A 56,948-nucleotide genomic window follows, 5' to 3' on the forward strand; every position below is an offset into this window, starting at 1 on the left:
CACGTTGAACTGCATGGTCTCGCTGCCGGTGGCGCCGATCTGGAACGTCATGGCTTGCGACAGGGTGCCCTTGCCGGCGCTGCCGTTGCCCAGCAATAAAGTGCCGCCGTAGCGGGTGTTCGTCATCACGTTGTACAGCTCGGCGCCCAGCGCATCGTATTCGCCTTGCATGGCCTCGCGGTCCTTCTGGTTCGACGAGGCGTCCGCCGCCTGGGTGGCCAGGTCCTTCATGCGCACCAGCATGCTGGTGACTTCGCCAAACGCGCCTTCGGCCGTCTGCAGCAGGGAAGTACTGTTTTGCGTGTTGCGCATGGCCACGGCCATGCCGCTGGTCTGGGCGCTCAGCCTGGTGGCGATCTGCAAGCCTGCCGCATCGTCCATGGCCGAGTTGATGCGAAAACCGGTGGAGAGGCGCGTCATCGACGTCGACAGCATTTGCTGGGCCCAGCCCATGGCCCGCTGGGCTGACAGTGCGGCAGTATTGGTATGAATGCTCAGCACGCGGCGGCTCCAGTGGAAGATTGTTTGGTGTTCTACCTTGTATAGGCGACTATGCCGGCAACATCGTTAAACGTGATGGCAATTTAGTTCAAGATGCGGGAAATGCGAGACACGGCAGGCGAAAAAAAAGCCAGACCGGAGTCTGGCTTCGAGAGACTGGCCGCGAGCGGCCAAGTCACTATTATTGCAGCAGGGACATGACCATCGAGGACATGCTGTTGCTTTGTTTCAGCATCGCGGTGCCAGCTTGCAGCAGCATTTGCGACGACGTCATGTTCGAGCTTTCGGTAGCGAAGTCGGTGTCCATGATGCGGCCGGTAGCGGCTTTGGTGTTGGTGGCGATGTTCGACAAGTTGGTGTTGACGTGGTCCAGACGGTTAGCCGTCGCGCCCAGTGCCGAACGCACGGTGCTGACGCTGTCGATGGCGGTAGCCAGCAGGCCGATGGTGGCATTGGCGGAAGCGGTCAGTTCCGTGGAAGTCGTCGTGCCTGCCGACGAGAAGTTCGTGCTCAAGCCGCTCAGGGCGGTATTCAGCGCGCTCAGATTGGCGGAGACGTCAAAGCTCATTTTTTCGGTCGAGCTGGCGCCGATCTGGAACGTCATCGAAGCCGACAGCGTGCCATTGCCGGCTGCGCCGTTGCCCAGCAGCTTGGTGCCGCCGAACGTGGTGTTGGTCATGACGTTGTACAGTTCCTGGCCCAATGCATTGTATTCAGCTTGCATGGCGGTCTTGTCGTTGGCGGTCGACGAGGCATCGGCTGCCTGGGTGGCCAAGTCTTTCATGCGTACCAGCATGTTGGTCACTTCGGCGAACGCGCCTTCAGCCGTTTGCAGCAGCGAGGTGCTGTTTTGCGTGTTGTTCATTGCAACGGTCATGCCGCTGGTTTGTGCTTTCAGGCGGGTTGCGATCTGCAGGCCGGCAGCATCGTCCATGGCCGAGTTGATGCGGAAGCCGGTGCTCAGGCGCGTCATCGAAGTCGACAGTTTGGATTGGGTATTCGTGATCGAATTTTGTGCCGACAGGGAGGCAGCGTTGGTGTGAAGGCTCAGCATGGTGTCATTCCTAATTGGGTGGTTGCGGTGAGGAGCGACTTTTAGCTGCTCCTATCAGTACAAGACGACCGTGCCGCCACCTTAATTAAATGCTTTAAGGAAATTTTTTGAAATAAATGCCATTTCTTGCTCCGCCGCCCTGTTTCGCCCGTGTTGCGGCATGCTTGCGCCAGCTGCGCACGAAAAAAAAGCCAGACCGGAGTCTGGCTTCGAGAGTCTGGCCGCGAGCGGCCAAGTCCATATTATTGCAGCAGGGACATGACCATCGAGGACATGCTGTTGCTTTGTTTCAGCATCGCGGTGCCAGCTTGCAGCAGCATTTGCGACGACGTCATGTTCGAGCTTTCGGTAGCGAAGTCGGTGTCCATGATGCGGCCGGTAGCGGCTTTGGTGTTGGTGGCGATGTTCGACAAGTTGGTGTTGACGTGGTCCAGACGGTTAGCCGTCGCGCCCAGTGCCGAACGCACGGTGCTGACGCTGTCGATGGCGGCGGCCAGCTTGCCGATGGTGGCGTTGGCGGTGGCGGTCAGTTCCGTGGCGCCGGTCGATGCGGCAGCGGCGAAGTTGGTGCTCAGGCCCGTCAGAGCTGCGTTCAGCGAGGTCAGGTTGCCGGAAACGTCGAAGCTCATTTTTTCGGTCGAGCTGGCGCCGATCTGGAACGTCATCGATGCCGACAGCGTGCCAGCCGTAGCAGCCGAACCGTCGCCCAGCAGCTTGGTGCCGCCGAACGTGGTGTTGGTCATGACGTTGTACAGTTCCTGGCCCAATGCATTGTATTCAGCTTGCATGGCGGTCTTGTCGTTGGCGGTCGACGAGGCATCGGCTGCCTGGGTTGCCAAGTCTTTCATGCGTACCAGCATGTTGGTCACTTCGGCGAACGCGCCTTCAGCCGTTTGCAGCAGCGAGGTGCTGTTTTGCGTGTTGTTCATCGCAACGGTCATGCCGCTGGTTTGTGCTTTCAGGCGGGTTGCGATCTGCAGGCCGGCAGCATCGTCCATGGCCGAGTTGATGCGGAAGCCGGTGCTCAGGCGCGTCATCGAAGTCGACAGTTTGGATTGGGTGTTCGTGATCGAATTTTGTGCCGACAGGGAGGCAGCGTTGGTGTGAAGGCTCAGCATGGTGTCATTCCTAATTGGGTGGTTGCGGTGAGGAGCGACTTTTAGCTGCTCCTATCAGTACAAGACGACCGGGCCGCGGCACTTATTAAATGCAATGAGGAAATATTTTTATTTTTTCCCCGCATATCGACTGACTGCTCAAACCGCTGGTGCCGGCGCCGTGGGGCCGCGCGTGCAGAGCAGGAAAATACTCGAGCATAAATCCGGATATTGCTGGCCTAATTGATAACAGCCATCCAGGTACGCGGGAGAAATGATGTCTGTCTGCAGCAAGCGATCCCATTGGAAGTTGGCCAGGGCCTTGAAGAAGATGCCGGAGCGGTGCACCACGTTCAGGCCAGCGGCGCGCGCATCGCGTTCCAGGGTATCGAGCGTGTAGGTGCAGCGGTGGCCATGTTCGGCCTCGGCCGGCGTGACGGCCGTATTGTGGCTGATCAAGCCCATTTTGACGGCGATCTGGCGCGACGGCGCATTCGCGTTGGGGCAGACGAGGAAAAAACTGCCGCCGTCGGCCAGCCATTCGTCATTGATGCGCTTGAGCACCGCAACGGGATCATCGATATGTTCCAGCACGTGCGTGAGCACGATATTGTCATATTTGCGCGGCAGGACGGCCTGTTCGAAGCGCGAGACGATGATTTGCGCCGCCGTGCCCAGTTTCGCGCGTGCCTCCGCGGCGGCCACTTCGGACGCCTCGACGCAGGTGATGTCGTCGAAGTGGCTGGCCAGGCGCCGCGTCAGGTCGCCCTTGAAGCTGCCCAGTTCGAGCAGGCTGCCAGGGCGGAAAAAAGGCTGGAACGACGTCAGCATATAGGGATGCATGACATCGAAATCGAAGCCGTAGGCATATTTCCTGGCCTGGCTGTCGATCATTTCTTGATTGTAATCACGTGTATTGGTCATGGCGGTCTCGCTATGGGTGAATTAGTTGTAGCTGCATGCGCAGCATCGTGCCTTCCGCCGGGCCGGCCGGCAGGAACCCCGCTGCGCCATACAGGGCAAGTGCGGCATGGTTGTCGCCGGCCACTTCCAGGGAAGCGTGCCGCATGCCATCACGGCGCGCCTGTTCCAGGCACAGTTCCAGCAGGCGGCCCGCGATGCCCAGGCGCCAAAAGTCGCCGAGTACGCTGACATTGCTGATGTGGACGGTTGCCGACGCGTCGTGTTGGTAGGCGGCCAGCAAGCCCGCCAGGCGCGGACCCGACCACGCCTCGTAGCGCAGTGCCCGGGCATGCAGCTTGCTGACGTAGGCGCCCAACTCCGTGCGTGCGCGCAAGGCGGCCAAAAAACCGGCATCGCAGGCCAGGAAGTGCGCCAGCAGCGCGTCTTCACCCGCCTGCCCGTGCCGGTAGTCGAGCACTGGCATCATTGTTCCAGCACGGCCAGGCCGAAGCCGTGGCGGCCGAACTGGTTGCCGTTGTAGAGCAGGTAGACTGCGCCGTCGCATTCGAACACGTGCGGATAGCATTGCATGTCGCTATCCCATGCGCCATCAGTGCCGTGCAGCGCCGGTTGCTCGTCGTCGCGCGTCCAGTTGACCAGGTCGTCGGACCAGGCATGGCCGATGCGGTAGCCGCGCCCGCTGTTGACGCGGAAATCCGACGATTGGCGATAGCAGAAGAACATGTGGTGGCGCCCGTCGATCGTCACCACTGTGGGCAGGGCCTGGCTTTCGTCGGCGCCGAGCCGGTCGCTGATGATCTGGCGTGCCTCTTCCTTGGTCCAGTTGATGCCGTCGCTGGAGACGGCATGGCCGATCTTGTAGGTGCGGTCGGGCGCGCTGTCGGCGCTGTAGCGGCGCCAGCCCGTGCCGAAGATGTACCACATGTGGAACACGTCGCCGATGCGCTTGACGAAGCCATCGCCGACCAGGCAGGGTTCGTGCAGGGACGGGCCCAGTACGGGGCCGGGGCCGATGCGTTCGAACGTGAGGCCATCGTCATGGCTGATGGCCAGTCCGATGGCGGTATCCACGGACACGGAAACGCGCCGGTTCCAGCCGCAGGTGTAGCCATACACGGCGTCGCCATGGCGCATGACGCTCATGGGAAAAATGCCGTGTTCATCGAAGCAGCCCAGGGCGCCCAGGGCGATGACGGGCTGCTGCGCCACCCCAATGACGGTGCGCAAGTCTTTTTGCATGTCGACGAAGGCGATATGGCTCAGGTACTTGCCGTTCACGGGGTCTACCGCGCGGGTCGAGAAATAGATGCGCACGAAGTCGTCGAAGACCAGCGCCTGCGGCGACTGGGCGAAGTGCTGGCAGCCATTTGGCAGGACGTGTTCGGCGGGATCGAAGATATGGCCCAGCTTTTTCCACTGCAGGGTCTTGCTCATGCGAGGTTTCCTTCCAATACGGCCAGGCCGAAACCGTGGCGGCCCACCTGGTCGCCCAGGTAAGCCATGTAGATGCTGCCGTCGAGCTCGAAGACATGTGGATAGCTGATCATTTCAGCATCCCAGCCTTCCTCTGCCACGTCGATGCCCGCCTTGCTGTCGTCGCGCACCCAGTCGAGCAGGTTGCTGCTGGAAGCGTAGCCGATGCGGTAGCCAAATGCCTTGCCGCGGTAATTGCCGCTGTAGCGATAGCAAAAGAACATGTGGTACTTGCCATTCGCATAAAACACGTCGGGGCTGGCTTGCGCCTCGTCGGCCTCGACGCGGCTGTCGATCAGGTCGCGGTTGACCTTGTTCCAGTGCAGCCCATCGTCGGAAGTGGCCATGCGGATCTTGTAGACAGGCTCGGCGCGGCCATCGACCATCTTCCAGTTGCTGCCCGCGATATACCAGAGGTACCAGAGGTCGCCGAAACGGCGGATCTTCGGTCCGCTGAGGACGAATGGCTCGTCGGGCGTGTAGGGCAGTACGGGACCTTTGCCCAGCTTGCTGAAGGTGACGCCGTCGTCGTCGCTGACGGCGCCGCCGATAGCCACGTTGAAGGGCACGGATTCGCAGCGCGTCCAGCCCGCGTAATAGGCGCGCACCTGGCTGCCGTCGCGGATCACGGAGACAGGATAGGTGCCGAATTCATCGAACTCGCCCAGGCCGCCCAGGGCGAGAATCGGCTGCTCGCTGACCCGGCGTATCTTGAACAGGTCGCTGCGTTCGAGATCGACAAAGGCTGAATAGCTGACGTACTGGCCCTGCGCGTCGGGACCAGGACGGCATGAGAAGTACACGCGCACGTAGTCGTCGAACACGAGCGTGGCAGGCGCCTGGGCAAATTCCTTCAGCCAGGGCCGTCCTTCGACGGCCTGGGGCGTGAATACCTTGCCGAGTTTTTTCCAGCGGAAGGGCGCTTCGCGTGGGGAGGATTGAATCATTGTTATTCCTTGCTTGCGCCGGGCGCGTCCACGGCTGGCGTGGCGTGGATGCCTGCACGGGCATGGTTAGAGGTCGTCATGGGCTGATGCTTGCGCGCTGCCGCTGTCAGGCAGGCGGATGAATGACATCATACTGATTCTGGATGGCAAGTTGCAATGTTTGCGGGGCATTGAACATCATGGCATCGACGATCGACAGCCACGGCACGAATTCGCCGCCGAACTGCGCATAGCTCGCCGGGCGCGGCTGGATGAATTCCAGGACGATGCCGCGGGCCTGGAAGGCCTCCGCCTGGTACAGCTCCTGGCCGCCGGATGCATTGATGTAGCGCTGCGCACCCACCGCCTGGCACAGGGCCAGCACCTTGTCCTGGCTCTTGAGTCCATGATCGATGGCAATGCCGGACGAGCGCACCAGGGGCGTGTCGATGCCCAGCTGGCGGCAGGTCGCTTCCAGGCTGTGCAGCAGGAAGTCGAACAGGTTGGCGGCAGGGTGGCGCACCACCGCTTCGAGCAGCGGAAAGATGTCCTGGAAGTGCGGCGCGCGCGCATACGCCGCCTTCAGCTGGTTCAGCAGCTTTTCCCCGTCAAACTGGGCCGAGACCTCGCGCTCGCCGATGTGCAGCTGGTCCGAGCCGTTTTTCAGCGGCACGCTGAAGGTCGCGTCTTGCCCGTTGAGCAGCATGCGGTTGCGGTTGATCCAGCCTTTCTTCGTGTACTTGATGTTGTCGTAGACGATGAACAGGTCGGCCGCCGCGATCAGCTGGTAATAGCCAATGTACGGCAGGAAATACGGCTGCATGATGGCCACTCTCATGCTGTTTTCAGCAGCGCCGCTGGCACCCCGTGCATGGCGATGAGGTCGCTGATGGCGTCGATCTGCGCCGTTTCCAGGGTCGGGTACAGGGGCAGGCAAATCACCTGTTCCGCCGCTCTGCGGGCCACGGGCAGGTTGGCGGGCGCCGCCGATGGCATGCCGCGGTACATGGGGAAGTCACTGATGAGCGGGTAGAAATAGCGCCGCGCATAGATATTGTTTTCGCGCAGTATGGCAAACAGCGCGTCGCGGCTCAGCGGAAATTCCGGCCGCACGAGGATGGGGAAGTACGCGTGATTGGTGGTGGCGTCCAGCGCCGGCTGCAGGCAGTCGATGCCATGCACGGGCGCCAGGTTGCGCCGGTAGCGCGCATCGATTTCCTTGCGCTGGGCCAGTGCCGCATCGATATTTTTCAGCTGCAGCAGGCCGAAGGCGGCGTTGATTTCGCTCATCTTGCCGTTGATGCCAGGCGCCACCACCGTGACTTCGTCGACGAAGCCGAAATTTTTCAGGTGGTCGATGCGCTGCTTGGTCTTGGCGTCCGGCGAGATGATGGCGCCGCCTTCGAAGGTGTTGAAGACCTTCGTGGCGTGAAAACTGAGGACGGACAGGTCGCCATGGTTGAGCACACTACCTCCCTGGTGGCGCACGCCGAACGCGTGTGCCGCGTCATAGATCACCTTGAGGTTGTAGTTGTCGGCGATCTTTTCAATGGCGGCGACGTCGCATGGCCGGCCGTAGCAGTGCACCGGCATGATGGCCGTGGTTTGCGGCGTGATGGCGGCCTCGATCTTGGCCGGGTCGAGGTTCAGGCTGTCCGGATCGATATCGACGAACACGGGCTTGATGCTATTCCACAGCAGCGAGTGCGCGGTGGCGACAAACGAATACGGCGTGGTGATGACTTCACCGTTGATGCGCAGCGCCTGCAGCGCCGTCATCAGCGCCAGGGTGCCATTGGCGAACAGGCTGATGTATTTCACGCCCAGGTAGTCGCACAATGCCTGTTCGAGTTGCTGGTGGAACGGGCCGCCATTCGTCAGGATCTTGTTTTCCCAGATGGTTTCCAGATAGGGCAGGAAGTCCTGCAAGTCAGGCAGCAGCGGCTGCGTGACATACACGGGTTTCTTGTTTTGCGTGCTCATGCGAGTCCAATCGGCGGGTTGGGGACGGCCACGGGGGCCTCGAACGAGACGGGCGGCAAGCCTTCGCACCAGCGCTGCCACATGATGCGCAGGCTGTTTTCCAGGCCTTCCGTAATCAGCTTGGGGTTGCCCATGGCCGATTGTTCCAGGCGGTGGCGCATGCTGTAGCGGTAGGCGCCCAGCAGCATCGGGTTGGCCGCCATGGCCTGTGCCTTGCGTACATAGTCGTCGTCATCCTTGGCGATGAATTCTTCCAGTCCCACCTGCAGCAGGATCGACGTGCCGGCGCGGCTGGGCATGGTGGCGCCAGCCGTCGTCAGGGTGGGCACGCCCATCCACAGCGCGTGGAAGGTCGTCGTGCCGCCGCCGTACGGGAAAGTGTCGAGGCAGATATCGACGCGATGGTGCATTGCCATGAACTGCGTCATGCCCGTGCGGCCCTCGAAGGTCAGGCGTTCCGGCGCGATGCCTTCTTCCTCGAACCAGTCCATGAGCAGCGGATACGGCGTGGAAGTGGGCATGGCCGCGATCAGCATGCGGGCATCCGGAATGGCGCGCAGCAGCATGGACCAGCGCGCGATGACCTGGCGGTTGATCTTGCTGAGGCGGTTGAAGCTGCCGAAGGTGAGGTAGCCATTCGCCAGCGCGGGAGCAGGGTGGATGCCGGGTGCATATTCCGATGGCAGGAACGGCGAGCAGGCCGGCAGCAGGACCAGCTTTTCCGTGAATTGACTGTCGAGTATGCCGTCCGGCGCGAAATAGGGATCGGTCAGGTAATAATCCATGGCACGCAGGCCCGTCGTCAGCGGATAGCCGATCCAGCTGGCCTGGATGGGGGCCGGCTTGCTGGCAAAGACCAGCAGGCGGTTCTTGCCCGTGTGGCCCGACAGGTCGATCAGGATGTCGATGCCGTCGTCGCGGATCTGCTGCGCCAGTTCGAGGTCGGTCATCTGCTCGACCTGGCGCCAGTGGGGGATGACTTCGCGCAAGCGCTGCGTGACGTGGTCATCCTGCGCATTGTTATGGTAGGCATGCAGCGACAGTCCCGCTTCGGCGCGGATATTCTCCAGCACCGGGATGATGAAATGTGGCACGGGATGGTTGTGCAGGTCGCCCGAGACCAGGCCCACTTTCAGGGTGCGCAGCGGGTCGCGCGCATTGCCGTGCTCCTTGACACTTTTCGCCACATGCGTCTCGAACGTATCGCTAAAGCGCAGATGCTCGGCAAACAGGGTGGCCGCATCGAGGTTGGCGCTGTGCGACAGCAGGAACAGGTAGTTGCTGAACAGGGTCTCCCACAGCGGGCACACTTTCAGGCCGGCGCGGCAGGTTTCGATGGCTTCATCGATGCGGCCGAGATTGCTCAGGGTGGCGCTGATGTTGACATAGGCGTCGCGAAAGTCGGGATTCAGGGCCAGCGCCGCGCGGTAGCATTCCAGCGCCGCAGTTGGCGCATTGGTCAGCGCGTGGCAGTTGCCGAGCGCGAAGTGGGCGCGCTCGTACGTGGGGTCGAGCGCAACCGCCGCCTGGTAGTGTGTCTGCGCCTGCCCATAGTTTTTTTGCGCCTGGAACACGGAGCCCAGGTTGCACATGGCCGAGACGTTCTTCGGGTTGAGTTCCAGCGCGCGCAGATAGGCGGCATGGGCTTCGTCGTAGCGCTGCAGTGCCTGCAGCGCCACGCCGAGATTGTTCTGCACCTCGTCGTTGTCCGGTTCGCGCTCGGTCGCGCCGTGATAGGCTTCGACGGCCAAGGCATAGCGGCGGATGGTGTTGTAATAATCGCCCAGCTGGTTGTAGGCGAGGGCGCTGCCGGGCGCCAGGTCGATCGCGCGCTGGAAGTACAGCAGAGCATTGTCCTGCTCTTCGGCGGCGCCGTAAACGATGGCCAGCTGGCCGCAGGCCTGGGCATCGCCGGGTTGCAGAAGCTGCGCGCGCTGGCACAAGGCGATGGCCGACGCATAATTTTTTTCCTGGCATTGCAGCAATCCCAGGCTGCTCAGCGCCTGCACGAAGTTGCCATCGATGGCCAGTGCCTGTTCATAGGCGGCGATGGCATCGCTGACGTGGCCCTGCGATTGCAGCGCGCGGGCCAGGTTGTTGTACAGCATGGCTTCGTTCGGCGTCGCCTCGATGGCGCGCCGGTAGCTGGCTGCTGCGCCCTTGAAGTCGTCCGCTTCATGCAGCGCGCTGGCCAGGTTGGCATGCACGGCGGTGTTATGCGGCGCCAGCTGCAGCACGGCGCGGTAACTGAAAATGGCGGCTTGCCATTGTTTCAGGTCTTGCTGGGCGTTGCCGAGATTGAGGTAGACTTCCGCGTCGCCGGGCAGCAGGGCCAGCGCCGCCTTGTAGCTGGCGATGGCGTCGTCATTGCGCTGCATCGCCTTTAACGTATTGCCAAGATTGAAGTGGGCCTTGGCATAATCGGGGCGCAGCGCCAGCGCCTGCCGGTAAGCCTGCTCGGCCTGCTCCAGCTGGCCCAGCGACTGCAAGGTCACGGCCAGGTTGCCATAAGCTTCGACAAAGTCCGGATTCAGCTGCAGCGCGCGCGTATAACTGGCGACGGCCTCCTCGTGCATGCCGCGCGCCTGGCAGGCGGTGCCCAGGTTGCCGTGCGCTTCGGCGTCGTGCGGCGCCAGCTCCACGGTGCGTTGCCATGCCTGCAGCGCATCCTTGCCCTGCTGTTGCAGCGCGGTGCCCAGCACGCTCCAGGCAAAGTCGGAGAGCGGGTAGCGCTGCGTCAGGTCGCGGCTGGCCGCTTCCAGCTCGGCATGGCGGCCGGCCTGGTACAGGTCGATGACGGCCTGGATTTCCTGTGCGTCCGGCGCGGCGGCAATCGCCGTTTCCACGCGCTTGCGCAGCGTTTGCGACTGTTCGTTGTCCAGCCCCCGGGTGATCGCTTCGTTGACGATTTCCAGCGCCTGCTCACGCTCGCCCGCTTTCAGCAAGCCGTCCGCGTAGGAGAGCCAGAACTGGCCTTCGTCCGGATTCACCGACAGCGCCTTGTGCAGGTATGGCAGGCCGGCCTTGAATTGGCCAACCTGTCCCGCCAGCAAGCCCATGTTGTGATTGGCGATGGCGTGATAAGGCTGGGCCTGCAAAATAGCCAGGTACAGCTCTTCTGCCTGCTCCAGCAGCCCCCCCTGGTGCGCCGCAAGCGCTGCTTGCAGGTCGGTGTCGAGAGGCATCTCAGTGGTGGCGCTATCGGTCATGGCAAGTGGGAAAAGTAAGGTCAGCTGGAATTGTAACTGTTGGGGAGGGGAATAGAAACTTTCCCATGGGAATTTTATTGCGTGGCGATGCGCCGCTGGCAGCGGCGTGCCCGCAAAGCCACAGCGCACCGGAAAATATTGTGCGAATGGCAGTGCCGCCCCGGCGGCGGCTTCACACGGCGATGGCGCCGTGCTCCAGTTCCCATTGCTTGCGGCTGGTCTTCAGGATGTCGATGACCAGCAGCGCTTTTGCCTCATCCGTGGAAAGGTCTTCCATGAACATGGCATTGTTGGCGCGTATCCAGGCCAGCGGCATTTCCCACCAGGCCAGTTCCACCAGCCCGGCGCGCACCTTTTCGGAAAAGCGGTAGCGTAGCAGGCGCGCCGGCGAGCCCGCATATATCCCGTAGGGCTCGGAGCGGAAATTGGGTGGCAGCAGCGCCCGCGCGCCGATGACGCAGCCGTTTTCAATCACGCTGCCGCCCAACACCATGACTTCATCGCCGATCCAGACATCGTTCTTGATAACGGTGTCGTCGTACTGCGGTGGCTCGGCCGATTTCAGGCCGCCGCCCAGCACGCCGAGCATATAGGTCGATATCGTGCGCATTTCATGCTGGCCATTCAGCACGAAGCGCAGGCGCGCGCCGCCGGCGACAAAGCGCCCCACGCACAGGCTTTGCTTGCCGCTGTCGTATTTCACTTGCGAACCGACGCCGAAACCGGAGCAGCGGCCGATGAAGAAATGGCCAAAGCCCGGCTCCTGGTCGAGCCAGTCGCGGAAAAACTGCGGCGGCAAGGTGCTGCTGGCGCCATCGGCATAGCCGAGCACGGTGAAGTGGGCGGAGAGGGGATGATCTTGCAGGGTGCCTGTGTAATTGGCTTCTGTTGTGATTTGCACTACATTGCTCTTTGTGACGGTGAAGTTGCGGGAGGGTGATGCGACATGCGGCTGTCCGGCCAGGTCGGCCGCTGCCGTGGCGGGAATTGTAACTGGCGCGGGAAGCGATGGGAAAATTTCCAATAGGAAATTTATCGCGGCCGTATGAAAAACGCCCCGGCGAAGAAGCTGGGGCGTGCGGGAAACTTACATGTTCGGATAGTTCGGCCCGCCGCCGCCTTCCGGTGTCACCCACACGATGTTTTGCGTCGGATCCTTGATGTCGCAGGTTTTACAGTGCACGCAGTTCTGCGCATTGATCTGCAGGCGTTCGGCGCCGTCGTCGTTCTTCACGAACTCGTACACGCCGGCGGGACAGTAACGGGCTTCCGGACCCGCATACGTGGCCAGGTTGACGTCGACGGGCACGCTGGCGTTCTTCAGCGTCAGGTGGATCGGCTGGTCTTCCGCGTGGTTCGTGTTCGAGATGAACACGGACGACATCTTGTCGAAGGTCAGCTTGCCATCGGGTTTCGGATACACGATCTTTTTCGACTGGGCGGCCGGTTTCAGGCATTCGTGGTCGCCATGCGAGTGGTGCAGGGTCCATGGCGCCTTGCCGCGGAAGATCAGCTGGTCGATGCCCGTCATCAGGCTGCCCAGGTACAAGCCTTTCGACAGCCATGGCTTGACGTTGCGCGCCACGTGCAGCTCTTCATGCAGCCAGGATTGTTCAAAGGCGACAGGGTAGCTCGTCAGTTCGTCGTGCTGGCGCTGTTCGCCCAGCGCGCCGAAGGCCGCGTCCGCCGCCAGCATGCCGCTCTTGATGGCCGCGTGGCTGCCCTTGATGCGGCTCATGTTCAGGAAGCCCGCATCGCAGCCGATCAGCGCGCCGCCGGCAAACACCAGTTTCGGCAGCGATTGCAGGCCGCCGGCCGCAATCGCCCGCGCGCCGTACGAAATGCGCTTGCCGCCTTCGAAGAACTTGCGGATTTCCGGATGCGTCTTGTAGCGCTGGAATTCCTCGTACGGCGACAGGTACGGGTTTTCGTAGTTCAAGCCCACCACGTAGCCGACCATCACCTGGTTGTTTTCCAGGTGGTACAGGAAGGAGCCGCCGTAGGTTTTCGTGTCCAGCGGCCAGCCGCTCGAGTGGATCACCAGGCCCGGCTTGTGCTGGGCCGGGTCGATTTCCCACAATTCCTTGATGCCGATGCCGTAGGACTGCGGGTCCTTGCCGGCGTTCAAGTCATACTTGGCCATCAATTGCTTGCCCAGGTGGCCGCGCGCGCCTTCGGCGAACAGGGTGTACTTGGCGTGCAATTCCATGCCGAGCTGGAAGTCGGGGCCCGGTTCGCCATCGCGCTTGACGCCCATGTTGCCGGTCGCCACGCCTTTCACGGAGCCGTCGTCGTTGTAGAGGATTTCCGCGGCAGGGAAGCCGGGGAAGATTTCCACGCCCAGGTTTTCCGCCTGCTGGCCCATCCAGCGCACCACATTGCCCAGCGAGACGATGTAATTGCCGTGGTTTTCAAAGCAGGCCGGCACGGCGAAGCCTGGCGTTTTATACGCTTTGGTTTCCGTCAGGAACAGGATGCGGTCTTCCGTCACTTCCGTGTTCAGGGGCGCGCCCAGTTCTTTCCAGTTTGGAATCAGTTCCGTCAGCGCTTTCGGGTCCATGATGGCGCCCGACAGGATATGCGCGCCCAGTTCGCCGCCTTTTTCCAGCACGCAGACGGACACTTCCTGGCTCTTTTCAGCGGCCAGCTGCTTCAGGCGGATCGCCGCGGCCAAGCCTGCGGGGCCACCGCCGACGATCACCACGTCATACTCCATGGTTTCGCGCGGTCCGTACTGTTCAACTAAGTTATTAGGCTGTGTCATGGTCTCGATTTATAGTCACTCAATTAGGTAGCAAGGATAGGGAATAAAGCATCATCGGGGAAATTTAAGCACGAGTGTGCTTGTTTTTGGCGAGGATTGCAACTTTGGCGCCATTTTGCGTGACATTGCCCCTCGCCGCAATCTAAATCCGGCCATTTTGTGTAATGATGGCGTTTACCTTTGCTCAAGTGCGATGCAGGGTATTTTGCCCCTGTGCCAGTGGCACGGCGTAAAGTGTTGTCTAAAATAAAACAGGAGTAGCTCGTGGGCATAGAAGTCAATTTCGAGGGCAAGATTGCCCTGATTACCGGCGCATCGAGCGGCCTCGGCGCGCGCTTTGCGAAAGTGCTGGCCCAGGCTGGCGCACAGGTCGTGCTGGCGTCGCGCCGCACCGAACGCCTGAAGGAATTGCGCGCCGAGATCGAAGCGGACGGCGGCGCCGCGCATGTGGTGTCGCTCGACGTGACCGATTTCGCCAGCATCAAGTCGGCCATCGCGCATGCGGAAACGGAAGCGGGCCCCATTGATATCCTCGTCAACAATTCCGGTGTCTCCACCACGCAACGCCTGGTCGACGTCACGCCCGAAGATTACTCGTTCGTGATGGACACCAACCTGCGCGGATCGTTCTTCGTGGCCCAGCAAACGGCCAAGCGCATGATCGCGCGCGCCAAGGGCGACCCGAAGAAACAGCACCGCATCATCAATATCGCCTCGATGGCAGGCTTGCAGGTGCTGCCGCAGATCGGCGTGTACTGCATGAGCAAGGCGGGCATGGTGCACATGACGCGCGCCATGGCCGTGGAGTGGGGCAAGTACGGCATCAACACGAACGCCATCTGCCCCGGCTATATTTCCACGGAAATCAATGAAGATTACTTTGCCACCGAGCAGGGCAAGAAATTGATCGAAATGCTGCCGAATAAACGTCCGGGCAAGCCGGAAGACCTCGACGGCCTGCTGCTGTTGCTGGCGGGCGAGGATTCGCATTTCATCAATGGCGCCATTATTTCTGCAGACGGTGGAATGAGTACCTTCTAAGGCACCGGCTTGCGCTGCAGCCCTAGCGCTGCAGCTGCAAGCCCACCAGCTTGTGTACCAGCTCGGACGAGGTCGAAGCGGCGAACTTGCGCATCAGCTTGGCACGGTGCATTTCCACCGTGCGGGGGCTGAGGTCGATCTGGCGGGCGATGACCTTGCTGGTCTTGCCTTCGACCAGCAGGGCGGCGATTTCGCGCTCGCGCGGGGTCAGCTCCGCCGTCACGGGACGTTTCTCGCTGACATCCTCGAACGTCCAGATGCCCGGCCCCAGCGGCTGTGCGGCCAGCATGGCGTGGCCCGTGACGTGGCACCAGAACAATTCACCATTACTGCGGCGCATGATGCGCTCGTCCGAATAGCGTCCCTTGGCGTTCATGATGGGGATGATGCGGTCACCGGTGCGCAGGAATTCATCGTGCGTGGGGTAGAGTACTTCGAACGACTGGTCGTCCAGCTGGGCGCGCGCATAGCCGAACATGGCTGCCAGCGCTTCGTTGCAGCTGCGCATGATGCGGTTTTCCGACATGCACATGCCCACGGGCGCGTGCAGGAAGATGCTTTCATAATCGATGGCTGACGCGGCGTTCATCTGATACGTATCACTCTCACAGGGGGATTGCGGGCACGGCGCCGGTAGTTCTACGGTATTGTACTTTCCACTCGCGTATTTTATGCTGAGTCGCTGCCTGAGTCATGGACTCAAGACCAAAGCTTAACAAAAGATAGAGGGACACCCATGAATAAAGTTTATCCTGACGCCGCTGCGGCGCTGGCCGGTATCGTCCAAGATGGCCAGACCATCGCCGTCGGCGGCTTCGGCCTGTGCGGCATTCCCGAAGCCCTGATCGGCGCCTTGCGCGATTCGGGCGTGACGGGCCTGACAGCCATTTCGAATAACGCCGGCGTGGATGGCTTCGGCCTGGGCCAGCTGCTGACCACGCGCCAGATCAAGAAAATGATCGCCTCCTATGTGGGCGAAAACAAGGAATTCGCGCGCCAGTACCTGGCCGGCGAGCTGGAACTGGAATTCACCCCGCAAGGCACCCTCGCCGAGAAACTGCGTGCCGGCGGCGCCGGCATTCCCGCCTTCTTCACCAAGACGGGCGTGGGAACCATCGTTGCCGACGGCAAGGAGCTGCGCGAATTCGATGGCGAGCAATACGTGATGGAACGCAGCCTGGTGGCCGATGTGTCGCTGGTGAAAGCCTACATGGCCGACCGCGCGGGCAATTTGGTCTACCGCAAGACGGCGCGCAATTTCAACCCGAACGTTGCCATGGCTGGCAAGATCACCATCGTCGAAGTGGAAAAACTGGTCGAAGTGGGCGAGATCGACCCGGACCAGGTCCACACGCCGAGCATCTTCGTGCACCGCATCGTGGTCAACGCGAACCCGGAAAAACGCATCGAGCAGCGCACCGTGCGCACTGAAGCATAAAAAAGAATACGGAGAACATCATGGCTTGGACTAGAGACGAAATGGCCGCGCGCGCGGCGAAAGAATTGCAGGATGGCTTTTATGTGAACCTGGGCATCGGCTTGCCGACCCTGGTAGCGAACTATGTGCCGGAGAATATCGAAGTCTTCCTGCAGTCGGAAAACGGCTTGCTGGGCATCGGCCCGTTCCCCACGGACGATGAGGTCGATGCCGACCTGATCAACGCGGGCAAGCAGACGGTGACGGCCTTGCCCGGCGCAGCCTACTTCAGCTCGGCTGATTCGTTTGGCATGATTCGTGGCGGCAAGATCAACCTGGCCATCCTGGGCGCCATGCAAGTGTCGGAAAAGGGCGACCTGGCGAACTGGATGATTCCAGGCAAGATGGTCAAGGGCATGGGCGGCGCGATGGACCTGGTCGCCGGCGTCAAGCGCGTCGTCGTGCTGATGGAGCACGTGGCCACGGCCAAGGATGGCACGACGTCGCACAAGCTGCTGAAGCAGTGCGACTTGCCGCTGACGGGCGTAGGCGTGGTCGACGTCATCATCAGCGACCTGGGCGTCATCGACGTGACGGAAAACGGCCTGAAGCTGGTGGAATTGGCGCCGGGCGTGACCAAGGAACAAGTGCAAGAGGCCACGGGCGCTGAGCTGGACGTGTCGGCCGTATAAATGGCTTGTTGTATGGAATAAAAGGGCGGACAGCGATGTCCGCCCTTTTTTTATGCGCCGGCCTTGCCGCGCAGCCCGTCCAGGCTGTAGGCGCCGCCGCCCGCTGCCGCGAAATACAGGAAGGTGAAGCAGTACATCACGGCCATTTCGCCGCCATTCAAGATCGGCAGGAAACCGGCTGGCGCATGCGCCATGAAGTAGGCGGCCGCCATCTGGCCCGACAGGATGAAGGCGACGGGGCGCGTGAACAGGCCGACCAGCAGCAAGGTGCCGCCGACCAGCTCGATGACGCCGGCCGCCCCCATCACGGAAAACAGTTGCAGGCCGTCGAACATGGCCACGTGCGGCGCGCCGAACAGTTTCGCCGTGCCGTGTTGCAGGAAGAGGAAACCGAAGATGATGCGCAGCACGCCCAGCAGGCGTGGACTCCAGGTGGCGTAGAAGGCGGGCGAGAGGGACATGACGTACTCCATTCAAAAGTGAGGATGGTTCGGTGTCAGGCTTGCATTAACGCAATGTCATTATGCGGGAGCTTGCGGGCGAACAGTGTTGTAACTGTAATTCTTTTTGATTCATTGATCATCCAGTGAAATATTGATGCATGATTTACTGTGGATTGATGATGCGATAAGATGCGCGCGCCATGAAAAAAGCCCCGCAGATCGCTCTGCGGGGCTTTTCAATGAAGAGTACGGCTTACTTGACGATATTCACGGCCGGGGCGACATACGCGTCGTCGGTCGGGTGGGTGGGATGGGCCAGCTCGCTGTGCAGCTTGTCCATGTCCAGTTCTTTTTCCCATTTCGACACGACGATGGTGGCTACGCCGTTGCCCACAAAATTCGTCAGCGCGCGGCATTCGCTCATGAAGCGGTCGATGCCCAGGATCAGCGCCATGCCGGCCACGGGGATGGTCGGCACCACGGCCAGGGTGGCGGCCAGGGTGATGAAGCCGGCGCCCGTGATGCCGGACGCGCCTTTCGAGGTCAGCATCGCCACGCCCAGGATGGTGAGCTCTTGCCAGATCGTCAGTTCCGTGTTGGTGGCTTGTGCCACGAACAGGGCCGCCATGGTCATGTAGATGTTGGTGCCGTCCAGGTTGAACGAGTAGCCGGTAGGCACGACCAGGCCGACCACCGGTTTCGAGCAGCCGAGGCGCTCGAGTTTTTTCATCAGGGCCGGCAGGGCCGATTCCGACGAGCTGGTACCGAGCACGATCAGCAGTTCTTCCTTGATGTACAGCAAGAAGCGGCCGATGGAGAAGCCCGTGTACTTGGCGATCAGGCCCAGCACGACGAAGACGAACAGGAAGCAGGTCAGGTAGAACGAACCCATCAGTTTAGCCAGCGGGATCAGCGAAGCCAGGCCGTATTTGCCGATGGTAAATGCCATCGCGCCGAACGCGCCGACAGGGGCGACTTTCATGATGATGTTGACCATGCCGAAGATGGCGTGCGACAGCTCGTCGATCAGCTTGGTGACGGGACGGCCGCGCTCGCCCAGCAGGGACAGCGAGAAACCGAACAGGATGGCGATCAACAGCACTTGCAGGATGTCGCCCTTGGCGAACGCATCGACGAAAGTCTTCGGGATGATGTTCATCAGGAAATCGGTGGTCGTCATTCCTTCGGCGTGCGTGTATTGCGCGATCGACTTGGCGTCCAGGTGGGCCGGATCGGCGTTGAAGCCGGCGCCCGGTTTCAGGATGTTAGCAACCAGCAAACCGATGGCCAGCGCGAAGGTGGAGACCACTTCGAAGTAGATCAGGGCCTTGCCGCCCACGCGGCCGATCTTCTTGACGTCCTGCATGCCGGCGATGCCGGAGACGACGGTACAGAAGATCACCGGGGCGATGATCATCTTGATCAGTTTGATAAAGCCGTCGCCCAGCGGTTTCATGTCGACAGCGTTGGAAGGGTAGAACACGCCCAGCAGCACGCCGGCCACGATGGCGAACAGCACCTGCACGTACAGGATTTTATAGAATGGTTTTTTCACGAGTGGTCTCCTCTTGCGGGTTGATGCTGCGATCATCCACTCATTGCCAGGCCGCCTCAATTGTGGATAACCGCAGATATGCATTTTCGCTATATCGGGTATTGCGCCATGACTGGCGTGCTGCGGCGCAGCATTTCAGGCGTGCGCTTGGAGCATTGCCCGCGCTGCGCTACACTGCCGTAGCGTCGCGCGCGGGACACCCCATGGCAGGCAGGAAGCGGTGCTCTTTTTATATCGAATAAGGAATTGGCATGATCGAAGCGAGCATCAAATCCGTCCAGTGCATCTCCCCCGCAGGCTTGCACACCATGTCGTACAAGGAGTGGGGCGCGGCGGACAATCCGAACGTGCTCGTCTGCGCCCACGGCGTGACGCGCGTGGCGGACGACTTCGACAACCTGGCGCGCGCCATGGCCAGCGATTACCGCGTGATCTGCCCCGACGTGGTGGGACGCGGGCGCTCGGGCTGGCTGGCCAATCCCCAGTTCTACCGCGTGCCGCAATATGTGAGCGACATGGTGACCCTGCTGGCGCGCGTGCTGGCCAATGGCGAGCGCCAGACGGTGGACTGGTTCGGCACGTCGATGGGCGGCTTGATCGGCCTGGGCCTGGCATCGTTGCCGGACAGCCCGATCAGCAAGCTGGTGCTGAACGATATCGGCCCGACCCTGGCGCCGGAAGCCTTGCAGCGCATCGGCGACTATATCGGCCAGGACTTGCGTTTCGAGACATTTGAACAGGGCGCCAAGTTTGTGCGCGACGTGTCCGCCAGCTTCGGCCCGCACACGGACGCGGAATGGCATAAACTGGCGGTGGATGTGTTGCGTCAGGATAAGGATGGTCACTGGCGCCGCCACTATGATATGGGACTTGCCATGCCGTTCCGCTCGGCCACGCCGGAATCGGCGGCCAGCGACGAAGCCATGCTGTGGGCCGCGTATGATGCCGTGCGTTGCCCCACCTTGCTGGTGCGCGGGTCGGAATCCGATCTGCTGTCGCACGCAACGGCCACGCGCATGCTGGGCCGCGGCCCGAAGGCGGAGCTGGTGGAAATCGCCGGCGTGGGCCATGCGCCAACTTTTGTCCACGATGACCAGATCGCCATCGCCCGCAAGTTTTTGCTGGGCAAATAAGAAGGCAACAAGCAATAACGCTGTACAGATTTTGAAACAACCGAAAGAAGAAGCATGGAAATTACACGACTGCACGTAGGCAAACGCCTCTCCGAAGTAGCCATACACAACAACACCATCTACCTGGCGGGCCAGATCGCGGAAGACACCACGCAGGGCATCGTCGGACAGACGCGCGAAGTGCTCGGCCACGTCGACCGTTTGCTGATGGAAGCGGGCAGCGACAAGACTTGCATCCTGTCGTGCCAGATCTACATCGCCGACATGAAGGATTTTCCCGGCATGAATGAAGTGTGGGACGACTGGGTGGCTTCCGGCCACACGCCGCCGCGCGCCACGGTGGAAGCGAAGCTGGCCAATCCGGCATGCCTGGTTGAAATCGTCATCATCGCTGCAGAACGTTAAGTCATCAAGTTGTTGAGTTATTAAGTTTAAAAGGTATTACATGGTTTCCATCTCGGCCCCGAATAGCGTCACCTCGGAACAACTGGTAGAGGGCTTGAGTGCGCCGGACAGTGCGCGCGTGCTGGACGCGCTCGCGTATGCCACCGAAGCGTATGGCGACAAGCTGACCTTTGCCGGCCGCTCCGCGCTGGACTTCGCCATCGGCGTGGCCACCACCCTGGCTTTCCTGCGCAGCGATGCGGAAACGCGTATCGCCGGCCTGATGTTCGAGCTGACCCTGTTGGAACCGGACACGGCGGCCGACATCGAGCCGCGCTTCGGCAAGCAGGTGTGCGACCTGGCGACAGGCGTGCGCCAGCTGATCCGCTTGCGCGCGCTGACCCAGGCGCAGCACGGCAGCGCTGGCGGGCGCGGCAAGAATGCGGCGCAGCAAGCCGTGGCCCAGGTGGAAACCCTGCGCAAGATGTTGCTGGCGATGGCTTCCGACATGCGCGTCGTGCTGGTGCGCCTGGCTTCCTGCGTGACGACCTTGCGCTATTTCGCCGAGTTGAAATTGTTCAATGAAATGACGCGCGAGTACGGCAAGGAAACCCTGGACCTGTACGCGCCGCTGGCCAACCGCCTCGGTATCTGGCAGCTGAAGTGGGAGCTGGAAGACTTGTCGTTCCGCTTCATCGAGCCGGAAGCGTACAAACGCATCGCCAAGATGCTGGAAGAAAAGCGCATGATGCGCGAGGGCTTTGTTTCCTCGGCGATCTTGCGCCTGCAGACGGAGCTGGCCTCGGCCGGTATCCAGGCGGAAGTGTTTGGCCGCCCGAAACACATTTACAGCATCTGGAACAAGATGCGCGGCAAGGAGCTGGACTTTACGGCCCTGTACGATGTGCGCGCCTTCCGCGTCATCGTCGCCGACGTGAAGACTTGCTACACGGTGCTGGGCGTGGTCCACAATATCTGGACCCCCATCCCGAAAGAATTCGACGATTACATTTCGCGGCCGAAACCGAACGGTTACCAGTCGCTGCATACGGTGGTGACGGCCGAGGATGGCCGCCCGCTGGAAGTGCAAATCCGCACGAATGAAATGCACAGCTTTGCCGAATACGGCGTGGCGGCGCACTGGCGCTACAAGGAAGAGGGCGGCTCGAACTTTGCCGGCCAGAAATACGACGAAAAGATCGCCTGGCTGCGCCAGCTGCTGGCCTGGAAAACCGAGGTCGCCGACGCCGTCGTGGGCCAGGAAGAAATCCAGCGCGAATGGGTGGAAAAGCTGAAATCTGCCACCTTGGACGACCGTATCTTCGTCATGACGCCGCAGGCGCGGGTGCTGGAATTGCCCGTGGGCGCCACGCCCGTCGATTTTGCGTATCACTTGCACACGGACGTGGGCCACCGCTGCCGTGGCGCCAAGGTCGACGGCATCATGGTGCCCCTGAATACCCAGCTGAAAAACGGCCAGACCTGCGAAATCATCACGGCCAAGGGCGCACCGGGCACGGCCGGGCCGTCGCGCGACTGGCTCAGCGCCGGCTACGCCGTCAGCACGCGCACGCGCTCGAAGATCCGTGCCTGGTTCCACGCCATCGACATGCAGGAAACCCTGGCCCATGGCCGCGCGCTGGTGGAGAGATCCTTGCAGCGCGAAGGCAAGACGGCCGTCAACCTCGAAGCCCTGGCGCAAAAGCTGGGCTTTGCCAAGGTCGACGAACTGTTCCTGTCGGTCGGCAAGGATGAATTCAGCCTGCGCCACGTGGAGCAGGCGCTGCACGACAATGGCGAAGTGGTGGTGCCGGAAGACGCCGTGCTGGTCGGCAAGAGCCGCGCTTCCAGCGTGGAGCAGGGCGCCAAGTCCGGCGTGCTGGTGGTGGGGACGGAAGGCTTGATGACGGTGCTGGCCAAGTGCTGCAAGCCGGCACCGCCGGACAGCATCGTCGGCTTTGTGACGCGCGGCAAGGGCGTCTCTATCCACCGCGCCACGTGCAAGAACTTCGAGGAAATGCGCGCCAAGTCGCCCGAGCGCGTGATCTTCACGGAATGGGGCAGCACGGGCGGGCACGACACCGTGTATCCGGTCGATATCTTCATCCTGGCCGGCGACCGCCAGGGCTTGTTGCGCGATATCTCCGAAATCTTCTCGCGGGAAAAGATCAACGTCATCGGCGTGAATACCCAAAGCGCCAAGGGCCAGGCCCGCATGACCTTTACGGCCGAGATCAGCTCGACGGCGCAGTTGTTGAAGGCACTGAATGTGATCAAGGATGTGAGTGGGGTGCTGGAAGCAAGACGCAGTTAATCTTGTTTAACCCAAAAGCAGAGGCCGGGGTCAGACCCTCAGGGTCTGACCCCGGTATTTGCCCTTGGGTTCAATCAATGCGTCTTGTCACCCTGATGCAAGCCCGCCATCGCCGCCGTCTCCGGCTGCAAGGTGATGTGGTCGATGCCATGCTTACTCAGTAACATCTTCTTGATCGCCCGCAAGACCTTCGGCCAATGGTCGAGGTGTTCGATTTCCACGTGGCCGATCAGGGCCGGCTGGCCCGGCGACATATCCCACACATGCAGGTCGTGCACGGCGATCACGCCATCCACCTGCTCCACGTCAGCGCCCACCTGGATGTAGTCGATATGCATGGGCACGCCTTCCATCAGGAAATGGTAGGACTCGCGCAGCACGCCGAATGTCGACTTTAAAATCAGCAGTGACACCAGCACGGACAGCAGCGGGTCGATCTGCATCCAGCCCGTAAAGTAAATCACGGCGCCGGCGACGATGGCGGCGACCGAACCGAGCAAATCGCCCATCACGTGCACGAGGGCGGCGCGCGTGTTCACGCTTTGCTTGTCTTTCGACAATACCCACGCCACGACTATATTGATCGCCAGGCCGATGAAGGCGACGATGAAGACCATGCCGCCCTTTACGGGTTGCGGGGAGGAAAAGCGCAGCGCGGCTTCATAGCAGATCCAGCCCACCACGCACAGCATGGCCAGGCCGTTGACGAAGGCGGCCAGCGCTTCGGCGCGGCCAAAGCCGAACGAGTGGCGGGGCGAAGGAGGGCGGCGCGCGATCAGTTGCGCCAGCAGTGCCAGGCCCAGCGCGGCCGCGTCCGTGACCATGTGGCCCGCGTCGGAAATCAGGGCCAGCGAATTGGACAGGAAGCCGGCCGCCACTTCGATCCCGGCAAATGACAGGGTCAGGCCCAGCGCCCAGGCGAGGATGCTCTGGCTGCGCCCCTCGAACGAGTGGGTGTGCTTGGCGTCGCCTTTCAGGTGGGCGTGCAAATGGGTGGCGTCGTGTTCGGTGTGCGTCGGTTGCATGGAATGCTTTGTGGAATGATGTTGCCGCCAGTGTAATTGAAAAGCAACAAAGTAGTCGGCACGTAAAAAAACCTGCAGGCCCGGAGGCACTGCAGGTTTTTGATGAGGCAGACAACTTTACTGCACGGCCGTCTCGCCAAACTTGCCTTCGCGGAAATCCTGAACGGCCTGGAACACTTCCGCCTGGGTATTCATGACGAACGGGCCATATTGCGCGATGGGTTCGTTCAAGGGCTGGCCGGCGACGAGGATTACGCGGCCGCCTTGCGGCGCCTCGATGCGCACGCCGTCGCTGCCCGGCGTGTTGGCGAAGATCGCCATGCGCAGGGCGGGCACGGCCTTGCCGTCGACCTGCACTTCGCCACGGAAGGTGTAGATGAAAGCGTTATGGCCTGGCGGCAATGGCTGCTCGAAGCTGCTGCCGGCCGGCAAGTCGATATCGAGGTACAACGGTTCCGTCAGCTCGCGCTGCACGGCGCCCGTCACGCCATGGCTCTCGCCGGCGATCACTTGCACGGTCACGCCCGCATCCGTCGTGTAGCGGGGGATTTCGCTGCTGGTGAAATCGCGGTACCACGGCGTGCGCATCTTGTCGCGTGCGGGCAGGTTCAGCCACAGCTGAAAACCTTCCATCACGCCTTCTTCCTGTTCCGGCATTTCCGAGTGGATCACGCCGCTGCCGGCCGTCATCCATTGCACGCCGCCCGAGGTCAGCAAGCCTTCGTGGCCCGCGCTGTCCTTGTGGCGCATGCGTCCCGTGATCATGTACGACACGGTCTCGAAACCGCGGTGCGGATGCTCGGGGAAGCCGGCGATATAGTCGTTCGGCTTGTCGCTGGCAAAGTTGTCGAGCATTAGGAACGGGTCGAGGCGGCGCTGCAGCTGCTGCGTCAGCACGCGGTTGATCTTCACGCCGGCGCCATCCATGACAGCCTGGCCGGCGATCACGCGCTCGACGGCGCGTGGCTTGTTGACGGTGGTGGTATCGCTCATTGTTCTCTCCTCTAGGCCAGGGCGGCGCCAGTGCGCCGCCCCTTTCACTGCTGGGATTACACCAGGATGGCGTTGATCTCGGCATCCGCCTGGGCTTGCGCCTTGGCCACGGCTTCCGGGCCCATGCCCATGCCTTCCGAATACACGTATTGCACGTCGGTCAGGCCCAGGAAACCGAACATGGTGTTCAGGTAAGGCACCTGGCTATCGTTGGCGCTGTCGCGGTGCAAGCCGCCGCGGGACAGGCCCACGTAGACTTTCTTGCCGGTCAGCAGGCCCACGGGGCCGTTTTCCGTGTACTTGAAGGTGACGTTGGCGCGGGCAATCGCGTCGAACCAGCTTTTCAGTTGCACGGTGATGCCGAAGTTGTACATCGGCGCGCCGATGACGATCACGTCAGCCGCTTGCACTTGCGCAATCAGCGCATCGTCCAGGGCGATGCGGGCCGCTTGCTCCGGCGTGCGCTTGTCTGCCGGGGTGAACAGCGCTTGCAGGGTCGGCTCGTCGAGCACGGGGTGCGGTGCGGCAGCCAGGTCGCGGCGGGTCAGGGTGGCACCGGGGTTGGCCGCTTGCACGCGGGTAACGATGGCGTCAGCCAGGCGGGTCGAGGCGGAACCGGTGCTGCGGGCGCTGGAATTGATTTGCAGGATGTTCATCTTGTTTTCTCCGTTGTGAGGTGTCTTGCGATGGATGAACTATAGCAATTCCAAAATTGATGCGGAAGCCGTTAAAATGGATAACATTAACCCACTGATGGAACAATGAAGTGTAAAGGTAAGCTATGGATATCGATCCCGGAGATTTGCTGCTGTTTGCGCGCGTCGTCGAGTGCGGCAGTTTCTCGCGCGCCGCCGTGCGCGTGGACTTGCCCAAGTCGACCCTGTCGCGGCGCATCTCGCTGCTGGAAGCGAAGTTGGGCGAACGCCTATTGCTGCGCACCACGCGCAAGCTGGCGCTGACGGAGTTTGGCGCCAGCCTGCTCGAGCATGCGCGCAAGGTGGTGGAAGAGACGGAGGCGGCCGGCGCGCTGGCACAGCACCGCCAGGCAGGACCCAGCGGCTTGCTGCGCATTTCCATGCCGGCCGACTTTGGCGACACCCTGATGCGCCAGGTGCTGGCCGAGTTCGTGCGCCGCTATCCGGCCATTTCGCTGGAACTGGACTTGTCGGCGCGCCGCGTGGATTTACTGGAAGAGAATTTCGACCTGGCCATCCGCATGGGCAACTTGCCCGACGACGCCAGCCTGGCCGCGCGCCGCGTGGCGTTCAGTACGCTCGCCCTGTATGCCTCGCCGCAATACACGAGCGTGCACGGCTTGCCCGAGCATCCCGACGATCTGTATGGCCACGATTTGCTCAGCTTGCCACGGGCCGTGCATGGCCTCGTGCACTGGACTTTGATCCGCGGCAAGACGACGTGGGAGCGCGATTTGCCCGTACGCCTGCTGGCTAATTCGCCGGAATTGCTGGTGCGCATGGCGTGCACGGGCGTGGGCATCGCGGCCAGCACGGACCGCTTTGCCAAGGCGTATGTGGCGACGGGGGAACTGGTGCGGGTATTGCCGGAATGGAGTTTTCCGCTGGTCACGGGCTGGGCCGTGTTTCCCGGCCGGCGTTTGATGCCGGCCAAGACGCGCGCGTTTCTGGACCTGATGGAAGAAATGTATCAAACGGATGCGCCCGTGTAGGCGCGCACCCAGATAATTTATTTGGGCAAGTTGCCCATGACTTCACCCAGCTGCACGGGGCCGGCCGGTTGCCAGTTGGCATTGAACGTCACGGTATCTTTCGGGAACAGCATGACGACGGTGGAGCCGAGCAGGAAGCGGCCCAGCTCTTCGCCCTGCTTCAGCACGACATTGTCGTTCGCATAGCTCCAGTCGCGTACTTGGCCTGTGCGGGGCGGGTTGACGACGCCGTGCCAGACGGTGGCCATGCTGCCGACGATGGTGGCGCCCACCAGGGTCATGACGAAGGGGCCGTTGGCCGTATCGAACACGCAGACGACCCGCTCGTTGCGGGCGAACAGGCCGGGGATGCCGCGCGCCGTCGTCGGGTTGACGGAGAACAGTTCACCGGGCACATAAATCATGCGCGTCAGGCGGCCGTCGCACGGCATGTGGATGCGGTGGTAGTCGCGCGGGCTCAGGTACAGATTGGCGAAGCTGCCGTGTTCGAACTGGGCCGCCAGTGCCGCATCGCCGCCCACCAGGGCCGTGGTGCTGAAGCTGTGGCCCTTGGCCTGGAAGATCTGGTCCCTGTCGATCGTGCCGAACTGGCTGATGCGGCCATCGACGGGGCAGACGTAGTCGGCTTGCGCCAGCGGACGGGCGTCGGGGCGCAGCGCGCGCGTGAAAAAGTCGTTGAAACTCGTGTAATGCGTGATGTCCGGGTCCAGCGCCTCATCCATGTTGACGTTGTAGCGGCCGACGAACCAGCGGATCAAACGCGTCGTCATGGCGCCGCCCTTGGCACCGGCGACACGGCCGGCAAAATTGGTCAACGCTCCCTTGGGCAGCAGATATTGAGGCAAAACGGCAAGACGGTCAGACACGATGGGAAGCCTTTGACGGGGTGATGGGAACAATGATGAAAACGCATTATAGCGGCGATGTGGCGCGCAATGATATGTACCGTATGCAAGGGGGCGTAGTGCAGTCGGCCGCCGAATTTAATTTGCCATAGGAAATATTTTCAGGAAACTGTGTCACTCGGAAAAAATTACAGCACAATACAGCGGCCTGTTTTTTAGCTTTTAGCCATTTTTATTCAGCCAAATTTTTTAGCCAGGTCATGATGCCACGCCGTTGCCTTCGCCTTACCATCCTTTGTTCCTCCGTGTTACTTGCCTGGAATGCCCAGGCCCAGCAATCCGAAACGCCCGCTGCCACTGACGCCGCCGTGCCGCTGAAGGCCGAGAAGGCCGAGAAATCCGCCGCTCCCGCCATGCAGACTGTCGAAGTCAAGGGCAGCGGCTATGATCCGCGCCGCGACGATACGGCCAGCAAGATGGTCGTTGGCAGCGAGGAAATCCTCAAGTATGGCGACACGAATGTCACCGACGTGCTCAAGCGCCTGCCCGGCATTACCGTGTCCGGCGCGGCCGGGCGCTCGGGCGGCGAAATCCGCATGCGCGGACTGGGCAGCGGCTACACGCAGATACTGCTCAATGGCGAGCGGGCGCCGGCCGGTTTCTCGCTCGATACCCTGTCGCCCGACGTGATCGAACGCATCGAGATTTTGCATGCGGCCAGCGCCGAATACAGCACGCAGTCGATTGCCGGCACCATCAACGTGGTGCTGAAAAAAGCCGTCAAGACGGCGCAGCGCGAACTCAAGCTGGGCGTGCAGGGCAGCGACGTGAGCTTTTCGCCCAGCGTGAACGTGCAACTGTCCGACCGCGACGGCAATTTCTCGTATTCGCTGGCCGGCTCGCTGTTCCGCTACGACTACCATTACGACAATCCCGGGCTGGAATTGGGCTACGCGCCCGATGGCCGGCAAAACCTGCTGCGCCGCACGAACGGCACGGGCGATGGCCGTCCGGAAGGCATCAACTTGTCGCCGCGCCTGAACTGGGTGCTGGCCAACGGCGACAATGTGACGGCGCAATTCTTCTTCAATGGCGGGCGCTCGAACCACCGCAATTTCAGCCGCGCGGAAACGGAGCAGGGCGTGCGTCCCGACTACGACAGCAATACGGGCAGCTCCAGCAACCACAATGCCTTCGGCCGCAGCGACCTGACGTGGATGCACAAGCTGGCCGGCGGCGCCAGGCTGGAACTGAAAGTGGGCGCCTCGGCCGCCCGCAATACGTCCGACAGCCTGCAGCAGGGCTTTATCGATGGCAGTGGTCTGGCGCTCGAGCGCAAGGTGGGCGTGAAGGCGACGGAAAACGGCGTCAGTTCGACTGGCAAGTATTCCACGCCCTTGCTGCCCGGCCATGCCCTGTCGATGGGCTGGGATGGCGCCTACACGGAGCGCGAGGAATCGCGCCGGCAGCGCGAAGCGGCCCTGGGCACCTTGGGCGCGCGTCCGCCCGTCAACAGCGACGAAGGTTTCGACGCCACGATCAAGCGCCTGGCCCTGTTTGTACAGGATGACTGGGAAATCACGCCGCGCTGGTCCATGTATGCGGGCGTGCGCTGGGAAGGCATCGACACGCGCAGCGCGGGCGACACCTATGACGAAGTGCAGCAGCGCACCAGCGTGTGGAGCCCGCTGCTGCAAACCCTGTGGAAGTTGCCCGATACCAAGGGCGACCAGGTACGCCTGGCCCTGACGCGCACCTACAAGGCGCAGCCTACGTCAAGCCTGATTCCGCGCCGCAATACTTCGACCAACAATAGTCAGACGGACCCCGACCGCGAAGGCAATCCGTATCTGAAGCCGGAGCTGGCGCTGGGCATCGATGTGTCGTACGAGCACTACTGGGCCGAAGGCGCCTTGCTCAGCGCGCGCGCCTCGGCCCGCCGCATCGATGGCTACACGCGCCAGGGCTTGTTGTTCATCAATGACCGCTGGGTCTCCACGCCCGTCAACGATGGCCGCGCCAATACACAGACACTGGAACTGGAAGCGAAGTTCCCGCTGCGCGCCGTGCTGGCCGCGCCTGTGCCGGCCATCGACCTGCGCGCCAGCGTCAGCCGCAACTGGTCGCAGGTGGAGCAGGTGCCGGGACCGGACAACCGGCTCGACCAGCAAACGCCCGTCAGCGGCAACTTCGGCCTCGACTACAAGACGCCCGATGGCGTGCTGACGACGGGCGGCAGCTTCAACTTCCGCAATGGCGGCCCCGTGCGCATCACCGAGCGCCAGAGCGCCTATACGTCGCCGCGGCGCGACCTCGACATTTACGCGCTGTGGAAGTTCGATGCGAAGAACCAGCTGCGCCTGGCCGTGTCGAACCTGCTGGCGCAAGACTTCGAAAGCACCACCACGTATGCGGATGCCAGCGGTACGATCACCCGCAACAGCATTTCACCGAGCTCGCCGCAGGCGCGCGCCACCCTGGAGATGAAGTTCTGATCGTGACGTTCCCGCACTGAAAACCCCGGCCAGCCTCCCCGCTGGCCTATAATCTCGGCAATCGCGCGCGCGGCCGGTCCGCGCGCGCCACCTTTTCATTTGCCAAGATTGCTTTCCCCATGACGTTTTCCTCCCTCGGCCTGATCGATCCCCTGGTCCGCAAACTCGATGAGCTCGGCTATGCCAAGCCGACCCCCGTGCAGGCGCAATCGATTCCTGCCGTGCTGGCCGGACGCGACTTGATGGCCGCCGCCCAGACGGGCACGGGCAAGACGGCCGGCTTTGCCGTGCCGCTGCTGCAGCGCCTGACCCTGGAAGGCGTGGTGGCACCCCAGTGCGTGCGCGTGCTGGTGCTCGTGCCCACGCGCGAACTGGCCGAGCAAGTCTATGCCAGCTTCCGCAGCTACGGTGGCAACTTGCCGCTGCGCAGCTTTGTCGCGTATGGCGGCGTACCCATCGAGCCGCAGATCAGCAAATTGCGCAAGGGCCTCGACGTGCTGGTGGCCACGCCGGGCCGCTTGCTGGACTTGCAGACGCAGGGCGCCGTCAAGTTCGAGCAAGTGCAGACGCTGGTGCTGGACGAGGCTGACCGCATGCTGGATCTGGGCTTCGAGCGCGAACTCGATATATTGCTGATGACCATGCCCAAGCAGCGCCAGACCCTGCTGTTCTCGGCCACCTTCTCGGACGCCATCCGCGCCATGGCGAAAACCATGCTGAAGGATCCCGTCTCGGTCGAGGTGAGCGCGCGCAACAGCACCGTCAAGGCCGTCAAGCAATCGGTCATCGTGTGCGACAAGAAGCGCAAGCCGGAACTGTTTTTGCACTTGCTGAAGAAAATGCGCTGGGGCCAGGTCCTGGTCTTCGTCAAGACGCGCAAGGGTGTCGAGCTGTTGGTGAACACCTTGCTGGAGCAGGGCGTGCGTGCCGATTCCATTCATGGCGACAAGACGCAGCCGAACCGCCTGCGCGCGCTGGCCCGTTTCAAATCTGCCGAGGTGCAGGTGCTGGTGGCTACCGACGTGGCCGCCCGTGGCCTCGATATCGACCAATTGCCGGTCGTCGTCAATTTCGACTTGCCCACCGTGGCGGAAGACTATATCCACCGCATCGGCCGCACGGGCCGCGCGGGCGCTTCGGGTGCAGCCATTTCGCTTGTGTGCGCCGATGAAGTGGAGCTGCTGTCGGCCGTGGAAGCGCTGACCCGGCAAACGCTGAAACGCAACGAAGAGCCCGGTTTCGAGGCGGAACACCGCGTGCCGGGCACGTCCGCCGGCGGCACCATCCAGAAGAAGGCCGTGAAAGTGCTGGCGCCGAAGGCGGCGGAGCGGGCCAAGAAAAGGCGCTTCTACAAATAATCAGGGACGCCAGGCGCGCAGCACGGATATGCCATTCGTGCCATCATGCGCTTATGACCTCGATACCTTTGTTCCCGCTCAATACGGTGCTGTATCCCGATGGCTATCTGCCCCTGCAGATCTTCGAGGTACGCTATCTGGACATGATACGTCAGTGCATCATGGGCGAGCAGCCGTTCGGCGTGGTGCAACTGCTGGATGGAACGGAAGTGCGCAAGCCGGGCCATCAGGAAACCCTGGCGCCCGTGGGCACCCTGGCGCGCGTCATTGACTGGGCCGCGCCCTTGTCCGGCTTGCTGCAAATCAAATGCATGGGCATGCAGCGCTTTCACATCGTTTCCAGCGAACAGCTGAAGCATGGCTTGTGGATGGCGCAGGTCGAAACTTTACCGCCCGATAAAACCATTCCCATTCCGCAAGAGCAGCAGAACGTGGCCGACGCGCTCGGCGCCCTGATCCGTACCTTGCAGGAGCAAAAGATCCCGCCCGACCAAATGCCGCTGCAGCCGCCGTACCGGCTCGACGAGTGCGGCTGGGTGGCGAACCGCTGGTGCGAGCTGCTGTCCCTGAGCACCATGCAAAAGCAATTGTTGCTGAGCCAGGACAATCCCGTGCTGCGCCTGGAACTGGTGCAGGATATGCTCACGGAGAACGGTTTGCTGGAAGAGTAAAGTACCTGAAGCCGCATGTTTGCACATGGTTTCGTTGTGCAATTGCAATTTCCATTGAGAAATACTTTACGCTTTGCCGCCGCTGGCATAAGATAATGCCCCTGGGCAAGATTGCCCTGGGCAACATTCAAGAGTACACGACATGGCAAAAGTAAGCGCGGAACAGATCAATGCGGCAATGGAAGCGATGGCGGGCGAAGGCCAGGCCATCACGGTACGCGCCTTGCGCGAACGGCTGGGCAACGGCGCCTGCCTGGGCACCATCAGCAAGCTCTTGCTGCGCCGCAAGGCAGGCGCGCAACGCCAGATCGCTGCCGCCGCCGAACTGTCGCCCGTGCTGCAGCAAGCCATCCTCGATTATGTAGGACAGGAATTAAGCGCCAGCCACAGCGCGCATGAAGCCGAGATGAATGACAATCAACAGGAATTGATGGACCTGGCCAGCGAGAACGAGCGCCAGCAAGAGTTGCTCGACCTGCAGGCGGGCGAGCTGGAAACCTTGCGCGAGGAGCTCGAGCGCGAACGGCAAGTGGCGAACCAGGCCCGCACGGACCTGGCCAAGGCGCAGCTGCGCCTGGAAGGCTTGCCGCGCCTGGAAGAGGCGGCCGAGCAGGCACGCATGGATCTGGCCAAGGCGCAATTCAAGCTCGAAGGCATCCCGCGCCTGGAAGAAGCGGCCGAAGCGGCGCGTGCCGAACTGATCCAGGCCCAGTTGAAGCTGGAAAGCCTGACGCGCGTGGAAACGGAACTGGCGGCCGCGCGCCTGGAACTGGAAGCGGAACGCGAAGAGCTGGGCGAAACGCGCGCCGAGCTGGACGAAGAGCGCACCTTGCGCATCAAGGCGCAGCAGTTCATCGTCGATCCGATATTCAAGACCCCTGTCTGAGGACACCTGACCAAACCTGCTGCGCGTCGCGCTTTGCGGCCTGCGATGCTCACCGTACTGGAGTACGGTTGCGCTTCTTAGCCACAAATCACTGCCGCTCGCGACGGTTTTGTCAGGTGTCGAGACGTCGGGGGGAATAGGTCATGCGGGCCTTGCTGGCTTAAAATGGCGCACTGTCGCGCCATGTCGTGCGACGCCTTGATCGCAAAGAAGGTTTATGCCCGTAGAAAAGAAAGTGCCGCTCCCGCTTGCGGCCACGCCCATATCGCCGCGCGCGCTGCCGCCCCGGCCGCCAGCACAATTCAGTTCGCCCGAAGCGGCCCTCGCACGCAAGCAGGCACGCGAGGGCAAGGATGCGCAGGTGCGTGGCGTCACGTCCATCGACGCCATGCGCGAGGCCATCAAGCAGGCGGCGCGTGACTTGCCGGCCATCACCGAGGTGCCGCGCCTGGCCATGCTGGACGCCGCCGCCTTTCGCGCGCGCGCCACGCTGGGCCTGCCCTTCCTGATGCGCGGGCTGGTGCAACGCTGGCCCTTATCCAAGCTGGAACCCGAAGTCTTGCGCGAGCAATTCAGCCATGTGCCCGTGCGCGCGCGCGTGGGCGACTACATCAACACGGCATTCGCGGCAGACCGCGCCATGCAGGACATGTCGATGGGGCAATATCTGGACCTGGTGGCGGAGGGCAACTACGCGCTGCCGCCATACCTGGGCAACCTGGAATTGCGCGAGCTGAACCGCCTGTGCCACTGGCCCACGTATTTTGACAAGATGGGCCCGCCGCGCTTCTGGGTGGGGCCGGGCGGCACGGTCACGCCTTTGCATTGCGATTACGACGACAATATCTTCGCGCAAGTGTGGGGCCGCAAGCGCATCTTTTTATCGCCGCCGCACCACGACGTCTTTCTCTATCCCAGCGAAGCGAACGCCATCCTGTTCGGTTCACCGTTCGACCCGGAAGCGCCCGATTTCGAACGTTTTCCCCTGGCGCGCCAGGCCAGCATGATCGAATGCATCGTCGAGCCGGGCGACATGCTGTACGTGCCTGCCGGCTGGTACCACCAGGTGCGCGCGCTGACGTTTTCCCTGTCGTCGAACCGCTGGGCCAGGGCCGTGCCGCTGGCGCTGCATGCAGATGCGGCGCTGCGGCGGGGCGTGGAATAAACCTTAGGGCTGCACGGCCTTGCCGGCAGCGCGCACACGGCGCTTGGGACGCCACTCGCTGAGGATGCCCGCACAAATGATCAATACCGCGCCAACGATGGCCAGGGCTGGCAGGCGCTCGCCGGCGATGCGGCCGATCACGCCGGCCCACACGGGTTCACCCGCGTAGATCAGCGTTGCTTTCGTGGCGGAAATGCGCTTTTGCGCCCAGTTCATCACATATTGGATCAGTGCGCTGGCGCAGCCCAGTGCCAGCACGCTGAGGATGAAAGTCTTGCTGAGGATCGGTGGCGCTTCGCCCATGACGGGCATCAGCAGCAAGGCGATCAATGACGCCGTGGCCAGTTGCACGATGGTCACGCGCAGGATGTTCAATTGCGGCGAGACGCGGCTGATGAGGATGATTTCCAGGGCGATCGCGATGGCGCCCACAGCAGTGATCAGTTCGCCCGTGCCGAAGCCCATGCTCAAGCCATCCGTGCCGGTGAGCAGCAGCAAGCCGGCGAACGCCAGCACGACGGCCGCCCATACGGCAGGGTGGGGCCGCTGCTTGAAGGCCAGCCATTGCACCAGCGGCACGATGGGCACATAGAAGGCCGTGATAAAGGCCGACTTGCTGCTCGTGATATACATCAAGCCATAGGTTTGCAGCGCGTAGCCGCCAAAGATGCTCACGCCGATGGCCATGCCTGTCAATAATTCGGCCTTCGTCAGGTGGCGCAGCTGGCCCCGGCAAATCAGGGCGCCGATACTGGCGGCCACGGCAAAGCGGGCGGCGACAAACGCCAGCGGGCCGCTGACCGTCACGGCATGTTGCACGACGAGAAATGTGCCGCCCCAGATGAAGGTGATGGCGATCAGGGCCAGTTCGGGCAGGCCGAAGGCGGGCGGGGGACTTGCGTGTGTTTTCATGGGGCGCTATGCTATGAGCAAAATATTTCCCATCATCATAGGAGCAATATATTGCGCAGTCAAGCCGAGGCCGGTGGCGTGCTGGCACACCTGGCCACCAATCTGCGGCGCTTGCGCCTGGCTGCCGGCCTCAGCCAGGAAGAGCTGGCGCGCAAGTCGGGCCTGAGCCGGCGCATGGTCAATGGCGTCGAGGCAGGCAGCACCAACATCAGCCTGGCCAACCTCGACCATGTGGCAGCCGCCCTGAACGTGGCCTTTGTCGACCTGGTGCAGCCGCCGCAACAGCCGCACGACAGCCTGCGCGTGCTGATGTGGCAAAGCGCGTCGCAGGCCAGCCAGGCCATGCTGCTGGGTGCCGCGCCCGCCAGCCGCCAGGTGGAACTGTGGGCCTGGCGCCTGGCGCCTGGCGAGCGCTACGATGCGCAAGCCGATCCGGCGGGTTTCAGCGAAATGATCTACGTGCTGGAAGGCGAGCTGCAGCTGGAACTGGCGGCCGGGACGAGAACGCTGGGCACGGGCGATTTTTTCGTCTTCAGCAGCGCGCAAGCATATGCCTATGTGAATGCGGGCGAGTCCACCTTGCGCTTTACGCGCAATGTGGCCAGCTGACAGCGCGATTACGGCAGGCCGCAGCCCACCAGCAACAGCATCGGCCGCTCGCGCTCTTCCGCCAGCGCCGGCTGTTGCGTGACCTGTGCGTCGGTGGGACCCCATTCTTCCACGTGTTCCAGCTGGAAACCGGCGCGTAGCAGCGCATTGATGGTCGTGCCCAAGGTCCGATGCTGCTTGATCACGCCTGGCGCCAGCCAGTCCGACACGCGCGGGCCTTGCTGCTGGTAGCTGTCGACGGGCCAGCGCTTGCGGCCTTGCGCGTCCGTCAGCCAGCCCGGCTGGCGGGGGGCCATGAAGATCGGGTGCTCGATGGAAAATACCAGCTTGCCGCCCGGCTTCAAGCCGTGGCGGATGGCAGCCAGCAAGGTGGTGAAATCCTTGATGTAGTGAAACGCGAGTGAACTGTAGACGAGGTCGTAGCTGGCGGGCGGCAGGGCCAGTTGTTCCAGGTCCAGCCGGGCATAGCTGACGGCCGCGTGCGTCCCCATGGCGTTCGCCTGCGCCAGCATCTTTTCCGACACGTCCACGCCCAGTACCTGCGCCGCGCCAGCGTCGGCTGCCCAGCGGCAGAACCAGCCATAGCCGCAGCCCAGGTCGAGCACGCTTTTTCCTTGTATCTCCGGCAGCATGGCGCGCAGGGCTGGCCATTCGGGGGCGCTGTCGAGTCCGCCGACGGAGCGGGGCAGCTGGCTGTAGCCGGTAAAGAAGGCGTCGTTGTCGTAGATATTCTGTGTCATGTGTCGATATCCTTGTGGACGGTGCGCTTGGCATGCCCGCCCCGTTGCGCCCGGTAAATGCCCGCGTGGCCGGAAAACAGATAGGCCACGACGCAGGCGATGGCTGCGTACACGCCGATCTCGGCGCCGAACAGTTCCATGGCCATCAGGGTCGAGGCGATCGGCGTATTGGCGGCACCGGCGAAGACGGCGACGAAGCCGATGGCGGCCAGCAAGGTGACGGGCTGATGCAGCAGCGGCCCCAGCGCATTGCCCAGGGTCGCGCCGATGAAGAACAATGGCGTCACTTCGCCGCCCTTGAATCCCGTGCCCAGCGAGACGATGGTAAACGCCATCTTGGCCAGGAAATCGTATGCCGGTAGCGGTTCCTTGAGCGCGTCGACGATGGTGGGGATGCCCAGGCCGATATACTGGTCCGTGCCGATCAGCCACACGGCGATGGCGATGATCACGCCGCCGGCCAGGGGGCGCAGCGGGGCGTAGCGGATCCAGCGCTTCATCAGCCCGCTCAAGCCGTGCGTGGCCTGCGCAAACACGTTGCCGGTCACGCCGAACAGCACGCCAGCGATCACCATGGCGGACAAGGTCCAGGCGGAGAGGGCGGGGATCAAAGGCACGGCGTAATGCGTGTGGTGAATGTTGAATAACTGCCCCCACAGCAAGCCCACCTGGTCGGCGATGACGGCAGCCAGCAGGCAGGGCAGCATGGCTTCGTAGCGTAAGCGGCCGATGGCCAGCACTTCCAGGCCGAAGAGGGCGCCCGCCAGCGGCGTGCCGAAGACGGAGGCAAAGCCGGCGCTGATGCCGGCCATCAGGACGATGCGGCGGTCTTCATTGTTCAGGTGGAACAGGCGCGTGAGCTGGTCGGCCAGCGCGCCGCCCATCTGCACGGCCGTGCCTTCGCGCCCGACGGAGGCGCCAAACAAATGCGAGATGACGGTGCCGCCCAGCACCAGCGGCGCCATGCGCAAGGGGATGATTTTCTTCGGGTCGTGGATTTCATCGATGAGGAGGTTCGCGCCGCCTTCGACACTGCTGCCATAGCGCAAATACAGCCAGCCGACGGCAAAGCCCGCCACGGGCAGCAGCCAGATCAGCCAGGCGTGCGCCCGCCGCGTAGCGGTTGCCCATTCAAGGGCAAACAGGAAGCCGGCCGAAGCCGATCCCGCCAGCACGGCCACAACAAAGGCCAGCAGCAGCCATTTCAGCAGATGCCGCAAGAGGTCGGTGAGGGCGCTAAGACGCTGCATCGTGCATCCAGTCAAGGCTGATCGGTGGGTGTTTCCTTACAAGCCCAGTTCCGCCACCAGCGTTTGGCCGATGGCGCGCTGCTCGTCCAGGATGGCGCGCAGGTGGTGGGGGCGCGTCTTGACGTTGGTCATGACCACGCGCAGCACGTTGGTCGGGCCGGGGTAGCGCGTCGATTCCAGTACCGTGCGCGACACAAAGCTGTGGCCTTGCGCCTTTTGCCGGTTCTGCAGCTTGGCGTTCAATGTGTTCAGTTGCGTGTTCAGCTCTGCCGCCGCGTCCATCTGGCCGCTGGCCAGCAAGCTTTCCATGCGCTGGCGCAAGTGCGCGGGCACATAGCGGTAGGTCAGGATGAAGGTGTCGGAGCGCGTGACGAGCTCGAAATCCTGCTGGTCGGCCAGCAAGTCCTGTAGCTGGCCGGACAGGGTGGCCGCCTGCCGCAGCAAGGTCGTGTAGCCGGATACGCCCAGCACCTTGAACGACGTCCACAGTTTCAAGGCATCAAAGCGGCGCGAGCCTTCCAGCGAGGTCTGGCCCAGGTCGCCCGAATTGTCGCGCAGGATGTAGTTGGCGTTGTGTTTCAGCAAGTTCAGGCTGGCGCTATCCTTGAACAGCACCATGCTTTGCGCCATCGGCACCCACAGCAATTTATGCCCGTCGATGACGACGGAGTCGGCCAGGGCAATTCCGTCGTACAGGGCGCGGTACTGTTCCGCGATCAGGAGGGCGCCGCCCCAGGCCGCATCCACGTGGAACCAGATGCTTTCTCGCGCGGCAATGGCTGCCATGGCGGCCAATGGATCGATGGCGCCCGTTTCCGTCGTGCCGGCGATGCCGATCATGGCGACGACCTTGATCTTGCGCAATTTCAAGTCGGCAATGGTCGCTTCCAGCGCGGTGATATCGATACGGTTGTCGCGGTCGACGGCCACCAAGTGCAAGGCGTTTTCGCCGAGGCCCAGGGTCGCCAGCGCCTTTTTCACGGAGTAATGGCTGCGGGCCGAACCGATCACGGCCAGCCCCGCGTAGCTGGAATCCTGCATGGCGGCAAACAGGCCCCGTTTGCGCGTGCCGGGCAACTGCCGTTCCAGCGCCACAGCCAGGGCCGTCAAGTTGCCCATGGTGCCGCCATTGACGACATTGCCCAGCGCGCCGCTGGTGGCCGCCATCGCCTGCGCGTAGACGCTATCGGCCTGCTGGTACACCTGGCGGTGCAGCCAGCCGAGGATCTGCTTTTCGATCAGGGTCGACACATACGCCGTCTCGATCTTCACCTGGTTCTGGTTCAGGGTGGCCGTAAACGCTTCGGCCAGCACGCTGATCCAGGGCAGGGCCTGCGTCATGTGGCCGATGTATTGCGGATGGTTCAGCTGGGCCGTATTGGCCAGCACGGTGGTGTCGAGTTCTTGCAGGAATTGCGCCACGGGCATGCCGTGCGCGGGCAGGCAAGTGTCGGACAGTTGCGTCAGCAATTGCGCATACGGCGTGTGCGGATAGGGCGTGTCGCGTTCGGCGGCCAGCCAGCCGCCCAGCATGCCCAGCGCCTGCTGCAGCGGCGCGGGCGAGCGTTGCAGCGCATCGATGGAAAAATGCTGCTGCAGCAGCTGTTCGATAGGGGTATCGGTCATGGCGCGTTGTCTTCTCTACGGATTGCTGATGCCACGGTGACAAACGAATTGCGCCCAGGCGAAAGCGGGATTTTACCCGACTCCGCCTGGGCGCATCAGTTTGCTATATCAGTTTGCTATGACTGCTGGTGATCAGAAGTAGTTCAGGCCCAGCGCCGACTTGACTTCATCGGCCGTGCGGGCCGCCACTTCGCGTGCCTTGAAGGTGCCTTCCTTCAGCATCTGGATGACCTGGCCCTTGTCCTTGGCGAATTCTTCGCGGCGGGCGCGGATCGGCGCCAGCATTTCCTGCAAGACCACATCCAGGCGCTTCTTCACAATGCTGTCGCCCAGGCCGCCACGCACATAATGGGCCTTCATTTCGGCCAGCGCCGCTTTTTCCGGATCGAAGGCGTCCAGGTAGGTAAACGCGATGTTGCCTTCCAGGTGGCCCGGGTCTTCCACGCGCAGGTGCAGCGGGTCGGTATAGACTTTTTTCACGGCGGCCGTGATTTCGGCCGAGGTCGCGCCCAGGTTGATGGTGTTGCCCAGCGACTTGCTCATCTTCGCCTTGCCGTCGATGCCGGGCAGGCGGCCGATGTCGGGTACCAGGGCCTTGCATTCCATCAGCACTTCGCGGTTGTACATGCGGTTGAAGCGGCGCACGATTTCATTCGTTTGCTCGATCATCGGGATCTGGTCTTCGCCCACGGGCACCACGCCCGCCTTGAAGGCCGTGATGTCGGCCGCCTGGCTGGCAGGGTAGGTCAAAAAGCCGGCCGGGATGTCGCGCTCGAAGCCGCGCAGGCGGATTTCTTCCTTGACGGTGGGATTGCGCTCGAGGCGCGCCACGGTGACGATGTTCAGGTAGTAAAACGTCAGTTCGGCCAGTTCCGGTATTTGCGACTGGATGAATACCGTGGTCTTCGTCGGGTCGATGCCGACGGCCAGGTAATCGAGCGCCACTTCGACGACATTGCGGTGCACCTTGTCGATGTCTTCCATATTGTCCGTCAGCGCCTGGGCGTCGGCCAGCATGATGAATTGCTTGTAGCTGTTCTGGTAGCGGACGCGGTCGCGCAGGCTGCCCACGTAGTGGCCCAGGTGCAAGGGGCCGGTCGGGCGGTCGCCCGTCAGGATCACGGATTGCGACGCGATGGCGGCGGCGGACAGCGGCGCGGCCGGGGTATTCTCGGTGTCTGGGGTATCGGGGGTGTTAGGCAAGCTCATCAAGTTTCCTTTCGAGCCGCCTGCATCGGGGATGATCCAGGCTGAGCCTGTTACGCCACCGATCGAGGCGGCGTTGATCATAATTCACATCACTATGCAGTGGCCGCGCGAAAGTGAGCGGGACCACCAATTCAAGCAGGCGTGTTGTGAATGAATAAATTTCATGGCGTTATGGTTGCAGTTCGCACGCGTTCTGTCAAGTTTGCGCCCCGATTTATCTGCTGCGCTGCGTCAGAGGCTAACCTTATGCAGAACTTGCTTTCCGGGTACTATTGCCGTTCGGCCACTTTTGCGTGGCATGAATCATGGAGAACAGTATGCGCGTGTCGTCCCCCGTCCGGCTCACCGGTCTGGCTTTTGTTATCAGTTCCTTGTTTGCAGTACCGGCGATGGCGCAAACGCCGCCGATGACGCCCGATATCGGCGCCAAGTTGGTGATGCCCGACATGAATGACTACGTCAAGCGCGTGGTGATGATCCCCATGCGCGACGGCGTCAAGCTGTACACGGTGATCGTCGTGCCGAAAGGCGCGCAAAAAGCACCGATCATGCTCACGCGCACGCCGTACAATGCGGCCCGCCGCGCCCAGCGCGCCGCCAGCCCCAGCATGCTGGTCACTTTGCCGCTGGGCGACGACACCCTGGTGGAAAACGGCTACATTCGCGTGTTCCAGGACGTGCGCGGCAAGTATGGCTCGGAAGGCGATTACGTCATGACGCGCCCCGTGCGCGGTCCGCTGAACAATACCAAGGTCGATAACGTGACCGATGCGTGGGACACCATCGACTGGCTCGTCAAAAACGTGCCGGAAACGAATGGCAAGGTGGGCATGCTCGGTTCCTCGTACGAAGGGCATACGGTGCTGATGGCCCTGGTCGACCCGCATCCGGCCCTGAAGGTGGCCATTCCCATGAGCGCCATGGTCGATGGCTGGCGCGGCGACGACTGGTTCCATAACGGCGCCTTCCGCATGCCCAGCCTGTCGTACATCGCGGGACAGACGAGCGTGCGCGGCGGCGGCGAATCGCCGGCGCTGGGCGTCTATGACGATTACGACGCGTATCTGCGCATCGGCTCGGCCGGTGACTACGCGAAAAAGTTCGGCATCGACAAGCTGACGTACACGAAAAAGCTGTTCGAACATCCGGCCTACGACAGTTACTGGCAAGAACAGGCGCTCGACAAGATCCTCGCGAAACGCCCGTTGATCGTGCCCACCATGCACGTGGTGGGGCAGTGGGACCAGGAAGATATCTATGGCCCCTACGCCACCTATTGGGCGATGGAGGGACGCGACAAGCGCAACAACCTCAATTACCTGGCCATCGGCCCGTGGCGCCATAGCGGCGTCAACTATGACGGTTCCAGCCTGGGCGCCCTGAAGTTTGACGGCGATACGGCGCGCCAGTTCCGAGAAAAAGTCATGCAGCCATTCCTCAATCAATACCTGAAGGATGGCGCGCCGGACGCGAATACGGCGCCCGTGGTGTCGTACCAGAGCGGCACCAACCAGTGGCAGCGCCTGCAGCAGTGGCCGCTGGCTTGCGAGACCTGCGACACGAAGCTGACGCCGATCTACCTGCAGGATGGCTACAAGCTGGGCTTTGCGGCGCCATCGGGCGCTGCGGATGCGGCTGAAGGCGCCTTCGATGAATACGTGGCCGATCCCGCCAAGCCCGTGCCTTTCGTGCCCCGTCCCGTGCGCCTGAACGATGGCGACGTGTGGAAGCCATGGCTGGTCAGCGACCAGCGCGGCTATGCGGACCGCACGGACGTGCTCAGCTATGTTTCCGAACCGTTGAAAACGGCCGTGCGCATCGCCGGCGCGCCGATGGTCAACCTGTTTGCCGCCACCAGCGGCACGGATGCGGACTGGGTGGTGAAACTGATCGACGTGTATCCGGATGAGGTGCCGTCGCAGCCGGCCATGGGCGGGTATCAGCTGGGCGTGGCGATGGATATCTTCCGCGGGCGCTACCGCGACAGCTTCGAGCACCCGACACCGATACCGGCGGGCCAGGTGCAGCGCTACCGCTTCGCCTTGCCGAACGCGAATCACGTCTTCCTGCCCGGCCACCGCATCGCCGTGCAAGTACAGTCGAGCTGGTTCCCCCTGTACGACCGCAATCCGCAAAACTACGTGCCGAACATCTTCCTGGCCGACCCAGGCCATTATAGAAAGGCGACGCAGCGCGTGTACCACGCGACAGGGGCGGCCAGCGCAATCGAGTTGCCGATGGCGCCGCTCGACGCCCGCTAGGCCATTCGCATCAGGATGGCGCCCGCCGCGATCAGGGCGATAGCCAGATAGCGGCGGGGGCTGATTTTTTCGCGCAGGAACAGGGCCGCAATGGCGATGGCGAACAGAATCGATGTTTCGCGCAGGGCGGCGATGGCGGCCACGGGCGCCTGCGTCATGGCCCACAGGGCCAGGCCATACGAGGCGAGGGTGCCGAAACCGCCAACGGCGGCCAGGCGCCATTGCGTTTGCGCGTACGCAAGCAAATCGGCGGGACGGCGCAACGCCGTCCACAGCAGCAATCCGGTTCCGTTCAAGACAAAAATCCACATCGTGTAGGCGGCTGGCGCGCCGGACAGGCGCACGCCGATGCCGTCGATCAGGGTATAGCTGGCGATGACGCAGGCGTTGCCCAGCGCAAAGGCGGTGGCGCGCCCCGTGCTTTTCGGCACCTTGCCGATGGCGCTCGTGCGCGCGGCAACATACAGGCCGAGGATCCCCGCGCAGATGCAGGCGACGGCGCCCATCTGCATGGCGGACAGGCGCTCGCCGATCAGTGGCCAGCTGGCCAGCGCGACGATAAGCGGCGCGCTGCCGCGCATCAGGGGATAGGCATGGCTCATGTCGCCCGCCTTGTAGGCGGCCGCCAGCAGCGAGTAATAGGCCAGCTGCGCCACGGCCGAGGCGGCCAGGTAGGGCCAGCTGGCGGGTGCGGGAGCATGAACAAAGGGCAGGACGGCCAGTGAAATCAGGGCCGCGCCGACGGAGACGAGCACCGTGCTGAGAAAGGTATCCTTGCCGGACTTGACGATGGCGTTCCAGCTGGCGTGCAGCAGGGCGGCAAACAGGACGACGGCGACGACCAGACCGGACATGCAGGCCTTAGCGGGGGCGTATGCTCAGCGACAGCAATTCCTGGCGGTGATGGCGCTGGAAGCCTTCCATCACGGAACCCGAGCGCCCCGCCTTGTCCAGCAGGTCGCGCAGGGTGGCCTGGTCTTCCGCCGTGAGGGATTTGCGCGACAGGTAGACGCCGCTCATGCCCCAAGGTAATTCCGGCAGCGCTTCCAGGCGCAAGCGGTCGGCCAGGCCATACACGCGCGCATCGTTCTGCGCCACGCCTGCCAGGATGGTGGGGCTCATGATGGTGGCATCGATGAAGCCGCTTTGCATCAGGCGCGCCACGGAGAGCGCGTCGACTTCGTAGAACAGGCGTCCCTGGCTGCTCAGTTCCTTCGCCAGCGCCTGGTACGGTGCGCCATAGTCGTAGCCGCGCACGAGCGCCACGCGCAATTCGCGCCGCTCGATCAGTTCCTGCATGGTGTTGATGGGCGCGCGCGCGCCCTGTAGCGAGATCAGCAGGGGGCGGCTACCCAGCATGGGGATGAACAAGCCATGCTGGTCGCGCCGCAAGGTGCTGCTGGCGGGGATCAGCAAGTCGGCCTTGCCCGCCTCGAACATCGCTTCCAGGCGCGCGCGGGGCACGGCCGTGAAGATGAAATTGCAGCCGAGCTTGGCGCCCATGCTGCGCAGCAAGTCTGGATAGATGCCGCCGATCGTGGCGCCATTGACCACCACGCTGGCGCCGATGGCCGAGACGGGCACCAGGATGTCGCGCGAACATTGCGCGCCCGCCAGCGGCGGCAGCGCCAGCGCCAGCATGGCCACGGTTCGGCGCCAGGCGCTGGAATAAAAGTCAGTCATACCCATCCTTGCTCACCATCGAATGCCGGGCATCGGTAACGCCCCGCTGATTATCCCATTCTCGCCTATTTATTTCCCAAATACAACATTATCCCGCTGACTACTTTGTGGTGGAAACCATAAGTCTTGCCTCGCGTTGCGCCTTGAAGTAGCGCCAGGCCACCAGGATGGCCAGAATTTGCATGATCGCGCACAGGTAGAAAGTGCTGCCGATGCGCCAGTCCTGCGGCGGCAAATGGCTCACTTTGCCGAGGATCATGCTGCCCAGCAAAGGCATCATGATGATGCCCAGGCTGCTGATCGATTGCAGGGAGCCCATCAGTTCTCCCTGTTCGCTGGCGTTCGATGATTTCGAGATGATGCCTTGCAGGGCCGGTCCGGCAGCAAAGGCCAGCAGGTTGCAGAGGATCAGCGCATACATCATCCAGCCCTGCGTCGCCAGGCCGTACAGCAAATAGGTGAGGGCGCCCGAAGCCATGCCCAGCAGCGACAACCGCACCTCGCCGAAGCGCTTGATTAGTATGCCCAGCAAGCCCGCCTGCACGACGGCCGCGCACAGGCCCACGCAGAACAGGGCGATGCCGTTCTGGCGCGGCGTCCAGTCGAAACGGAAATGCGTGTACAGCACCCAGGTGGTGTTGAGCATCATTTGTGCAAACGTCATCAGGCCGAAAGCCAGCACCAGGCCGCGGATTTCCACGCGGCGCACCAGCTTCAGCAGGGCGGCAAACGGATTGATGCGCGCCAGGGTGAACGGTGCGCGCGGGCCAGGCTGCAGCGATTCGGGCACGCAGAAATAGCCATAGATGAAATTGGCCGCCGACAGGCCCGCCGCCACGTAGAACGGCAGGCGCAGATCGATTTCGCCCAGCAGGCCGCCCAGCATGGGGCCGCAAATGAAACCCAGGCCGAAAGCGGCGCCGATCTTGCCGAAGCTCTTGGCGCGGTTGTCCGGCGTGGACACGTCGGAGGCGTAGGCGGACGCAACCGACATGCTGGCCGACGAGACGCCGCCGATGACCCTGCCGATGAACAGGCAGGCCAGGTTCGGCGCCCAGCCCGTGGCGAGAAAGTTGATGCCCATGCCGGCCATCGAGTACAGCAGCACGGGACGGCGTCCCACGCGGTCGCTGATGGCGCCCAGCATGGGCATGAAGATGAATTGCAGCAAGCCGAAGAGGGCTGCCATGATGCCGTACCAGAACGCCTGGGCATCCTTGCCGTCGACAAAGTTGCCGATCAGGATGGGCAGCACGGGCACCACCAGGCCGATGCCTAGCATGTCGATGAAGACGCAGACGAGGATGAAATTGAGGTTGCCGGCGCGCGCGGGCGCGGCGGGCGATGACGGGGAAGGGCTGTCGGTGCTGGTTTTATCGGACATGCATGCTTTCGGCGCGCACCCCGCACCGCCGTGCGGCTGGCGGGGTTCAGTTGTTGGCGTTGCGCCGGCGCGTTGCAGGTTTCTGCTGACGCGCGGCGCGATAGCTGAGCCTTGCATTATAGACAGCATGGGCCATGCTGGCTATCGCCACCAGGGTTTATGGACTAATACCCCACTCGCCGGCAAAGGCTGCGCGGAAATCCGTCAGCACGGCCAGTCGCTGTTCGGCCAGCGTGCGGCCTGCCACCGTCTGCATCTTGCCGGGCAGTTTGTCGAGCTTGGTGACGATATGGTCGAGCGCGTATGCCTTGTCGTCGAGCGGGCGATGGGCAGCCAGCGGATCGCTGCCATGCGCCAGCGCGCTATCCATGCGCGCCGCCGTGTAAAACAGGCGTGCCAGTCCCACGGCGCCCAGCGCATCGATGCGGTCGGCATCCTGCACGATTTGCGCTTCGATGGTGTGCGGCGGCAAGTTGGCGGAAAAACTGTGCGTCTCGATGGCGTGTGCCACGCCGGCCAGTTTTTCTGATGGGAAATCCAGTTCCGCCAATTGGCGGCAAGCCAGTGCTGCCGCCTGGCGCGAGGCCAGGTGGCGCTCGGGATGGTTTTTCGGCAGGTTGACCAGGTCGTGCAGATAGCAGGCGGCCATCACGGTGAGGGCGTCCGCTTCCGCATGGTTCTGCAGCAAGACAATGGCATTGCGCCAGACGCGTTGCAGGTGGTTGATGTCGTGGGCGCTGTCATCGCCGAGGCCGGCCGTGGCCAGCGCCAGCAGGCGTGGTTGCCATTGGGAAAGCAAGGATTGCATGGTTCGAACTTCTAAAAGGCAAAGGCCGCAAGTGTGGCATAAAACGGAGAGCTCGGCAGTGCCGGTACTTGTATTTGCGGTCCGGCGAGTGCCATGCAGCGTGCCGTTTTTGCCACGTAATTTCCCCTTTGATAACGAGGCATGTCGACAGACGCTCTTTTTTAGTGCATGTAAAATTTACATGGGGTAACATTGCCGCATGGAAATTAGAAGCATAAGCTAATTGCAAGAAAGTATTTGCAAAACATACAAGTAGGAGCCATGCCTTGCGGATGGCTCTTGTCACGTCCAAGGCCTGCGTGCAGCGTGCCGTGGCCTGCGCCCTTGGGCGATTTAACTAAAGGATCATCATGAGCACCATTTCCAGCGACACTGGCGCAACCGTTGCCAAGGCTGCCGAATACCTGGCTTTTACCCTGGGCCAGGAAGAGTATGGCATCGACATCCAGAAAGTCAGCGAAATCCGCAGCTATGAAACGCCGACCCGCATCGCCAACGCCCCCGAGTTCGTCAAGGGCGTGGTCAACCTGCGCGGCATCATCGTGCCGATCGTCGACATGCGTATCAAGTTCAACCTGGGTACGCCCAGCTATGACCAGTTTACCGTTGTCATCATCCTCAATATCGGCAACCGCGTCGTCGGCATGGTCGTCGACCGCGTCTCCGACGTCACCACCCTGATGCCGGAACAGATCAAGCCGGCGCCGGACATGGGCCGTTCGATCAACACGGAATACGTGATCGGCCTGGGCACCATCGACGAACGCATGCTGATCCTGGTCGATATCGACCAGCTGATGTCCAGCGCCGACATGGGTTTGATCGAGAAGCTGGCCGCCTAGGCCGCCAGGAAAAGTCCAGGGCGGCGTTGCATTGCCTCGCCGTACATTCGTACTGCCTTCGGCCACACGCCTTGCCCTGAACATGTCCTGACTCCCTGGTGCCGAGAGGGTTTTTTAGAAACAATTGACCCCAAGCATTGTTTGCTTTTTCTGCAAGGCGCACGCTAGCGCATTTCCTGGCGCACGGTTCAGCCGAACCGTGCGCCAGTTTCACTTGTCACGCCAATTCGCTACAGCGGCCAACCAGCGCCCGCCCATGAGCGAGATCGTCAGCTTGTTATCAGGCTGACGGCAGGGCTTTTTAGGATAGTCACATGAATTTATTACGCAACGTCAGCATCGGTGTCCGCCTCGGACTCGGTTTTGCCGTGATTTTGCTGTTTTCCATGCTCATTACGGGCATCAGCGTCTGGCGCCTGCACGATGTGGCCAGCGCCACGCGCGTCATGATGGAGCAGCCGCTGGCCAAGGAACGCTATATTTCCGACTGGTATGGCCGTATCGACAGCGCCGTGCGCCGCACCATCGCCATTGCCCGCAGCAGCGATACCTCGCTCAGCGGCTATTTCGCCGAAGAATCGAAAGTCTCGTCGTCCAGTTCGGCCGAGCTGCAAAAGAAGATCGAGGCGCTGATCGACAAGCCGGAAGAAAAAGCCATGTTCGCTGGCTTGCTGGAACAGCGCAAGGTGTACATCAGCTCGCGCGACCAGGTCTACAAGCTGAAGGGCGAAGCGCAGGTCGATGCTGCCAATGACGTGTTTGAAAAGACCTTCGTGCCGGCCGCCGCGAAATACCAGAAGATGGTGCAGGACTTGCTGGAACACCAGCGCGCCAGCATCGATACGACGGCACGCGAGATCGACGCCGTCGCCAATACCAGCCGCAACCTGATGCTGGTGCTGGCCGCGCTGGCGCTGGCATTCGGCGTCGTCTGCGCCTGGGTCTTGACGATGGGCATCGTGCGTCCCCTGCGCACGGCCGTGGACATCGCCCGCAAGGTAGCCGATGGCGACTTGACGGCGCAGATCGACGCCAGCGCCAAGGATGAAACGGGGCAACTGCTGCTGGCCCTGAAGGACATGAACACCAGCCTGCTCAACATCGTGGGCGAAGTGCGCAGCGGCACGGACAGCATCGCCACGTCGTCGACGCAGATCGCCGCCGGCAACCAGGACCTGTCTTCCCGCACGGAAGAGCAGGCCGGTTCGCTGGAAGAGACGGCTTCGTCGATGGAAGAGCTGACCAGCACCGTGAAACAGAACGCGGACAATGCGCGCCAGGCGAACCAATTGGCGGCCTCGGCGGCGCAAGTGGCCGTCAAGGGCGGCGAAGTCGTGGCGCAGGTGGTGGGCACGATGGAATCGATCAATGCGTCATCGAACAAGATCGTCGACATCATTTCCGTCATCGATGGCATCGCCTTCCAGACGAATATCCTGGCCTTGAACGCGGCCGTGGAAGCGGCCCGCGCGGGTGAGCAGGGCCGTGGCTTTGCCGTCGTGGCGTCCGAAGTGCGCAACCTGGCGCAGCGTTCCGCTTCGGCGGCGAAAGAAATCAAGACCCTGATCGGCGCGTCCGTGGAGCAAGTCAACGCGGGCAGCATGCTGGTGGCGCAAGCCGGTTCGACCATGAACGATATTGTCGACAGCGTGCAGCGCGTGAGCGACATCATCACGGAAATCACGGCGGCCAGCAGCGAGCAAAGCGTGGGCATCGACGAGATCAACCGCGCCATCGGCCAGATGGATGCCGTCACGCAGCAAAATGCGGCGCTGGTGGAAGAATCGGCGGCCGCCGCCGAATCGATGCAGCACCAGGCACACAACCTGGCGCAGGTCGTCAGCGTCTTCAAATTGACTGGCCAGCAGGCGCTGAAACGCCCGGCTGCGCCGAAAACCACCTTGCGCATCGGCACACGCTGATGGCGCCGCGGCTGCCCCGAGCAGCCGCTTTCTGCTGTCCCCTTTTTATATAGTCTGGTTCCGCTTTTTTAGGATATTCACATGAATTTGTTAAGAAACGTCAGTATTGGTGTGCGCCTCGGCCTGGGTTTTGCCGTGATTTTGCTGTTTTCCATGCTCATTACCGGCATCAGCGTGTGGCGCTTGCATGACGTGGCCATGGCCACGCGCACCATGATGGAATTGCCGCTGGCAAAGGAACGCTATATTTCCGACTGGTACGCGAAGATCGACAGCGGCGTGCGCCGCACCACGGCCATCGCGCGCAGCAGCGACACCACGCTGGGCGCGTATTTTGCGGAAGAAGCCAAGCAATCATCCGTCGTATCGGGCGAATTGCAAAAGAAAATCGAAGCCTTGATTTCCAGTCCGGAAGAAAAGGAACTGTTCCGCCTGGTGAGCGAACAGCGCAAGGTTTACCTCGATTCGCGCGCGCAAGTGTCGAAGCTGAAGGCGGATGGACAGGAAGCCGAGGCAGAAAAGGCGTTCCAGGGCATCTTCGTGCCCGGTTCGACGAAATACCTGAAAGTGGTCAACGACATGCTGCAGCACCAGCGCGCCAGCATTGACAAGACGGCGCGCGAGATCGACGAGGTCGCCAAGACGAGCCGCAACTTGCTGCTGACCCTGGCCGTGCTGGCGCTGGGCTTTGGCGTCGTCTGTGCCTGGTTGTTGACGATGGGCATTGTGCGTCCCCTGCGCACGGCCGTGGACATCGCCCGCAAGGTAGCCGATGGCGACTTGACGGCGCAGATCGACGCCAGCGCCAAGGATGAAACGGGGCAACTGCTGCTGGCCCTGAAGGACATGAACACGAGCCTGCTCAATATCGTCAGCGAAGTGCGCACGGGCACGGACAGCATCGCCACCTCGTCGACGCAGATCGCCGCCGGCAACCAGGACCTGTCTTCCCGTACGGAAGAGCAGGCCGGTTCGCTGGAAGAGACGGCTTCGTCGATGGAAGAGCTGACCTCGACCGTGAAACAGAACGCGGACAATGCGCGCCAGGCGAACCAGTTGGCGGCCTCGGCGGCGCAAGTGGCTGTCAAGGGCGGCGAAGTCGTGGCGCAGGTGGTGGGCACGATGGAATCGATCAATGCGTCATCGAACAAGATCGTCGACATCATCAGTGTGATTGACGGCATCGCCTTCCAGACGAATATCCTGGCCTTGAACGCGGCCGTGGAAGCGGCCCGCGCGGGCGAGCAGGGCCGTGGCTTTGCCGTCGTGGCGTCCGAAGTGCGCAACCTGGCGCAGCGTTCCGCTTCGGCGGCGAAAGAAATCAAGACCCTGATCGGCGCGTCCGTGGAGCAAGTCAACGCGGGCAGCATGCTGGTGGCGCAAGCCGGTTCGACCATGAACGATATCGTCGACAGCGTGCAGCGCGTGAGCGACATCATCACGGAAATCACGGCGGCCAGCAGCGAGCAAAGCGTGGGCATCGACGAGATCAACCGCGCCATCGGCCAGATGGATGCCGTCACGCAGCAAAATGCGGCGCTGGTGGAAGAGTCGGCGGCCGCCGCCGAATCGATGCAGCACCAGGCGCATAACCTGGCGCAAGTGGTCAGCGTGTTCAAGCTGAACGGGCAGCAGGCCAGTGTCAGCGGATTGAAGGGGGTGAAACGTCCGGTGGCGAAAGAGCCGAAGGAAGCGTTGCGGATCGGCCGCGCCGCTTAATCCTCTTCTACCCAGCCGGTAATGGCCAGCTGGGACAGCCGGTCCGCCTCGCCATTCCTGTGGCGCGGCAGCCAGCGCAAGCTCACATCAGTAAATTGTTCCAGCAGGGCCACTACGGTGGCCCTTTGCGTTTCCAGTCCCTTGGCCCCCAGCGGCGTCGTTCCCAGCACATCATTGATCACCACCTGGCTGTCGCCGTACAGCAGCAGTTGCACAGGCGGCGGACGCACCTTGAGTGCCGCCTGCAGCACGGCCGTCAGGGCCGCATATTCCGCGTCGCTGCTGCTGCCATAGCCGGCAGCCTCGCTCACTTCGATGCGCTCGCCGTTTGGCCCCAGCAGCAGGGCGCCTATGCCCAGCTTGCCCGGGTTCGGATGGGCGGAACCGTCGAACCAGCCGCGCCAGGCCGACGCCGGCACGGCCATCACCCGCCGCGCCGCCTGCGCCTGCTGGCGATCGCTGATCTTTTGCGCCTTGCGCTGCGCGTCGGCGGCGTGCGCCTGCAGCCGTGCCGCCAGCAGGGCGGCCAGGCCCAATGTGCCGGATGCCTGTTCCAGTATGCGCTGCAGCGCCGCGTCGCCCGCGATGCCTTCCAGCGCGGCCAGGCGGCGCGCCTGTGCCCGCTCGCTCTTGAACGCTGCTGCCAGCAATGTTTCCAATTCCTCTTGCATGGGGCCTTCCCTCATCGTCGTGCCGCGAATCTACGCGAGTGCGGCACAGTCCGCAAGGCAGGCTGTTGCGATTTTGGCGGGCCAGCTTGCAACTAATAACGCGGAGTGATATAGTCCGCGTTATCAAATCAAGGAGAAAAACATGACACAGCGCGTATTGATCATTGGTGCCGGCTTTGCCGGATTGTGGAGTGCCCTGGCAGCCGTGCGTCGCCTAAGGCTGGAAAATATTGCCGCAGGCGAGATCGAAGTGGCGCTGGTGGCGCCGGAAGCTATGCTGACGATGCGCCCCCGCCTGTACGAACCGGCGCCCGCCAGCATGGTGGCGCCGTTGCAGCAACTGTTTGACGAGACGGGCGTGCGCTTCATCGCCGGCAAGGTCGATGCCATTCGCAGCGACAGCGACGAAGTCGACATCGTCGCTGCCGACGGCAGCCGTTCGACCCTGGCCTACGACCGCCTGGTGCTGGCGGCCGGTAGCAGCCTGTTCCGTCCGAATATTCCGGGCCTGCAAGAATTTGCCTTCAGCACCGACCAGCGCAGCGAAGCGGTGGCGCTCGATGCGCACCTGCATGCGCTGGCCGCCCGGCCCGCATCGGCCGCGCGCAATACCGTCGTGGTGGCCGGCGGCGGCTTCACGGGCATCGAGCTGGCGGCCGAGCTGCCGGCCCGCCTGCGCGCCATCCTGGGCGAAGATGCCGATATCAAGGTGATCATCGTCGAGCGGGCGCCCGACATCGGCCCCGACCTGGGACCGGGACCGCGCCCCGTGATCGAGCAGGCGCTGGCGGAGCTGGGCGTGGCATGCCGGCTCGGTTCGGCGGTGGCCGCCATCGACGCGGATGGATTGACGACGGCCGATGGCGAGCGCATCGAGGCGTCCACCGTGGTGTGGACGGCGGGCGTGCGGGCCAGTGCGTTGACGGCGCAGGTTCCCGGTGAGAAAGACGCCGCGGGCCGCCTGCGGGTGGCGCATGATTTGCGCGTGCCTGGCGCCGGCAAGGTCTTTGCCACGGGCGACGCCGCCGTTGCCGCCACGGATGACGAAGGCAATCACACGCTGATGAGCTGCCAGCACGCCATGTTTCTTGGCCGCTCCTCGGGCGACAATGCCGTGGCTGACCTGCTGGGACTGGCCACGCGGCCCTATCGCCAACCCTATTATGTGACCTGCCTGGATCTGGGAGCATGGGGTGCGGTCGTGACGCAGGGCTGGGAGCGCAAGGTGTGGCTGACGGGCAGCGACGGCAAGGCCATGAAGGTGGCCATCAATGGGCGTGTGATTTATCCGCCTGCCGATAGTGCCGCGGCGCTGGCCGCCGCCGATCCGGCGTTCGAGCTGTCGCTGTAGCCTTGCGGCTGCAAACGGGGAGTGCTACAGTCCCCGTTTTGCAACGGAGGAATGGCATCATGGCACATTATGGAAGCGGCACCGAGTATGGCTTGCATTGCCTGCTATATCTGGCACAGCCGCTTGCCGAGCCTGCCAGCAGCCGCGACCTGGCGGAGTTGCAGGGTATTTCCGTCTCCTTCCTGGCGAAAATCTTTCCCAAGCTGGAGAAGGCGGGCATCGTGACCGCGTCGGAAGGCATACGCGGCGGTTATCAGCTGGCGCGCCCGCCCGGCGACATCAGCGTGCTCGACGTGGTGGATGCCATCGAAGGCCCGAAACCCCTGTTCGATTGCCAGCAGATCCGCAGCCGCTGCACCCTGTACGAAGGCGAGCCGCCGGGCTGGATGACCAGCGGCGTGTGCGGCATCCATGCCCTCATGCTGCGCGCCGAGAAAAGCATGCGCGCCGAACTGGGCAAGACCACCTTGCTTGACTTGGCGCAAGGTTTTGGCAGTGTCGCGCCGGCCGGCTTTGGCGCGGATGTGCAGGGCTGGTTCAGCGGCCGCGTGCAGGAGCGCAGCGAGGCGCGCATCGCCGCCGTGCGCGGACCGAAGTCGCGCCGCATCAAGGACGATGTGGTTTGACGCTCATTTGACGCTACTTCACGGTTTCAACAGCACGGTATCGACCAGGCTGCCAATCCAGCATGCCACCAGCACGCCCACGGCCACCGTCATGGCGGGGCCGTCATTGGCGGACAGGGCATCGACTTTTTCCACGATCAGCTGCACGTCGAAGGGCAGGGCACCGCTGTCGATCTGTGCCATTATCTGGTCCAAACGTGCCATGATCTGGCGCACGACGAGCACCAGCGCGACCAGGGCTGGCACGAGGAAGAGGCAGCCGCGTGCCTTGCGTTGCAATACGAAATGCCCGCTGCCGGGAAAAACCAGGGCCGACAGCAGCAGGGCGAGATTACGCTTGGAAGGAGGGGAGCCGCTCATGCGTGCCTTGTGTGGGTGGAAGAGCGGCTCATCATACTATTGCCAGCCGAATTTGCGCAGATACACGCGTTTCATGAACGTCGTCAGCACCGTGTAGCAGACGAGGATGCCCAGCAGCCAGGGGAAATAGCCCAACGGCAAGGCTTGCAGCTTGAAGTAGGTCGCCAGCGGACCCATCGGCAGGAACACGCCCACGGCCATGATGGCGGTGGTGGCCACCAGCAGGGGCACGGACGCGATGCTGTCGATGAACGGCAGCTTGGGCGTGCGGATCAGGTGCACGATCAGGGTTTGGGTCAACAGCCCCACGACGAACCAGCCGGACTGGAACAGGGTTTGCTGCTCTGGCGTATTCGCGCCAAACACATGCCACATCAGGATAAACGTGCTGATGTCGAAGATCGAGCTGATGGGGCCGAAAAAGACCATGAAGCGGCCGATGTCGCGCGGATTCCAGCTCAGCGGCTGCTGGATCAGTTCGGCGTCGACATTGTCGAAGGGAATGGCGATCTGCGACACGTCATACAGCAGGTTCTGCACCAGCAAGTGCAGCGGCAGCATCGGTAAAAACGGCAAAAAGGCGCTGGCCACCAGCACGGAAAACACATTGCCGAAGTTCGAGCTGGCCGTCATGCGGATATATTTCAGCATGTTGCTGAAGGTGCGCCGGCCTTCCAGCACGCCTTCTTCGAGCACCATCAGGCTCTTTTCCAGCAGGATGATGTCGGCCGCCTCCTTGGCGATATCGACGGCGGAATCGACGGAAATGCCGATGTCGGCCGCGCGCAGGGCGGGCGCGTCGTTGATGCCGTCGCCCATGAAGCCGACGATATGGCCATTGCCGCGCAGGGCGCGCACGAGCCGCTCCTTGTGCAGCGGGCTGAGCTTGGCAAACACGGTATTGTCTTCCGCTGCCCTGGCCAGGGTGGCGTCGTCCATGTCGTCGAGCTGCGGGCCTTGCAGCACGCCATGCACGGCCAGGCCCACTTCGCGGCAAATCTTCGCCGTCACGAGGTGATTGTCGCCCGTCAAGACTTTCACGGTCACGCCATGTTCCGCCAGCGCGCGCAGGGCCGGCGCCGTCGATTCCTTCGGCGGGTCGAGGAAGGCTACATAGCCGATCAGGGTCAGCGCCGTTTCATCGGCCACGCCGTACACGGTTTTGTGGGGCGGCACTTCCTTGACGGCCACGGCCACCACGCGCAAGCCTTCCGCGTTCAGGCCGTGCGTGGTTTCCAGCACCTTGGCCAGCAGGGCCGCATCGAGGGGAATATTCACGCCGCCCAGGCGCAGATGGCTGCAGGCGGCGAGGATTTCCTCGACGGCGCCCTTGCAGATCAGCTCATGGTGGTCGTTCTTTTCGGAAACGACGACAGACATGCGGCGGCGCACGAAATCAAACGGGATTTCATCGACTTTCACGTAATCGCGGGCCAGCTGCATTTCCGTCTGCAGCTCAACATGATCGAGCACGGCCCGATCGAGCAGGTTTTTGAGGCCCGTCTGGTAGTGGCTGTTCAGGTAAGCGAATTGCAGCACTTCGTCGGAGGGGTGGCCGAACACGTCCGTGTGGCGCTCGAGCACGATCTTGTCCTGCGTCAAGGTGCCCGTCTTGTCCGTGCACAGCACGTCCATGGCGCCGAAGTTCTGGATGGCGTCCAGGCGTTTCACGACGACTTTCTTTTTCGACAGTTTCACGGCGCCCTTGGCCAGGGTGCTGGTGACGATCATGGGCAGCATTTCCGGCGTCAGGCCGACGGCGACCGACAGGGCGAATAAAAACGCTTCCATCCAGTCACCCTTGGTCCAGCCGTTGATGAGGAACACGAGCGGCGCCATCACGAGGGCGAAGCGGATCAGCAGCCAGCTGACGCTGTTGACGCCCGCCTCGAAGGCCGTCGGCGTACGCTCGGTGGCCGTCACGCGCGTGGCGATGGTGCCGAAGTAGGTGCGGTTGCCGGTGGCCAGCACCAGCGCCGTGGCCGCGCCCGAGATCACGTTGGTGCCCATGAACAGCAGGTTGGCCAGTTCCATGGGATCGCGGCCTGCACTGTCGGCCAGCTCGGCCATTTTTTCCACCGGCAAGGATTCACCCGTCATGGCGGCCTGGCTGACGAACAGGTCTTTTGCGGAAAGCAGGCGGCAGTCGGCGGGTATCATGTCGCCGGCCGACAGCACGATGAGGTCGCCCTGCACCAGCTGGCGGATCGGCAGCTCGACCTGCTGGCCGTTGCGCAGCACGGTGGCCGTATTGCTGACCATGGCTTTCAGGCGCTCGGCGGCCCGGTTCGAGCGGCCTTCCTGCACGAAGCGCAGCAGGGTCGACAAGATCACCATGGTGCCGATGACGATGGTGGCCTTCGGGTCTTCCGTCAGGTAGGACACGATGGCCAGCACGGTGAGCAGCAGGTTGAACGGATTCTTGTAGCACAGCCACAGGTGCTGGTACCAGGCCAGCGGTTTTTCATGCTCGACTTCATTGGGGCCCGTTTGCGCGCCGATGACTTGCGCCTCGGCATCGCGCAAGCCTTCGATGCGCGTGTGCAGGCGGTTCAGCGCCGTATCGAGGTCTTCATGGGCGGCAGCCAGCAGCTGGCGCGCCAGGTGGTCGGGCACGGGGCGGGCCGTGCTGTTTTCCAGTGGCATGGCGCGCCGGCGGAAGTGGCCGGCCGTATGGCGCTTGCGCAGGAACGATTCGAATAAGCGGGTGAAGAGATTCATGGCTCTTCCTTTCACGACGAGGTGTTGACGGGCGGCGCAGCCGCAGGCAAGACTTGCGTGCCGCCAAAGCAACATGACGAGGCATGGCGCTGGCGGGCAATCCGGGTCAGTAGCCGGTCGCGATCGGAAAGAGGGGGAGAGGCGCGCAGCCGTACTGGCCGCGCGAGACGCCGCACCTTGCTCAGCAAGGCACGGAGAAAACGGAATTCCGCGTTGCTT

50 protein-coding genes (1 of these 50 only partly in view) are annotated in these 56,948 nt (G+C 62.5%); 19 read left to right on the forward strand and 31 right to left on the reverse strand.

From position 1 onward, the window contains the following. The 12 genes from LSO07_RS13135 to LSO07_RS13190 all read right to left on the reverse strand — a co-directional run. On the reverse strand, nucleotides 1-501 hold the 5' portion of the coding sequence (locus LSO07_RS13135) for a flagellin N-terminal helical domain-containing protein (protein ID WP_034787895.1). It extends 375 nt beyond the left edge of the window; 501 of the gene's 876 nt are visible here — the first part of the coding sequence; it begins with the start codon at nucleotides 499-501; its stop codon lies beyond the left edge, outside the window. Nucleotides 502-682: 181 nt separating this feature from the next. Next, a complete protein-coding gene (locus tag LSO07_RS13140; protein WP_070253617.1) occupies nucleotides 683-1,555 on the reverse strand; it encodes a flagellin N-terminal helical domain-containing protein in 873 nt (290 codons plus the stop codon). A gap of 242 nt (nucleotides 1,556-1,797) precedes the next feature. Continuing rightward, nucleotides 1,798-2,673 (reverse strand): flagellin N-terminal helical domain-containing protein, encoded by an 876-nt coding sequence (locus LSO07_RS13145; protein WP_070253616.1) that lies wholly within the window; start codon nucleotides 2,671-2,673, stop codon nucleotides 1,798-1,800. A 138-nt stretch (nucleotides 2,674-2,811) separates the two neighbouring features. Continuing rightward, complete coding sequence (locus LSO07_RS13150; protein WP_034784226.1) at nucleotides 2,812-3,576, reverse strand: class I SAM-dependent methyltransferase; 765 nt, start codon at nucleotides 3,574-3,576, stop codon at nucleotides 2,812-2,814. A gap of 10 nt (nucleotides 3,577-3,586) precedes the next feature. Continuing rightward, nucleotides 3,587-4,042, reverse strand: a complete 456-nt coding sequence (locus tag LSO07_RS13155) for a GNAT family N-acetyltransferase (protein ID WP_191909664.1) — start codon at nucleotides 4,040-4,042, stop codon at nucleotides 3,587-3,589. Further along, nucleotides 4,039-5,010, reverse strand: coding sequence for a hypothetical protein (locus tag LSO07_RS13160; RefSeq protein WP_092610863.1), 972 nt, complete (start codon nucleotides 5,008-5,010; stop codon nucleotides 4,039-4,041). Before LSO07_RS13160 ends, LSO07_RS13155 begins: the two co-directional genes overlap by 4 nt. After that, on the reverse strand, nucleotides 5,007-5,996 hold the full coding sequence (locus LSO07_RS13165; protein WP_151094655.1) for a glycoside hydrolase family 32 protein: 990 nt from the start codon (nucleotides 5,994-5,996) through the stop codon (nucleotides 5,007-5,009). Before LSO07_RS13165 ends, LSO07_RS13160 begins: the two co-directional genes overlap by 4 nt. A 106-nt stretch (nucleotides 5,997-6,102) precedes the next feature. Then, the gene (locus tag LSO07_RS13170) at nucleotides 6,103-6,813 is read right to left on the reverse strand and encodes a WbqC family protein (protein WP_151094657.1); all 711 of its coding nucleotides are present in this window, start codon (nucleotides 6,811-6,813) and stop codon (nucleotides 6,103-6,105) included. Next, the gene (gene vioA / locus LSO07_RS13175; RefSeq protein WP_151094659.1) at nucleotides 6,810-7,958 is read right to left on the reverse strand and encodes a dTDP-4-amino-4,6-dideoxy-D-glucose aminotransferase VioA; all 1,149 of its coding nucleotides are present in this window, start codon (nucleotides 7,956-7,958) and stop codon (nucleotides 6,810-6,812) included. Before vioA ends, LSO07_RS13170 begins: the two co-directional genes overlap by 4 nt. Continuing rightward, nucleotides 7,955-11,143: a tetratricopeptide repeat protein gene (locus tag LSO07_RS13180; RefSeq protein ID WP_191909665.1), complete on the reverse strand. Its 3,189-nt coding sequence runs from the start codon at nucleotides 11,141-11,143 to the stop codon at nucleotides 7,955-7,957. Before LSO07_RS13180 ends, vioA begins: the two co-directional genes overlap by 4 nt. 196 nt (nucleotides 11,144-11,339) lie before the next feature. Beyond that, nucleotides 11,340-12,068 (reverse strand): acetyltransferase, encoded by a 729-nt coding sequence (locus LSO07_RS13185; RefSeq protein ID WP_151094663.1) that lies wholly within the window; start codon nucleotides 12,066-12,068, stop codon nucleotides 11,340-11,342. A 186-nt stretch (nucleotides 12,069-12,254) separates the two neighbouring features. Then, nucleotides 12,255-13,931 carry an electron transfer flavoprotein-ubiquinone oxidoreductase gene (locus LSO07_RS13190; RefSeq protein ID WP_174718100.1) on the reverse strand — a complete coding sequence of 559 codons (1,677 nt, stop codon included), beginning with the start codon at nucleotides 13,929-13,931 and terminating at the stop codon, nucleotides 12,255-12,257. Between the two features lie 264 nt (nucleotides 13,932-14,195). Here LSO07_RS13190 and LSO07_RS13195 point away from each other — a divergent pair, with 264 nt between their 5' ends. Beyond that, nucleotides 14,196-14,972 carry an SDR family oxidoreductase gene (locus tag LSO07_RS13195; protein WP_034752351.1) on the forward strand — a complete coding sequence of 259 codons (777 nt, stop codon included), beginning with the start codon at nucleotides 14,196-14,198 and terminating at the stop codon, nucleotides 14,970-14,972. Nucleotides 14,973-14,994: 22 nt separating this feature from the next. Here the strand turns inward: LSO07_RS13195 and LSO07_RS13200 are convergent, their stop codons facing one another. Further along, on the reverse strand, nucleotides 14,995-15,561 hold the full coding sequence (locus LSO07_RS13200) for a LuxR C-terminal-related transcriptional regulator (RefSeq protein ID WP_034784217.1): 567 nt from the start codon (nucleotides 15,559-15,561) through the stop codon (nucleotides 14,995-14,997). A gap of 147 nt (nucleotides 15,562-15,708) precedes the next feature. On the opposite strand from LSO07_RS13200, the gene LSO07_RS13205 reads away from it, so the two are divergent. Continuing rightward, nucleotides 15,709-16,410, forward strand: coding sequence for a CoA transferase subunit A (locus tag LSO07_RS13205; protein WP_151094665.1), 702 nt, complete (start codon nucleotides 15,709-15,711; stop codon nucleotides 16,408-16,410). 20 nt (nucleotides 16,411-16,430) lie between these two features. Continuing rightward, on the forward strand, nucleotides 16,431-17,081 hold the full coding sequence (locus LSO07_RS13210) for a CoA transferase subunit B (RefSeq protein WP_070253603.1): 651 nt from the start codon (nucleotides 16,431-16,433) through the stop codon (nucleotides 17,079-17,081). A gap of 50 nt (nucleotides 17,082-17,131) precedes the next feature. On the opposite strand, the gene LSO07_RS13215 is transcribed toward LSO07_RS13210, so the two are convergent. Together LSO07_RS13215 and LSO07_RS13220 are read right to left on the reverse strand one after the other, a co-directional pair. Then, nucleotides 17,132-17,542, reverse strand: coding sequence for a DoxX family protein (locus LSO07_RS13215; RefSeq protein ID WP_151094667.1), 411 nt, complete (start codon nucleotides 17,540-17,542; stop codon nucleotides 17,132-17,134). Nucleotides 17,543-17,777: 235 nt separating this feature from the next. After that, nucleotides 17,778-19,115: a dicarboxylate/amino acid:cation symporter gene (locus LSO07_RS13220; protein WP_225317291.1), complete on the reverse strand. Its 1,338-nt coding sequence runs from the start codon at nucleotides 19,113-19,115 to the stop codon at nucleotides 17,778-17,780. 215 nt (nucleotides 19,116-19,330) lie between these two features. On the opposite strand from LSO07_RS13220, the gene LSO07_RS13225 reads away from it, so the two are divergent. The 3 genes from LSO07_RS13225 to LSO07_RS13235 are packed head-to-tail and all read left to right on the forward strand — an operon-like array spanning nucleotide 19,331 to nucleotide 22,910. Further along, nucleotides 19,331-20,212, forward strand: a complete 882-nt coding sequence (locus LSO07_RS13225; RefSeq protein ID WP_151094671.1) for an alpha/beta fold hydrolase — start codon at nucleotides 19,331-19,333, stop codon at nucleotides 20,210-20,212. A gap of 54 nt (nucleotides 20,213-20,266) precedes the next feature. Continuing rightward, a complete protein-coding gene (locus LSO07_RS13230) occupies nucleotides 20,267-20,617 on the forward strand; it encodes a RidA family protein (RefSeq protein WP_034784210.1) in 351 nt (116 codons plus the stop codon). 40 nt (nucleotides 20,618-20,657) lie between these two features. Continuing rightward, a complete protein-coding gene (locus LSO07_RS13235) occupies nucleotides 20,658-22,910 on the forward strand; it encodes a RelA/SpoT family protein (RefSeq protein ID WP_151094673.1) in 2,253 nt (750 codons plus the stop codon). A gap of 74 nt (nucleotides 22,911-22,984) precedes the next feature. Here the strand turns inward: LSO07_RS13235 and LSO07_RS13240 are convergent, their stop codons facing one another. The 3 genes from LSO07_RS13240 to LSO07_RS13250 form a co-directional block, all read right to left on the reverse strand. Further along, complete coding sequence (locus LSO07_RS13240; protein ID WP_151094675.1) at nucleotides 22,985-23,935, reverse strand: cation diffusion facilitator family transporter; 951 nt, start codon at nucleotides 23,933-23,935, stop codon at nucleotides 22,985-22,987. Nucleotides 23,936-24,052: 117 nt separating this feature from the next. Further along, the gene (locus tag LSO07_RS13245; protein WP_151094677.1) at nucleotides 24,053-24,928 is read right to left on the reverse strand and encodes a pirin family protein; all 876 of its coding nucleotides are present in this window, start codon (nucleotides 24,926-24,928) and stop codon (nucleotides 24,053-24,055) included. A 56-nt stretch (nucleotides 24,929-24,984) separates the two neighbouring features. Beyond that, nucleotides 24,985-25,584, reverse strand: coding sequence for an FMN-dependent NADH-azoreductase (locus LSO07_RS13250; protein ID WP_151094679.1), 600 nt, complete (start codon nucleotides 25,582-25,584; stop codon nucleotides 24,985-24,987). A gap of 125 nt (nucleotides 25,585-25,709) precedes the next feature. On the opposite strand from LSO07_RS13250, the gene LSO07_RS13255 reads away from it, so the two are divergent. Further along, entirely contained in the window at nucleotides 25,710-26,615 is a 906-nt protein-coding gene (locus LSO07_RS13255) for a LysR family transcriptional regulator (RefSeq protein ID WP_034784204.1), read from the forward strand. 17 nt (nucleotides 26,616-26,632) lie between these two features. Here LSO07_RS13255 and asd read toward each other — a convergent pair whose 3' ends face one another. Further along, on the reverse strand, nucleotides 26,633-27,481 hold the full coding sequence (asd, locus tag LSO07_RS13260; RefSeq protein WP_151094681.1) for an archaetidylserine decarboxylase: 849 nt from the start codon (nucleotides 27,479-27,481) through the stop codon (nucleotides 26,633-26,635). 284 nt (nucleotides 27,482-27,765) lie between these two features. Between asd and LSO07_RS13265 the strand changes: the two genes are divergently transcribed. The 5 genes from LSO07_RS13265 (at nucleotide 27,766) to LSO07_RS13285 (ending at nucleotide 34,035) form a co-directional block, all read left to right on the forward strand. Continuing rightward, nucleotides 27,766-29,955: a TonB-dependent receptor plug domain-containing protein gene (locus LSO07_RS13265; RefSeq protein ID WP_318526580.1), complete on the forward strand. Its 2,190-nt coding sequence runs from the start codon at nucleotides 27,766-27,768 to the stop codon at nucleotides 29,953-29,955. Nucleotides 29,956-30,074: 119 nt separating this feature from the next. Continuing rightward, nucleotides 30,075-31,313: a DEAD/DEAH box helicase gene (locus tag LSO07_RS13270; RefSeq protein WP_034784254.1), complete on the forward strand. Its 1,239-nt coding sequence runs from the start codon at nucleotides 30,075-30,077 to the stop codon at nucleotides 31,311-31,313. A 53-nt stretch (nucleotides 31,314-31,366) separates the two neighbouring features. Then, nucleotides 31,367-31,984 (forward strand): LON peptidase substrate-binding domain-containing protein, encoded by a 618-nt coding sequence (locus LSO07_RS13275; protein WP_099393317.1) that lies wholly within the window; start codon nucleotides 31,367-31,369, stop codon nucleotides 31,982-31,984. A 142-nt stretch (nucleotides 31,985-32,126) separates the two neighbouring features. Further along, on the forward strand, nucleotides 32,127-32,870 hold the full coding sequence (locus LSO07_RS13280; protein ID WP_035818092.1) for a DNA-binding protein: 744 nt from the start codon (nucleotides 32,127-32,129) through the stop codon (nucleotides 32,868-32,870). A 217-nt stretch (nucleotides 32,871-33,087) separates the two neighbouring features. Continuing rightward, on the forward strand, nucleotides 33,088-34,035 hold the full coding sequence (locus LSO07_RS13285) for a cupin-like domain-containing protein (RefSeq protein WP_099393319.1): 948 nt from the start codon (nucleotides 33,088-33,090) through the stop codon (nucleotides 34,033-34,035). Nucleotides 34,036-34,038: 3 nt separating this feature from the next. Here LSO07_RS13285 and LSO07_RS13290 read toward each other — a convergent pair whose 3' ends face one another. Beyond that, nucleotides 34,039-34,947 (reverse strand): DMT family transporter, encoded by a 909-nt coding sequence (locus tag LSO07_RS13290; RefSeq protein ID WP_099393320.1) that lies wholly within the window; start codon nucleotides 34,945-34,947, stop codon nucleotides 34,039-34,041. Nucleotides 34,948-34,998: 51 nt separating this feature from the next. Here LSO07_RS13290 and LSO07_RS13295 point away from each other — a divergent pair, with 51 nt between their 5' ends. After that, entirely contained in the window at nucleotides 34,999-35,556 is a 558-nt protein-coding gene (locus LSO07_RS13295) for a helix-turn-helix domain-containing protein (RefSeq protein ID WP_225317292.1), read from the forward strand. An 8-nt stretch (nucleotides 35,557-35,564) separates the two neighbouring features. On the opposite strand, the gene LSO07_RS13300 is transcribed toward LSO07_RS13295, so the two are convergent. The 4 genes from LSO07_RS13300 to trpS form a co-directional block, all read right to left on the reverse strand. After that, nucleotides 35,565-36,296, reverse strand: coding sequence for a class I SAM-dependent methyltransferase (locus LSO07_RS13300; RefSeq protein ID WP_099393322.1), 732 nt, complete (start codon nucleotides 36,294-36,296; stop codon nucleotides 35,565-35,567). Then, a complete protein-coding gene (locus LSO07_RS13305) occupies nucleotides 36,293-37,546 on the reverse strand; it encodes a voltage-gated chloride channel family protein (RefSeq protein ID WP_151094685.1) in 1,254 nt (417 codons plus the stop codon). The genes LSO07_RS13300 and LSO07_RS13305 overlap by 4 nt, the downstream gene beginning before the upstream one ends. A 36-nt stretch (nucleotides 37,547-37,582) precedes the next feature. Next, nucleotides 37,583-39,172 (reverse strand): pyridoxal-dependent decarboxylase, encoded by a 1,590-nt coding sequence (locus tag LSO07_RS13310; protein ID WP_151094687.1) that lies wholly within the window; start codon nucleotides 39,170-39,172, stop codon nucleotides 37,583-37,585. 132 nt (nucleotides 39,173-39,304) lie between these two features. Then, nucleotides 39,305-40,381 carry a tryptophan--tRNA ligase gene (trpS, locus tag LSO07_RS13315; protein ID WP_225317293.1) on the reverse strand — a complete coding sequence of 359 codons (1,077 nt, stop codon included), beginning with the start codon at nucleotides 40,379-40,381 and terminating at the stop codon, nucleotides 39,305-39,307. A 317-nt stretch (nucleotides 40,382-40,698) separates the two neighbouring features. On the opposite strand from trpS, the gene LSO07_RS13320 reads away from it, so the two are divergent. Next, nucleotides 40,699-42,642 (forward strand): CocE/NonD family hydrolase, encoded by a 1,944-nt coding sequence (locus LSO07_RS13320; protein WP_092610907.1) that lies wholly within the window; start codon nucleotides 40,699-40,701, stop codon nucleotides 42,640-42,642. Here LSO07_RS13320 and LSO07_RS13325 read toward each other — a convergent pair. The 4 genes from LSO07_RS13325 to LSO07_RS13340 all read right to left on the reverse strand — a co-directional run bounded on the left by LSO07_RS13325 (nucleotide 42,639) and on the right by LSO07_RS13340 (nucleotide 46,517). Next, nucleotides 42,639-43,496 (reverse strand): DMT family transporter, encoded by an 858-nt coding sequence (locus LSO07_RS13325; protein ID WP_151094689.1) that lies wholly within the window; start codon nucleotides 43,494-43,496, stop codon nucleotides 42,639-42,641. The two genes, LSO07_RS13320 and LSO07_RS13325, sit on opposite strands and share 4 nt — an antisense overlap. A gap of 7 nt (nucleotides 43,497-43,503) precedes the next feature. Then, entirely contained in the window at nucleotides 43,504-44,325 is an 822-nt protein-coding gene (locus LSO07_RS13330) for a substrate-binding periplasmic protein (protein ID WP_151094691.1), read from the reverse strand. A 100-nt stretch (nucleotides 44,326-44,425) separates the two neighbouring features. After that, a complete protein-coding gene (locus LSO07_RS13335; RefSeq protein ID WP_034784187.1) occupies nucleotides 44,426-45,709 on the reverse strand; it encodes a TCR/Tet family MFS transporter in 1,284 nt (427 codons plus the stop codon). A gap of 157 nt (nucleotides 45,710-45,866) precedes the next feature. Then, entirely contained in the window at nucleotides 45,867-46,517 is a 651-nt protein-coding gene (locus tag LSO07_RS13340; protein WP_151094693.1) for an HD domain-containing protein, read from the reverse strand. A 350-nt stretch (nucleotides 46,518-46,867) separates the two neighbouring features. On the opposite strand from LSO07_RS13340, the gene LSO07_RS13345 reads away from it, so the two are divergent. The 3 genes from LSO07_RS13345 to LSO07_RS13355 all read left to right on the forward strand — a co-directional run bounded on the left by LSO07_RS13345 (nucleotide 46,868) and on the right by LSO07_RS13355 (nucleotide 51,000). Then, entirely contained in the window at nucleotides 46,868-47,359 is a 492-nt protein-coding gene (locus LSO07_RS13345; protein ID WP_034784183.1) for a chemotaxis protein CheW, read from the forward strand. A 314-nt stretch (nucleotides 47,360-47,673) separates the two neighbouring features. Then, a complete protein-coding gene (locus LSO07_RS13350; protein ID WP_099387456.1) occupies nucleotides 47,674-49,281 on the forward strand; it encodes a methyl-accepting chemotaxis protein in 1,608 nt (535 codons plus the stop codon). 81 nt (nucleotides 49,282-49,362) lie between these two features. Further along, complete coding sequence (locus tag LSO07_RS13355) at nucleotides 49,363-51,000, forward strand: methyl-accepting chemotaxis protein (protein ID WP_208672480.1); 1,638 nt, start codon at nucleotides 49,363-49,365, stop codon at nucleotides 50,998-51,000. Here LSO07_RS13355 and LSO07_RS13360 read toward each other — a convergent pair. After that, nucleotides 50,997-51,671, reverse strand: coding sequence for a ribonuclease HI family protein (locus tag LSO07_RS13360; RefSeq protein WP_151094695.1), 675 nt, complete (start codon nucleotides 51,669-51,671; stop codon nucleotides 50,997-50,999). The genes LSO07_RS13355 and LSO07_RS13360 overlap by 4 nt on opposite strands. 142 nt (nucleotides 51,672-51,813) lie before the next feature. Here LSO07_RS13360 and LSO07_RS13365 point away from each other — a divergent pair, with 142 nt between their 5' ends. Beyond that, a complete protein-coding gene (locus LSO07_RS13365; RefSeq protein ID WP_151094697.1) occupies nucleotides 51,814-53,022 on the forward strand; it encodes an NAD(P)/FAD-dependent oxidoreductase in 1,209 nt (402 codons plus the stop codon). Nucleotides 53,023-53,081: 59 nt separating this feature from the next. Beyond that, entirely contained in the window at nucleotides 53,082-53,648 is a 567-nt protein-coding gene (locus LSO07_RS13370; protein ID WP_070257404.1) for an RrF2 family transcriptional regulator, read from the forward strand. Between the two features lie 18 nt (nucleotides 53,649-53,666). Here the strand turns inward: LSO07_RS13370 and LSO07_RS13375 are convergent, their stop codons facing one another. Next, nucleotides 53,667-54,008, reverse strand: a complete 342-nt coding sequence (locus tag LSO07_RS13375; protein WP_151094699.1) for a hypothetical protein — start codon at nucleotides 54,006-54,008, stop codon at nucleotides 53,667-53,669. A 36-nt stretch (nucleotides 54,009-54,044) separates the two neighbouring features. Continuing rightward, a complete protein-coding gene (mgtA, locus tag LSO07_RS13380) occupies nucleotides 54,045-56,729 on the reverse strand; it encodes a magnesium-translocating P-type ATPase (protein ID WP_151094701.1) in 2,685 nt (894 codons plus the stop codon). Between the last annotated feature and the right edge of the window lie 219 nt (nucleotides 56,730-56,948).

The organism is Janthinobacterium sp. PLB04 (genome assembly GCF_021165895.1).
Lineage (GTDB): Bacteria > Pseudomonadota > Gammaproteobacteria > Burkholderiales > Burkholderiaceae_D > Janthinobacterium > Janthinobacterium lividum.

Bases quoted from the DNA above. Each gene is read 5' to 3' on its own strand.
- LSO07_RS13210 (WP_070253603.1), top strand. From the start codon at position 16,431: ATGGCTTGGACTAGAGACGAAATGGCCGCGCGCGCGGCGAAAGAATTG.
- LSO07_RS13170 (WP_151094657.1), bottom strand. From the start codon at position 6,813: ATGAGAGTGGCCATCATGCAGCCGTATTTCCTGCCGTACATTGGCTAT.
- LSO07_RS13205 (WP_151094665.1), top strand. From the start codon at position 15,709: ATGAATAAAGTTTATCCTGACGCCGCTGCGGCGCTGGCCGGTATCGTC.
- mgtA (WP_151094701.1), bottom strand. From the start codon at position 56,729: ATGAATCTCTTCACCCGCTTATTCGAATCGTTCCTGCGCAAGCGCCAT.
- LSO07_RS13335 (WP_034784187.1), bottom strand. From the start codon at position 45,709: ATGTCCGATAAAACCAGCACCGACAGCCCTTCCCCGTCATCGCCCGCC.
- LSO07_RS13365 (WP_151094697.1), top strand. From the start codon at position 51,814: ATGACACAGCGCGTATTGATCATTGGTGCCGGCTTTGCCGGATTGTGG.
- LSO07_RS13180 (WP_191909665.1), bottom strand. From the start codon at position 11,143: ATGCCTCTCGACACCGACCTGCAAGCAGCGCTTGCGGCGCACCAGGGG.
- LSO07_RS13370 (WP_070257404.1), top strand. From the start codon at position 53,082: ATGGCACATTATGGAAGCGGCACCGAGTATGGCTTGCATTGCCTGCTA.
- LSO07_RS13340 (WP_151094693.1), bottom strand. From the start codon at position 46,517: ATGCAATCCTTGCTTTCCCAATGGCAACCACGCCTGCTGGCGCTGGCC.
- LSO07_RS13215 (WP_151094667.1), bottom strand. From the start codon at position 17,542: ATGTCCCTCTCGCCCGCCTTCTACGCCACCTGGAGTCCACGCCTGCTG.
- vioA (WP_151094659.1), bottom strand. From the start codon at position 7,958: ATGAGCACGCAAAACAAGAAACCCGTGTATGTCACGCAGCCGCTGCTG.
- LSO07_RS13220 (WP_225317291.1), bottom strand. From the start codon at position 19,115: ATGATCGCAGCATCAACCCGCAAGAGGAGACCACTCGTGAAAAAACCA.
- LSO07_RS13325 (WP_151094689.1), bottom strand. From the start codon at position 43,496: ATGTCCGGTCTGGTCGTCGCCGTCGTCCTGTTTGCCGCCCTGCTGCAC.
- LSO07_RS13140 (WP_070253617.1), bottom strand. From the start codon at position 1,555: ATGCTGAGCCTTCACACCAACGCTGCCTCCCTGTCGGCACAAAATTCG.
- LSO07_RS13360 (WP_151094695.1), bottom strand. From the start codon at position 51,671: ATGCAAGAGGAATTGGAAACATTGCTGGCAGCAGCGTTCAAGAGCGAG.
- LSO07_RS13200 (WP_034784217.1), bottom strand. From the start codon at position 15,561: ATGAACGCCGCGTCAGCCATCGATTATGAAAGCATCTTCCTGCACGCG.
- LSO07_RS13190 (WP_174718100.1), bottom strand. From the start codon at position 13,931: ATGACACAGCCTAATAACTTAGTTGAACAGTACGGACCGCGCGAAACC.
- LSO07_RS13280 (WP_035818092.1), top strand. From the start codon at position 32,127: ATGGCAAAAGTAAGCGCGGAACAGATCAATGCGGCAATGGAAGCGATG.
- LSO07_RS13240 (WP_151094675.1), bottom strand. From the start codon at position 23,935: ATGCAACCGACGCACACCGAACACGACGCCACCCATTTGCACGCCCAC.
- LSO07_RS13230 (WP_034784210.1), top strand. From the start codon at position 20,267: ATGGAAATTACACGACTGCACGTAGGCAAACGCCTCTCCGAAGTAGCC.
- LSO07_RS13225 (WP_151094671.1), top strand. From the start codon at position 19,331: ATGATCGAAGCGAGCATCAAATCCGTCCAGTGCATCTCCCCCGCAGGC.
- LSO07_RS13145 (WP_070253616.1), bottom strand. From the start codon at position 2,673: ATGCTGAGCCTTCACACCAACGCTGCCTCCCTGTCGGCACAAAATTCG.
- LSO07_RS13160 (WP_092610863.1), bottom strand. From the start codon at position 5,010: ATGAGCAAGACCCTGCAGTGGAAAAAGCTGGGCCATATCTTCGATCCC.
- LSO07_RS13255 (WP_034784204.1), top strand. From the start codon at position 25,710: ATGGATATCGATCCCGGAGATTTGCTGCTGTTTGCGCGCGTCGTCGAG.
- LSO07_RS13235 (WP_151094673.1), top strand. From the start codon at position 20,658: ATGGTTTCCATCTCGGCCCCGAATAGCGTCACCTCGGAACAACTGGTA.
- LSO07_RS13330 (WP_151094691.1), bottom strand. From the start codon at position 44,325: ATGACTGACTTTTATTCCAGCGCCTGGCGCCGAACCGTGGCCATGCTG.
- LSO07_RS13305 (WP_151094685.1), bottom strand. From the start codon at position 37,546: ATGCAGCGTCTTAGCGCCCTCACCGACCTCTTGCGGCATCTGCTGAAA.
- LSO07_RS13300 (WP_099393322.1), bottom strand. From the start codon at position 36,296: ATGACACAGAATATCTACGACAACGACGCCTTCTTTACCGGCTACAGC.
- LSO07_RS13150 (WP_034784226.1), bottom strand. From the start codon at position 3,576: ATGACCAATACACGTGATTACAATCAAGAAATGATCGACAGCCAGGCC.
- LSO07_RS13285 (WP_099393319.1), top strand. From the start codon at position 33,088: ATGCCCGTAGAAAAGAAAGTGCCGCTCCCGCTTGCGGCCACGCCCATA.
- LSO07_RS13165 (WP_151094655.1), bottom strand. From the start codon at position 5,996: ATGATTCAATCCTCCCCACGCGAAGCGCCCTTCCGCTGGAAAAAACTC.
- LSO07_RS13320 (WP_092610907.1), top strand. From the start codon at position 40,699: ATGCGCGTGTCGTCCCCCGTCCGGCTCACCGGTCTGGCTTTTGTTATC.
- LSO07_RS13375 (WP_151094699.1), bottom strand. From the start codon at position 54,008: ATGAGCGGCTCCCCTCCTTCCAAGCGTAATCTCGCCCTGCTGCTGTCG.
- LSO07_RS13355 (WP_208672480.1), top strand. From the start codon at position 49,363: ATGAATTTGTTAAGAAACGTCAGTATTGGTGTGCGCCTCGGCCTGGGT.
- LSO07_RS13250 (WP_151094679.1), bottom strand. From the start codon at position 25,584: ATGAACATCCTGCAAATCAATTCCAGCGCCCGCAGCACCGGTTCCGCC.
- LSO07_RS13275 (WP_099393317.1), top strand. From the start codon at position 31,367: ATGACCTCGATACCTTTGTTCCCGCTCAATACGGTGCTGTATCCCGAT.
- LSO07_RS13345 (WP_034784183.1), top strand. From the start codon at position 46,868: ATGAGCACCATTTCCAGCGACACTGGCGCAACCGTTGCCAAGGCTGCC.
- LSO07_RS13270 (WP_034784254.1), top strand. From the start codon at position 30,075: ATGACGTTTTCCTCCCTCGGCCTGATCGATCCCCTGGTCCGCAAACTC.
- LSO07_RS13350 (WP_099387456.1), top strand. From the start codon at position 47,674: ATGAATTTATTACGCAACGTCAGCATCGGTGTCCGCCTCGGACTCGGT.
- LSO07_RS13245 (WP_151094677.1), bottom strand. From the start codon at position 24,928: ATGAGCGATACCACCACCGTCAACAAGCCACGCGCCGTCGAGCGCGTG.
- LSO07_RS13155 (WP_191909664.1), bottom strand. From the start codon at position 4,042: ATGATGCCAGTGCTCGACTACCGGCACGGGCAGGCGGGTGAAGACGCG.
- LSO07_RS13290 (WP_099393320.1), bottom strand. From the start codon at position 34,947: ATGAAAACACACGCAAGTCCCCCGCCCGCCTTCGGCCTGCCCGAACTG.
- trpS (WP_225317293.1), bottom strand. From the start codon at position 40,381: ATGAGCTTGCCTAACACCCCCGATACCCCAGACACCGAGAATACCCCG.
- LSO07_RS13310 (WP_151094687.1), bottom strand. From the start codon at position 39,172: ATGACCGATACCCCTATCGAACAGCTGCTGCAGCAGCATTTTTCCATC.